This is a genomic window from Kitasatospora nipponensis, from assembly GCF_039528135.1.
In the GTDB taxonomy this organism is placed as follows: Bacteria; Actinomycetota; Actinomycetes; order Streptomycetales; family Streptomycetaceae; genus Kitasatospora; species Kitasatospora nipponensis.
Genome location: NZ_BAAALF010000036.1, coordinates 1 through 55,588, shown reverse-complemented (window position 1 = coordinate 55,588; position 55,588 = coordinate 1). Strand labels below are relative to the sequence as shown.

At 72.8% G+C, this 55,588-nt stretch carries 57 protein-coding genes; 34 read left to right on the top strand and 23 right to left on the bottom strand.

Annotation, left to right across the window (positions count from 1 at the left end; genetic code table 11):
• Positions 1 to 36: 36 nt before the first annotated feature.
• The 3 genes from ABD323_RS13390 to ABD323_RS13380 form a co-directional block, all read right to left on the bottom strand.
• Positions 37 to 972, bottom strand: a complete 936-nt coding sequence (locus tag ABD323_RS13390) for a Gfo/Idh/MocA family protein (RefSeq protein WP_344441677.1) — start codon at positions 970 to 972, stop codon at positions 37 to 39.
• 8 nt (positions 973 to 980) lie between these two features.
• Positions 981 to 1,655, bottom strand: a complete 675-nt coding sequence (locus ABD323_RS13385; protein ID WP_344441676.1) for an O-methyltransferase — start codon at positions 1,653 to 1,655, stop codon at positions 981 to 983.
• 121 nt (positions 1,656 to 1,776) lie between these two features.
• On the bottom strand, positions 1,777 to 2,436 hold the full coding sequence (locus ABD323_RS13380) for a DedA family protein (RefSeq protein ID WP_344441675.1): 660 nt from the start codon (positions 2,434 to 2,436) through the stop codon (positions 1,777 to 1,779).
• A gap of 274 nt (positions 2,437 to 2,710) precedes the next feature.
• On the opposite strand from ABD323_RS13380, the gene ABD323_RS13375 reads away from it, so the two are divergent.
• Positions 2,711 to 4,354, top strand: a complete 1,644-nt coding sequence (locus ABD323_RS13375) for a peptide ABC transporter substrate-binding protein (protein ID WP_344441674.1) — start codon at positions 2,711 to 2,713, stop codon at positions 4,352 to 4,354.
• Here the strand turns inward: ABD323_RS13375 and ABD323_RS13370 are convergent.
• Positions 4,341 to 4,919, bottom strand: coding sequence for a TetR/AcrR family transcriptional regulator (locus tag ABD323_RS13370; protein ID WP_344441672.1), 579 nt, complete (start codon positions 4,917 to 4,919; stop codon positions 4,341 to 4,343). The two genes, ABD323_RS13375 and ABD323_RS13370, sit on opposite strands and share 14 nt — an antisense overlap.
• Positions 4,920 to 5,085: 166 nt before the next feature.
• Here ABD323_RS13370 and ABD323_RS13365 point away from each other — a divergent pair, with 166 nt between their 5' ends.
• Together ABD323_RS13365 and bla are read left to right on the top strand one after the other, a co-directional pair.
• Complete coding sequence (locus ABD323_RS13365) at positions 5,086 to 5,847, top strand: SDR family NAD(P)-dependent oxidoreductase (protein ID WP_344441670.1); 762 nt, start codon at positions 5,086 to 5,088, stop codon at positions 5,845 to 5,847.
• Between the two features lie 135 nt (positions 5,848 to 5,982).
• A complete protein-coding gene (bla, locus tag ABD323_RS13360) occupies positions 5,983 to 6,924 on the top strand; it encodes a class A beta-lactamase (RefSeq protein ID WP_344441669.1) in 942 nt (313 codons plus the stop codon).
• Positions 6,925 to 6,959: 35 nt separating this feature from the next.
• On the opposite strand, the gene ABD323_RS13355 is transcribed toward bla, so the two are convergent.
• Both ABD323_RS13355 and ABD323_RS13350 read right to left on the bottom strand, forming a co-directional pair.
• Entirely contained in the window at positions 6,960 to 8,075 is a 1,116-nt protein-coding gene (locus tag ABD323_RS13355; protein WP_344441668.1) for a MerR family transcriptional regulator, read from the bottom strand.
• 143 nt (positions 8,076 to 8,218) lie between these two features.
• The gene (locus ABD323_RS13350; RefSeq protein WP_344441666.1) at positions 8,219 to 8,878 is read right to left on the bottom strand and encodes a hypothetical protein; all 660 of its coding nucleotides are present in this window, start codon (positions 8,876 to 8,878) and stop codon (positions 8,219 to 8,221) included.
• 169 nt (positions 8,879 to 9,047) lie between these two features.
• On the opposite strand from ABD323_RS13350, the gene ABD323_RS13345 reads away from it, so the two are divergent.
• From ABD323_RS13345 to ABD323_RS13335, 3 genes are read left to right on the top strand one after another with little or no spacing between them, the layout of a single operon-like run.
• Entirely contained in the window at positions 9,048 to 9,704 is a 657-nt protein-coding gene (locus ABD323_RS13345) for an ArsR/SmtB family transcription factor (RefSeq protein ID WP_344441665.1), read from the top strand.
• Between the two features lie 2 nt (positions 9,705 to 9,706).
• Positions 9,707 to 10,444: an SRPBCC family protein gene (locus ABD323_RS13340; RefSeq protein WP_344441664.1), complete on the top strand. Its 738-nt coding sequence runs from the start codon at positions 9,707 to 9,709 to the stop codon at positions 10,442 to 10,444.
• Positions 10,445 to 10,485: 41 nt separating this feature from the next.
• Positions 10,486 to 11,058 (top strand): dihydrofolate reductase family protein, encoded by a 573-nt coding sequence (locus ABD323_RS13335; RefSeq protein WP_344441662.1) that lies wholly within the window; start codon positions 10,486 to 10,488, stop codon positions 11,056 to 11,058.
• A 33-nt stretch (positions 11,059 to 11,091) separates the two neighbouring features.
• Here ABD323_RS13335 and ABD323_RS13330 read toward each other — a convergent pair whose 3' ends face one another.
• The gene (locus tag ABD323_RS13330) at positions 11,092 to 12,138 is read right to left on the bottom strand and encodes an Lrp/AsnC family transcriptional regulator (protein ID WP_344441661.1); all 1,047 of its coding nucleotides are present in this window, start codon (positions 12,136 to 12,138) and stop codon (positions 11,092 to 11,094) included.
• A gap of 149 nt (positions 12,139 to 12,287) precedes the next feature.
• Here ABD323_RS13330 and ABD323_RS13325 point away from each other — a divergent pair, with 149 nt between their 5' ends.
• Positions 12,288 to 13,472 (top strand): M20 metallopeptidase family protein, encoded by a 1,185-nt coding sequence (locus ABD323_RS13325; RefSeq protein WP_344441660.1) that lies wholly within the window; start codon positions 12,288 to 12,290, stop codon positions 13,470 to 13,472.
• Between the two features lie 32 nt (positions 13,473 to 13,504).
• A complete protein-coding gene (locus ABD323_RS13320) occupies positions 13,505 to 13,831 on the top strand; it encodes a nuclear transport factor 2 family protein (RefSeq protein ID WP_344441659.1) in 327 nt (108 codons plus the stop codon).
• Positions 13,832 to 13,918: 87 nt separating this feature from the next.
• On the opposite strand, the gene ABD323_RS13315 is transcribed toward ABD323_RS13320, so the two are convergent.
• Both ABD323_RS13315 and ABD323_RS13310 read right to left on the bottom strand, forming a co-directional pair.
• The gene (locus ABD323_RS13315) at positions 13,919 to 14,341 is read right to left on the bottom strand and encodes a hypothetical protein (protein WP_344441658.1); all 423 of its coding nucleotides are present in this window, start codon (positions 14,339 to 14,341) and stop codon (positions 13,919 to 13,921) included.
• 79 nt (positions 14,342 to 14,420) lie between these two features.
• Positions 14,421 to 15,437, bottom strand: a complete 1,017-nt coding sequence (locus tag ABD323_RS13310) for a hypothetical protein (protein ID WP_344441657.1) — start codon at positions 15,435 to 15,437, stop codon at positions 14,421 to 14,423.
• 286 nt (positions 15,438 to 15,723) lie between these two features.
• On the opposite strand from ABD323_RS13310, the gene ABD323_RS13305 reads away from it, so the two are divergent.
• The 4 genes from ABD323_RS13305 to ABD323_RS13290 all read left to right on the top strand — a co-directional run bounded on the left by ABD323_RS13305 (position 15,724) and on the right by ABD323_RS13290 (position 20,323).
• Positions 15,724 to 16,425 (top strand): RNA polymerase sigma factor, encoded by a 702-nt coding sequence (locus ABD323_RS13305; RefSeq protein WP_344441656.1) that lies wholly within the window; start codon positions 15,724 to 15,726, stop codon positions 16,423 to 16,425.
• Positions 16,422 to 17,288, top strand: coding sequence for a hypothetical protein (locus ABD323_RS13300; protein ID WP_344441655.1), 867 nt, complete (start codon positions 16,422 to 16,424; stop codon positions 17,286 to 17,288). Before ABD323_RS13305 ends, ABD323_RS13300 begins: the two co-directional genes overlap by 4 nt.
• A gap of 259 nt (positions 17,289 to 17,547) precedes the next feature.
• Positions 17,548 to 18,084: a hypothetical protein gene (locus tag ABD323_RS13295; RefSeq protein ID WP_344441654.1), complete on the top strand. Its 537-nt coding sequence runs from the start codon at positions 17,548 to 17,550 to the stop codon at positions 18,082 to 18,084.
• A 19-nt stretch (positions 18,085 to 18,103) separates the two neighbouring features.
• Positions 18,104 to 20,323 carry a bifunctional polysaccharide deacetylase/glycosyltransferase family 2 protein gene (locus tag ABD323_RS13290; RefSeq protein WP_344441653.1) on the top strand — a complete coding sequence of 740 codons (2,220 nt, stop codon included), beginning with the start codon at positions 18,104 to 18,106 and terminating at the stop codon, positions 20,321 to 20,323.
• Positions 20,324 to 20,432: 109 nt separating this feature from the next.
• Here the strand turns inward: ABD323_RS13290 and ABD323_RS13285 are convergent, their stop codons facing one another.
• The 3 genes from ABD323_RS13285 to ABD323_RS13275 all read right to left on the bottom strand — a co-directional run bounded on the left by ABD323_RS13285 (position 20,433) and on the right by ABD323_RS13275 (position 23,170).
• Entirely contained in the window at positions 20,433 to 21,854 is a 1,422-nt protein-coding gene (locus ABD323_RS13285; RefSeq protein WP_344441652.1) for a hypothetical protein, read from the bottom strand.
• Between the two features lie 288 nt (positions 21,855 to 22,142).
• Complete coding sequence (locus ABD323_RS13280; protein ID WP_344441651.1) at positions 22,143 to 22,463, bottom strand: hypothetical protein; 321 nt, start codon at positions 22,461 to 22,463, stop codon at positions 22,143 to 22,145.
• A 161-nt stretch (positions 22,464 to 22,624) separates the two neighbouring features.
• Positions 22,625 to 23,170 carry a helix-turn-helix transcriptional regulator gene (locus ABD323_RS13275; RefSeq protein ID WP_344441649.1) on the bottom strand — a complete coding sequence of 182 codons (546 nt, stop codon included), beginning with the start codon at positions 23,168 to 23,170 and terminating at the stop codon, positions 22,625 to 22,627.
• Between the two features lie 89 nt (positions 23,171 to 23,259).
• On the opposite strand from ABD323_RS13275, the gene ABD323_RS13270 reads away from it, so the two are divergent.
• Complete coding sequence (locus ABD323_RS13270) at positions 23,260 to 23,988, top strand: class I SAM-dependent methyltransferase (RefSeq protein ID WP_344441648.1); 729 nt, start codon at positions 23,260 to 23,262, stop codon at positions 23,986 to 23,988.
• Between the two features lie 175 nt (positions 23,989 to 24,163).
• On the opposite strand, the gene ABD323_RS13265 is transcribed toward ABD323_RS13270, so the two are convergent.
• From ABD323_RS13265 to ABD323_RS13250, 4 genes are all read right to left on the bottom strand, one after another.
• A complete protein-coding gene (locus tag ABD323_RS13265; protein ID WP_344441646.1) occupies positions 24,164 to 24,466 on the bottom strand; it encodes a hypothetical protein in 303 nt (100 codons plus the stop codon).
• Positions 24,467 to 24,653: 187 nt separating this feature from the next.
• Complete coding sequence (locus ABD323_RS13260; RefSeq protein WP_344441644.1) at positions 24,654 to 24,845, bottom strand: hypothetical protein; 192 nt, start codon at positions 24,843 to 24,845, stop codon at positions 24,654 to 24,656.
• Positions 24,845 to 25,243, bottom strand: a complete 399-nt coding sequence (locus tag ABD323_RS13255; protein WP_344441643.1) for a carboxymuconolactone decarboxylase family protein — start codon at positions 25,241 to 25,243, stop codon at positions 24,845 to 24,847. The genes ABD323_RS13260 and ABD323_RS13255 overlap by 1 nt, the downstream gene beginning before the upstream one ends.
• A gap of 265 nt (positions 25,244 to 25,508) precedes the next feature.
• On the bottom strand, positions 25,509 to 25,835 hold the full coding sequence (locus ABD323_RS13250; RefSeq protein ID WP_344441641.1) for a hypothetical protein: 327 nt from the start codon (positions 25,833 to 25,835) through the stop codon (positions 25,509 to 25,511).
• A gap of 48 nt (positions 25,836 to 25,883) precedes the next feature.
• On the opposite strand from ABD323_RS13250, the gene ABD323_RS13245 reads away from it, so the two are divergent.
• The 12 genes from ABD323_RS13245 to ABD323_RS13190 all read left to right on the top strand — a co-directional run bounded on the left by ABD323_RS13245 (position 25,884) and on the right by ABD323_RS13190 (position 38,716).
• Entirely contained in the window at positions 25,884 to 26,477 is a 594-nt protein-coding gene (locus ABD323_RS13245; RefSeq protein ID WP_344441640.1) for a TetR/AcrR family transcriptional regulator, read from the top strand.
• 726 nt (positions 26,478 to 27,203) lie between these two features.
• Positions 27,204 to 27,488, top strand: coding sequence for an acyl carrier protein (locus tag ABD323_RS13240; RefSeq protein WP_344441638.1), 285 nt, complete (start codon positions 27,204 to 27,206; stop codon positions 27,486 to 27,488).
• A gap of 130 nt (positions 27,489 to 27,618) precedes the next feature.
• Positions 27,619 to 29,010: an aminotransferase class III-fold pyridoxal phosphate-dependent enzyme gene (locus ABD323_RS13235; protein ID WP_344441637.1), complete on the top strand. Its 1,392-nt coding sequence runs from the start codon at positions 27,619 to 27,621 to the stop codon at positions 29,008 to 29,010.
• The gene (locus tag ABD323_RS13230) at positions 29,007 to 29,459 is read left to right on the top strand and encodes an acyl-CoA thioesterase (RefSeq protein WP_344441635.1); all 453 of its coding nucleotides are present in this window, start codon (positions 29,007 to 29,009) and stop codon (positions 29,457 to 29,459) included. The genes ABD323_RS13235 and ABD323_RS13230 overlap by 4 nt, the downstream gene beginning before the upstream one ends.
• Positions 29,449 to 29,991: a 3-hydroxyacyl-ACP dehydratase FabZ family protein gene (locus ABD323_RS13225; protein WP_344441634.1), complete on the top strand. Its 543-nt coding sequence runs from the start codon at positions 29,449 to 29,451 to the stop codon at positions 29,989 to 29,991. The genes ABD323_RS13230 and ABD323_RS13225 overlap by 11 nt, the downstream gene beginning before the upstream one ends.
• The gene (locus ABD323_RS13220; RefSeq protein ID WP_344441633.1) at positions 29,898 to 31,793 is read left to right on the top strand and encodes a beta-ketoacyl synthase N-terminal-like domain-containing protein; all 1,896 of its coding nucleotides are present in this window, start codon (positions 29,898 to 29,900) and stop codon (positions 31,791 to 31,793) included. The genes ABD323_RS13225 and ABD323_RS13220 overlap by 94 nt, the downstream gene beginning before the upstream one ends.
• A 13-nt stretch (positions 31,794 to 31,806) precedes the next feature.
• Positions 31,807 to 33,207 carry a class I adenylate-forming enzyme family protein gene (locus ABD323_RS13215; RefSeq protein ID WP_344441632.1) on the top strand — a complete coding sequence of 467 codons (1,401 nt, stop codon included), beginning with the start codon at positions 31,807 to 31,809 and terminating at the stop codon, positions 33,205 to 33,207.
• Between the two features lie 73 nt (positions 33,208 to 33,280).
• Positions 33,281 to 34,273 carry a DMT family transporter gene (locus ABD323_RS13210; RefSeq protein ID WP_344441630.1) on the top strand — a complete coding sequence of 331 codons (993 nt, stop codon included), beginning with the start codon at positions 33,281 to 33,283 and terminating at the stop codon, positions 34,271 to 34,273.
• A 45-nt stretch (positions 34,274 to 34,318) separates the two neighbouring features.
• A complete protein-coding gene (locus ABD323_RS13205; protein ID WP_344441629.1) occupies positions 34,319 to 35,329 on the top strand; it encodes an ornithine cyclodeaminase family protein in 1,011 nt (336 codons plus the stop codon).
• Positions 35,326 to 36,504 carry an NAD(P)/FAD-dependent oxidoreductase gene (locus ABD323_RS13200; RefSeq protein WP_344441628.1) on the top strand — a complete coding sequence of 393 codons (1,179 nt, stop codon included), beginning with the start codon at positions 35,326 to 35,328 and terminating at the stop codon, positions 36,502 to 36,504. Before ABD323_RS13205 ends, ABD323_RS13200 begins: the two co-directional genes overlap by 4 nt.
• 170 nt (positions 36,505 to 36,674) lie before the next feature.
• Complete coding sequence (locus ABD323_RS13195) at positions 36,675 to 37,409, top strand: hypothetical protein (protein WP_344441627.1); 735 nt, start codon at positions 36,675 to 36,677, stop codon at positions 37,407 to 37,409.
• Positions 37,410 to 37,642: 233 nt separating this feature from the next.
• A complete protein-coding gene (locus ABD323_RS13190; protein WP_344441626.1) occupies positions 37,643 to 38,716 on the top strand; it encodes a hypothetical protein in 1,074 nt (357 codons plus the stop codon).
• A 187-nt stretch (positions 38,717 to 38,903) separates the two neighbouring features.
• On the opposite strand, the gene ABD323_RS13185 is transcribed toward ABD323_RS13190, so the two are convergent.
• Both ABD323_RS13185 and ABD323_RS13180 read right to left on the bottom strand, forming a co-directional pair.
• Positions 38,904 to 39,896 (bottom strand): S41 family peptidase, encoded by a 993-nt coding sequence (locus tag ABD323_RS13185; protein WP_344441625.1) that lies wholly within the window; start codon positions 39,894 to 39,896, stop codon positions 38,904 to 38,906.
• A gap of 211 nt (positions 39,897 to 40,107) precedes the next feature.
• Entirely contained in the window at positions 40,108 to 42,012 is a 1,905-nt protein-coding gene (locus tag ABD323_RS13180; protein WP_344441624.1) for a putative Ig domain-containing protein, read from the bottom strand.
• Positions 42,013 to 42,413: 401 nt separating this feature from the next.
• Between ABD323_RS13180 and ABD323_RS13175 the strand changes: the two genes are divergently transcribed.
• On the top strand, positions 42,414 to 42,941 hold the full coding sequence (locus ABD323_RS13175) for a GNAT family N-acetyltransferase (protein WP_344441623.1): 528 nt from the start codon (positions 42,414 to 42,416) through the stop codon (positions 42,939 to 42,941).
• A 65-nt stretch (positions 42,942 to 43,006) separates the two neighbouring features.
• On the opposite strand, the gene ABD323_RS13170 is transcribed toward ABD323_RS13175, so the two are convergent.
• Positions 43,007 to 43,228 (bottom strand): hypothetical protein, encoded by a 222-nt coding sequence (locus ABD323_RS13170; protein WP_344441622.1) that lies wholly within the window; start codon positions 43,226 to 43,228, stop codon positions 43,007 to 43,009.
• Between the two features lie 84 nt (positions 43,229 to 43,312).
• Between ABD323_RS13170 and tsaA the strand changes: the two genes are divergently transcribed.
• The 3 genes from tsaA (at position 43,313) to ABD323_RS13155 (ending at position 45,728) form a co-directional block, all read left to right on the top strand.
• Entirely contained in the window at positions 43,313 to 43,726 is a 414-nt protein-coding gene (gene tsaA / locus ABD323_RS13165) for a tRNA (N6-threonylcarbamoyladenosine(37)-N6)-methyltransferase TrmO (RefSeq protein ID WP_344441621.1), read from the top strand.
• A 116-nt stretch (positions 43,727 to 43,842) separates the two neighbouring features.
• On the top strand, positions 43,843 to 45,090 hold the full coding sequence (locus tag ABD323_RS13160; protein ID WP_425555977.1) for a sensor histidine kinase: 1,248 nt from the start codon (positions 43,843 to 43,845) through the stop codon (positions 45,088 to 45,090).
• Positions 45,078 to 45,728 carry a response regulator gene (locus ABD323_RS13155; RefSeq protein ID WP_344441620.1) on the top strand — a complete coding sequence of 217 codons (651 nt, stop codon included), beginning with the start codon at positions 45,078 to 45,080 and terminating at the stop codon, positions 45,726 to 45,728. The genes ABD323_RS13160 and ABD323_RS13155 overlap by 13 nt, the downstream gene beginning before the upstream one ends.
• A 207-nt stretch (positions 45,729 to 45,935) precedes the next feature.
• On the opposite strand, the gene ABD323_RS13150 is transcribed toward ABD323_RS13155, so the two are convergent.
• Complete coding sequence (locus ABD323_RS13150) at positions 45,936 to 47,132, bottom strand: hypothetical protein (protein ID WP_344441619.1); 1,197 nt, start codon at positions 47,130 to 47,132, stop codon at positions 45,936 to 45,938.
• A gap of 499 nt (positions 47,133 to 47,631) precedes the next feature.
• Complete coding sequence (locus ABD323_RS13145; protein WP_344441618.1) at positions 47,632 to 48,138, bottom strand: anthrone oxygenase family protein; 507 nt, start codon at positions 48,136 to 48,138, stop codon at positions 47,632 to 47,634.
• 178 nt (positions 48,139 to 48,316) lie between these two features.
• On the opposite strand from ABD323_RS13145, the gene ABD323_RS13140 reads away from it, so the two are divergent.
• From ABD323_RS13140 to ABD323_RS13130, 3 genes are all read left to right on the top strand, one after another.
• Positions 48,317 to 49,276, top strand: coding sequence for an AraC family transcriptional regulator (locus ABD323_RS13140; protein ID WP_344441617.1), 960 nt, complete (start codon positions 48,317 to 48,319; stop codon positions 49,274 to 49,276).
• Between the two features lie 102 nt (positions 49,277 to 49,378).
• Complete coding sequence (locus tag ABD323_RS13135; RefSeq protein ID WP_344441616.1) at positions 49,379 to 50,665, top strand: hypothetical protein; 1,287 nt, start codon at positions 49,379 to 49,381, stop codon at positions 50,663 to 50,665.
• A gap of 350 nt (positions 50,666 to 51,015) precedes the next feature.
• Positions 51,016 to 51,168, top strand: coding sequence for a hypothetical protein (locus tag ABD323_RS13130; RefSeq protein ID WP_344441615.1), 153 nt, complete (start codon positions 51,016 to 51,018; stop codon positions 51,166 to 51,168).
• Positions 51,169 to 51,290: 122 nt separating this feature from the next.
• On the opposite strand, the gene ABD323_RS13125 is transcribed toward ABD323_RS13130, so the two are convergent.
• A complete protein-coding gene (locus tag ABD323_RS13125; RefSeq protein WP_344441614.1) occupies positions 51,291 to 51,872 on the bottom strand; it encodes an alpha/beta fold hydrolase in 582 nt (193 codons plus the stop codon).
• Between the two features lie 75 nt (positions 51,873 to 51,947).
• On the opposite strand from ABD323_RS13125, the gene ABD323_RS13120 reads away from it, so the two are divergent.
• Positions 51,948 to 52,595 (top strand): TetR/AcrR family transcriptional regulator, encoded by a 648-nt coding sequence (locus ABD323_RS13120; RefSeq protein ID WP_344441613.1) that lies wholly within the window; start codon positions 51,948 to 51,950, stop codon positions 52,593 to 52,595.
• 258 nt (positions 52,596 to 52,853) lie between these two features.
• Here ABD323_RS13120 and ABD323_RS13115 read toward each other — a convergent pair whose 3' ends face one another.
• A complete protein-coding gene (locus tag ABD323_RS13115) occupies positions 52,854 to 55,193 on the bottom strand; it encodes a helix-turn-helix domain-containing protein (RefSeq protein WP_344441612.1) in 2,340 nt (779 codons plus the stop codon).
• A 150-nt stretch (positions 55,194 to 55,343) separates the two neighbouring features.
• Between ABD323_RS13115 and ABD323_RS13110 the strand changes: the two genes are divergently transcribed.
• Positions 55,344 to 55,586 (top strand): hypothetical protein, encoded by a 243-nt coding sequence (locus ABD323_RS13110; protein ID WP_344441611.1) that lies wholly within the window; start codon positions 55,344 to 55,346, stop codon positions 55,584 to 55,586.
• The last annotated feature ends 2 nt before the right edge of the window (positions 55,587 to 55,588 follow it).

The window sequence follows — 55,588 nt, the reverse complement described above, 5'->3', positions numbered from 1 at the left end:
GGCGCCGCCGGCCGGCCCGAGCGGGCGGGCGCCCCTTCAGCCCACCGGGTGGTCGGCCACCGGCACGCCGCAGCCCGGCTCCAGCGCGTGCTCGGCGGCGGCGTCCAGCCGCACCACGCGCAGCCCGAAGGCCGCGTCGCAGGGGTCCGCGACCGGATCCGCCCCGCCCGCCGCGGCCGCGGCCGCGGCCGCCAGCAGCTCGTCCAGCGCCCGGTGGAAGGCGGCGCCCGGTCCCGCCGTCGGGCTGGGGATCGCGGTCACGCCCTGCTCGCCGCGCAGCTCGACCGCCATCTCGGCGGCCTTCGGCGGCGCCGTCATGCTCAGGTGCGCCGTGCTGGACGCGCCGCCGGCGTGCCGCAGCACCAGGTGCACGGTGTCACCGGCGCCGCGTGCGGCCGTGATCCGCTCGACCGGGCCCAGGACCGGCAGCAGGACCGAGAGCGCGTGCGGGCCCACGTCCCACAGCGGCCCGCGCTCGCGCCGCCACGGCGAGGCCGCGTACGGGCTGTCGCCGGAGCTGAAGACGGCGGAGAGCCAGCGGGCGTCGGCGGTGAACCAGCCGCCGGCCGCGGCCTGCTCGCGCACCCAGCGCGCCTGGCCCTCGTCGAACCGCAGGGTGAAGAAGACCCGGCTGGCCACCCGGGCCCGCTCGACCGCCGCCACGACCGCCTGCGCCGCCTCGACGTCCATCGCGACCGGCTTGTCCAGCAGCAGGTGGCAGCCGGCCCCGGCCGCCCGCACCGCGAGCGCGGGCTGCACGTCGGGCGGCAGCGCGACGGAGACCGCGTCCACCGCGCCGAGCAACTGATCGAGGTCCCGGTGGGCCGGCACGCCGTGCGCGGCAGCCAGCTCCTGGGCCGCCTGTGCCCGCCGGCCCCAGACCCCGGCGAACTCCACGCCGGGGTGCGCCGCCAGGGCCGGGGCGTGCACCCGCTGCGCCCAGGGACCGGTTCCGAGCAGTCCGACGCGCACGGCGGACCTCAGCCCGTCACGCGGATCAGCGTGAAGCCGTCGTAGCCCTTGGCCCCGACGGTCTGCACCGCGGTCGCCTCCATCCGCGGCTCGGCCGCGATCAGCTCGTGCATCCGGCGCACCCCGAGGACCGAGGGGTCGGTGCTCTGCGCGTCGGCGACCTGGCCACCGCGCACCACGTTGTCCACGATGATCAGCGAGCCGGGGCGGGTCAGCTTCAGCGCCCAGGCCACGTACTCCGGGTTGCTCGGCTTGTCGGCGTCGATGAAGACCAGGTCGAACGGCTCCGCGCCGTCGTCCACCAGCTCGGCCAGGCTGTCGGCGGCCCGTCCGGTGCGGACCTCGGCGACCTTCTCCAGACCCGCCTCGTGCAGGTTGGCGCGGGCCACGGCCGCGTGCGCCGGCGAGATCTCCAGCGAGATCAGCCGGCCGTCGGCGGGCAGCGCGCGGGCCAGCCAGATGGCGCTGTAGCCGCCCAGCGAGCCGACCTCCAGGATCCGCCGGGCGCCGACGGTGAGCGCGAGCAGGTGCAGCAGCTTGCCCTGCGTGGCGGTGACGGCGATCTCGGGCAGCCCCTGGCGGGCGCTGACCTCCAGGGCCGCGGTGAGCGCGGCGTCCTGGCCGACCAGGGCGGCGTCCAGGTACTCGTCCACCGCGGTCCACTGCTGCTCGTGCTGGGCCATCAGAATCCTCCGCTGTCTCGCCGGTCGTCGCCTCGACGATCTTACGGCGCGATGACGGCCCGTCAGCGCCCGGCGCCCACGGTCGGGGTCCGCCGTCGGGGTCCGCCGCCGGGGTCCGCCGCTACGGAGTCGGCTGCTCGGCCTTCGCCTGCGCCGCCGGGTCCGGCGTTCCCGGGTCGGCCAGGGCGCGGGCGGCACGGCGCTTGACGACCAGCCCCATGCCCGCTCCCGCGACGACCGCCAGCACCAGTGCCGCCCAGGAGAAGCCCTGCAGGTACTGCTCCACGGCCTTGCCGATGTAGTAGACGGCGAGGGTCGTACCGCCGGCCCAGACCACGCCGCCCAGCACGTTGGCGATCAGGAACCTCCAGTACGGCATCTTCAGCGCCCCGGCCAGCGGCCCGGCGAAGATCCGCAGCAGGGCGATGAAACGACCGAAGAAGACCGCCCACATCCCCCACTTCTGGAAGGCCCGCTCGGCCGTGCCCAGGTGTTCGGGGCCGAAGTGGCGCGGGAACCTGCGGCCGAGCCTCTCGAAGAGCGGCTTGCCGAACCGGCGACCGATCGAGTAGCCGATCGAGTCGCCGATGATGGCACCCGCCACCGCGCAGAGCGCGACCACGACCGGGTCGACCGTGCCCTTCGAGGCCATGATGCCGGCCGTGACCAGCACGATCTCGCCCGGCAGCGGGATCCCCAGGCTCTCCACGCCGATGATCAGACCGACCAGCAGGTACGTCACGCCGGGCGGGACGCCCTGGATCCACTCGTCGATGTGCAAGGCGGGTTTCCTCCGGGGCGCGGGCTGGTCACAGGGCGGTCATGGGCCGCCAGGGCAGCCTAGCCTGCCACCCGTACGGCAGAACGCTTTACCCACCCTTTAGGTTCCCGCCGGCCCCACGCGATCCCTGTCACCCCCCGGCCGGCCCCGCCTGCCGCCGTCCGGGCGGGGTCCGGCCCCGCCCGCCCCCGTCCGGCGGTACGCCGCGTGTACTGCCGCGGTCCCGGACCCCGATGCGCTGTGATGAGCGGCACGACCCCGAGGAGGGACCTTCATGCCTGCAGCCACCCGCGCGCACCGGGCCGTCATCGCCGCGACGTCCGTGGCCCTGCTGGCCACCGGGTGCAGCAGCAGTGGCAGCCCTGGCTCCGGCGCCAGCTCCGGGGCCCAGGCCGGCGGCATCGTCAAGGCCTGGTGGGGCGACCCGCAGAACACCCTCGAGCCGGCGAACACCAACGAGGTCAACGGCGGCGCCGTGCTCAACATGATCTTCACCGGTCTGATCACCTACGACCCGAAGACCAGCGCGGCCGTCAACGCGATGGCGGAGTCCATCACCTCCCAGGACCAGCAGAACTGGACGGTGAAGCTCAAGCCCGGCTGGACGTTCAGCGACGGCACCGCCGTCACCGCACAGTCCTACGTCGACGCCTGGAACTACGGTGCCCTGATCACCGACAAGCAGGTCAACGCCAGCTTCTTCCAGTACGTCCAGGGCTTCGCCGACGTGGCGCCGGCGACCGGCTCACCCACCGCGCAGACCATGTCCGGCCTCAAGGTCGTCGACGACACGACGTTCACCGTCGCGCTCAGCCAGAAGTTCTCGCTCTGGCCGCAGACCCTGGGGTACGCGGCGTACTACCCGCTGCCGAAGTCGTTCTTCTCGAACCACGCCGCCTACCTCGACAAGCCGATCGGCAACGGCCCCTACCTGATCGACTCCTGGACCCGCAGCCAGAGCATGCAGCTGCGGCCCAGCCCCAGCTACGCCGGCACCAGGAAGCCGAAGAACGGCGGGATCGACCTCAAGGTCTACACCGACACCAACGCCGCCTACGCCGACCTGCAGGCCGGCAACCTGGACGTCGACAACGGCATCCCCAACGCCGCGCTGAAGACCGTCCAGAGCGACCTCGACGGGCGCTTCCTGAACGAGCCGGCCGGCATCATCCAGACCATCACCTTCCCGCTCTACCAGCCGCAGTGGAACACCGCCGGCGCCAAGCTGGTCCGCCAGGGCCTCTCGATGGCGATCGACCGGCCCACCATCACCAAGGTCGTCTTCACCAACACCCGCACCCCCGCCACCGACTTCACCTCCCCCGTGCTCGGCTCGGCCGGCGGCTTCAAGGCCGGCCTGTGCGGCGCCGCCTGCACCTACGACCCGGCCAAGGCCAAGCAGCTCATCGAGCAGGGCGGCGGCATCCCCGGCGGGAAGCTGACCATCGGCTACAACGCGGACGGCCCGAACAAGGAGTGGGTCGACGCGGTCTGCAACAGCATCAACAACACCCTGGGCGACACCGGCGCCTGCGTGGGCCAACCGGTCGGCACCTTCGCCGAGTTCCGCAACCAGGTGACCAGCCAGCAGATGACCGGCCCGTTCCAGGGCGCCTGGCAGATGGACTACCCGCTGATCCAGGACTTCCTGCAGCCGCTGTACACCACCGGGGCCTCCTCCAACGACTCGCACTACAGCAACCCGCAGTTCGACGCGATGGTGAGCCAGGCCAACGCCCAGCCGCAGCCCGCCCAGTCGATCACCGACTTCCAGAGCGCGGAGCAGCTGCTCGCCGCCGACCTGCCGGCCGTCCCCCTCTGGTACCAGAACGGCACCGCGGGCTGGTCCTCCCGCACCTCCGGCGTCGCGCTGGACCCCTTCAGCGTCCCGATCTACACCGACATCACCGTCCGGTAGTCAGGCTCAGGCCGTCCAGGGTGAGGTCGAGGAGGCGCTCGGCCTGGGCGCGCTGGTCCGGCCTGCCGGCGGCGAGGGCGATGCCGGTGAGGCCGGCGAACAGGTCCGTGGCGCCGATGTCGGAGCGGATGCTGCCGGCTTCGACGCCGGCGGCCAGCAGGGTGGTCAGGGCGGCCAGCATCAGCTCGTGGCTCTGGGCGTAGGGGTTCACGCCGGAGGCGACCAGGGCACGCAGGGCGTCGGCCATGCCGAGCTTGGCGGTCGCGTAGTCGATGAAGCGGCCCATCCAGGCGCGCAGGGCCGCCCGCGGGGGCAGCGTGGCCAGCAGGTCGGGGGCGGCGTCGCACAGCCGGCTGAGCTCGTTGCGGTAGGCGGCCTCGATGAGGGCCTCCCGGGTGGGGAAGTTGCGGTAGAGCGTGCCGGAGCCGACGCCGGCCTCCTTGGCGATCCGCTCCAGGTGCGCGTCCAGCCCCTCCTCGGCGAAGACCCGCACCGCGGCGGAGAGGATCTTCTCCCGGTTGCGCTGCGCGTCGGCTCGCAGCGGGCGCCCGGTCTCGCTGGTCATCGCTGGTCTCCTGTCGTCCCGGCTCGTGTCGTCCCGGCTCGTGTCGTCCCGGCTTGCTAACCGGCGGCGCCTCCGGTTACCGTTTGCAGAAATGGAGGCGCCTCCACTTTCACTCTAGCCTGCCCGCCCGATCCTGCCGGACGGGCCCTACACACCGGAGCAGCAGATGAGCCTCCCACTCGAAGGAAAGATCGCCGTCGTCACGGGCGGCGCGTCCGGGGTCGGCCTGGGCATCGCCCAGGAGTTCGTCGACAGCGGCGCCCACGTGGTCATCACCGACCTGCGCCGGGAAGCGCTGGACGCGGCGGTCGCGACGATCGGGCCGAACTGCTCGGGGATCGTGGCCGACGTCACCCGGCTCGCGGACATGCAGGCCGCCTACCGGCAGGTGCAGGAGCGCCACGGGCGGCTCGACGCGGTCGTGGCGAACGCCGGGATCGGCGCGCACGCCCCGCTCGGCGCGATCACCGAGGAGGAGTTCGACCGGACCTTCGACGTCAACGCCAAGGGCGTCCTGTTCACCGTCCAGCCCGCGCTCGCGCTGCTGCCGCCCGGTGGCACGGTCGTGATCATCGGCTCCACCGCCTCCATCCGGCCACCGCGCGGGATGAGCCTGTACGGCGGCTCGAAGGCCGCGGTCCGCGCGTTCGTCCGGGGCTGGATCCAGGACGTCAAGGGGTCCGGCATTCGCATGAACGTCCTGAGCCCCGGCGCGGTCGACACCGCCTCCCTGCGCAGCGCGCTGGCGATGGCCCAGGGCGCCGACCACGTGGACGCCGCCGTCCGGACCATGGGAGAGGGCAACCCGACCGGGCGGATCGCCGATGCGCGCGAGATGGGCCGGGCCGCGGTCTTCCTCTCCAGCGACGCCTCCGGCTTCATCACCGGCGTCGAACTCTTCGCGGACGGCGGCATGGCCCAGGTCTGAGCCGCCCCACCCCGCGCGGGCCCCGGCGGTGGCGCGCCGCCCGGCACCCGGGGCCGGCCGTGGGCGAACCGATCGGGCCCACGGGGCGTCCTGACACTCGGGGACGATCACCGTCGAGTAGTGGAGGATGCGATCGTGGAGACCTTCGGAGCACGTCGGAGCCGCCGAGCGGTCCTGGCCCTGGGTGCCGGTGCGGCCCTGGCCGCGGCGCTGTCCACGGGCGGGCCGGCCGAAGCGGCGGACGGCCCACCCGTGGACGGCGCGGCACCGGGCGGGGAGGCGAGTGCCCGGGCGTTGGCCGACCTGGAGCGGGAGCACGGCGCCCGGCTGGGGGTGTTCGCACGGAACATGGTGACGGGCCGGCGGGTGGCCTACCGCGCCGACGAGCTCTTCCCGATCTGCTCCGTGCACAAGACGATCACCGTGGCCGCCGTCCTGCGGGACCTCGACCGGGACGGCGAGTTCCTCGCCCGGCGCATCCGCTACACCCAACAGGACGTCACCGCCGCGGGCTACGCCCCCGTCACCGGGACGCCCGAGCACCTCGCCGGCGGCATGACCGTCGCCGAGCTGTGCGCCGCCGCCATCGACCGGAGCGACAACGCCGCCGACAACCTGTTGCTCCGTGAGCTCGGCGGTCCCGCGGCGATCACCCGCTTCTGCCGGTCCATCGGCGACCGCGTGACGCGGCTCGACCGGTGGGAGCCCGCACTGAACTCCGCCGAACCGGGGCGGCTGACGGACACCACCAGCCCGGCCGCGATCGGCCGCAGCCACGCGAAGCTGGTCCTCGGGGACGCGCTCGCCCCGCGGGACCGGCGGCAGTTGACCGCCTGGCTGCTCGCCAACACCACCAGCGCCGCCCGCTTCCGCGCCGGACTTCCGAGCGACTGGACCCTGGCCGACAAGACCGGCACCGGCGACTACGGCACCACCAACGACGTCGGCATCGCCTGGACCCCGGATCGGACGCCGGTCCTGCTGGCCGTCCTGTCCACCCGCCCGGACGCCGGCGCGCCGGCGGACGAACCGCTGGTCGCCCGGGCCGCCACGCTGCTGGCGGCGGCCCTGGTCTGACCCCTCGGGACCGCCGGCGCGGGGGCCCGGCCGGGTCAGGCCACCAGGAGGCGCAGGCCGAGCTCCGCCGCGTCGAGGGCGAGGAGTTCGCGGTTGCGTTCGGCCCACCGGCCGCTGGACAGGTCCGCGCGGAGCCTGTCCACCGCCCGCTGTTCGGCCTGCGGCCCGACCCGGATCCAGACCGACATCGCGCGGCGCACCTCCTCCTCCAGGTACGCCTCGGGCCGGCGCCAGTAGGCCTCGAAGAAGCCGTCGGCGCAGTCCCACGGGATGAGCACCGGCTCCAGGCGGCCCCCGACCGCGTCGGCCAGCCGCTCCACCGGGGGCCGGCCGGTGACCAGGCCGGCGACCTCGGGCAGGTAGTCGCGGCTGAGCCAGAACCGGTGGAGCCAGCCGGTGGCGCTGGCGTCGTGCGTGAACACCACCACCCGCCGGGCCACCCGCCGCATCTCGCGCAGCCCGGCGATCGGGTCGTGCCAGTGGTGCACGGTGCTGAAGGCCATCGCGGCGTCGAAGGACTGGTCCGCGAACGGCAGCCGCTCGGCACGGGCGGCCACGCACGGCGCCGCGCCCGCCGGACGCTGGGCCCGCATCACCGCGGACGGTTCCACCGCCGTGACCTCGCGGTCCGGAGGCTCGTAGTTCCCGGTGCCGGCCCCGACGTTCAGTACCGTCCGGGCGTCCCCGAGCGCCTCCCAGACCCGTGCGGCGATCCGCGGCTCGGTGCGCCGCGTCGCCGGGTAGGCGGACCCGATGGTCTCGTACAACTGCGCTCCGAACACCTTCAGTTGGTCCTCGGGCGAAGTCCTGATCCCCATGGCCCGTGCCTCCAGTTCGTTGTCAATGGCCGTCACCATGGCGCCGGCGCGGTCTCGTTGGTCCAGCAGCAGGCCGCGCAACCGGTGCAGGTGCGCGACCGCGTCGGTGGCCGGGTCGTCCACCAGGGCCGCGATCTCGCGCAGTCCGAAGCCCAGCCGCCGGTAGGCGAGCACCTCCCGCAGCCGCTCCACGTCACCGGCCGCGTAGGCCCGGTACCCGGAGGCGGTCCGCTCGGAGGGCCGCACGAGGCCGATCTCGTCGTAGTGGTGCAGCGTGCGGACGCTCACCCCGGCCAGCTCGGCCACGCGTCCCACGGTCAGGTGCTCTCCCATGCCCCCGACGATGCGGCATCACGCCACGTGAGGGTCAAGCGCCCCACCGCCTGGCCCCGCTGCCCGCGGCCGCCCGCGCACAGCTCGCCGACAGCCTCACCGCCCTGCTTCCGGGGGACTGACGGGAGCGGGGCCGCGGCACGTCAGACCGGTACGACCAGACCGTGGCCCCGGAGGTCGAGCAGCAGGCGCCGCAGGCAGCGGCCGACCTCGGGCCCGTCGAAGCGCAGCATGTCGGCCAGGGGGCCGCCGCGCACGATGAGCGTCCACCCGGGCGTGCGCCGCCCTCCGTCGGCCTTGAGGAAGACGCTCATCCCCTGCTCGACCAGCCAGTCCAGGACGAGCATGCCGATCCCCTCGGTGCTCTGCTCGTCCTCGGGCACCGGCGCCCCGGCGACCCCGCCCACGGGCAGGCCCGCCTCCGCCAGCAGCGGGAGCGCGAGACGTACGCACTCCCCCGCGGTGGCCGCTCCGGTGACGACACCCGGCCGCAGAGCCGTCGCGGCACTGGACCCCGAGGCGGCGCGGAACTCCCAGGTGGACCCGCTCACGGGCGACGTCCGGTCGGCGGCGAAGAGGGCGGCGACCACGCCGTGCTCGGCCAGTACCCGCATGAGGACCAGGATTCCGTCCCGGTCGACGTCCAGGTCGAGGCGCCGGGCGGGCCCCTGGTCGAGGCCTTGGTCGAGGTCCAGGTCGCAGCCCGGCGCAGGGCCCCGGTCAGTGCCCGGGTCACCGTCGGCGCTCGCCGGGCCGCCGGCCGCCTCGCCCCCGCCCCACCCCGATCCGCGCCGACCGTGCATCGCTCCCCCTCGTGTCCCGCGTCGGCCTCCAGGCCCCGCCCCGGCAGAGAGCCTACGTCCGCCCTGGCCGCAGGTGATCACGGGCGGAGCCCGGCGTGCGGCGCCCGGCGGCCCCACCGACAGATTCTCCTGTCTTGACAAATATTTTTGTCGGTCGCACCCTGGAGTGGTGCTGGACATCGCCGTGATCGAAGAACCCGCCGCGGCCGAGGCCTCCCTGGACCCGATCCGGTCCGGGATCCTCGCCGCCCTGGCCGAGCCCGGCTCGGCCACCATGCTGGCCGGACGCCTGGGACTGCCCCGGCAGAAGGTCAACTACCACCTGAAGGAGCTGGAGCGGCACGGGCTGGTGGAGCTCACCGAGGAGCGGCGCAGGGGCAACGTCACCGAGCGGATCTACCGCGCGAGCGCCGCCTCCTACGTGATCTCCCCGAGCGTGCTCGCCGCGGTGAGCCCGGACCCGTCCCGCTCCCCCGACCAGCTCTCCGCCCGCTGGCTGCTGGCCTTGGGGGCGCGGCTGGTGCAGGAGGTCGGCCAGTTGCTGACGGGCTCCGCGCGGGCCGGGCGGCGGGTCGCCACCTTCGGCATCGACGCCGAGGTGCGGTTCGCCTCCGCGGCCGACCGGGCGGCGTTCGCCGGGGAGCTGGCCCAGAGCGTGGCCGCCCTGGTCAGCCGCTACCACGACGAGGCCGCCCCGGGGGCCCGCCGCCACCGGCTGGTCGTCGGCCTGCACCAGATACCCGCCACGCCCGCCCCTGGAACAGGGACCGCGAGCGTCCCCGGGGGGACACTGGCCACGGGGTCCGCGGCCGGACAGGAGAACTGACGATGACTCACCCCTTCGAGATCGAGCTGGAGACGACCCTGCCGGCGAGCCCGGACGAGGTCTGGGAGGCGATCGCCACCGGACCGGGGATCGACTCCTGGTTCATGGGCCGCAACCAGGTCGAGGCGCGCGAGGGCGGGATCGCCGTCATGGAGACCGGCGGCCACCGGGCGGAGGCGGTGATCACCGCCTACGAACCCGGCAGGCGCCTCGCGACCCGCACGGCCCCCGCCGAGGACGGCCGGTTCATGGCCTTCGAGTACCTGATCGAGGGCCGCGACGGTGGCAGCACCGTCCTGCGCGTCGTCCACAGCGGCCTGCTCGGCGACGACTGGCAGGACGAGTACGACGCGCTGCGCCGCGGCTGGCCCTTCCACCTCCACACGCTCCGCGAGTACCTGACGCACTTCCGCGGACGCACCGCCGTCCCGGTCTTCGCCGCGGCGCCGAGCGGCAGCCTCCCGGCGCCGGACGTCCGGGCGGCCCTGACCCGCGGCCTGTCCCTGCCCACCCCACCGACCCCGGGCGCACCGGCGCACGCGAAGCCGGCGGGCCTGCCGCCGCTGGACGGCGAGGTGGTCTGGGCGGACGACGAGCGGTTCGAGCTCCGCACCGTCGACGGCATCTTCACCTTCCACCACGGCCGCGGCCTGGTCCTGGCCTTCCACCACCTCTTCGGAGCGGACACCGCCGGAGCCGAGGACGCCTGGCAGCGGTGGCTCACCGGGATCCTGAACTGACCACCTCCCCCGCACCAACCCGAGACAGCAAGGAACCTTCGATGCGTACGCTCATCAGCACCGCCTTCATCTCCCTCGACGGCGTCATGGAGGCGCCGGGCGGCGAGAGTGGCTACCGGAACTCCGGATGGACCTTCAAGGAGGTCGAGTTCCTCCCCGAGGCCTTCGAGATCAAGGGACGCGAGCAGCAGGAGTCCACCGCCGTCCTCCTGGGCCGGGTCAGCTACCAGGCCTTCAGCCCCGTCTGGCCGGACATGGCGGAGTTCGCCCACTACAACACGCTGCCGAAGTACGTCGTCTCCACCACCCTCACCGACGACCAGCTGGTCTCGAACTGGGGCGAGACGCGGATCCTGCGCTCGCTGGAGGAGGTCGCCGCGCTCAAGGAGACCGAGGGCGGCCCGATCATCGTCCACGGCAGCGCCTGCCTGAACCAGGCCCTGTCCGACGCGGGCCTGATCGACCGCTACCACCTGCTGGTCTTCCCGCTGCTGCTCGGCGCCGGAAAGCGCCTGTTCAGCGCCACGGACAAGGACACCCAGAAGCTGGCGCTCGTCGAGCACGAGGTCTACCCCAACGGCCTGCAGAAGCAGGTCTTCGACGTCCTCCACTGACCGGGGCCCACCCGGGCGCGGCGGGGCCGACCGTCAGGAGGGCGGGACCGGGTCCCGCCAGATGTCCATCGGAACGGCGCGGACCGCACGTCCGTCCGCGTCGAGGATCCGGCCCATCCGTTTCACGGTGCGCAGCGACACCCGGCGCTCGGCCACCCGCAGGTCGGGGAACCTGCGGGCGAGTGCGGTCTCCAGGCGCTGGACGTCGGCGAGGGAGCGCTGCCAGACGGACAGGACGAGGTTGTGCGGGCCGGTGACGGCCACGCACAGCCGGACCTCGGGGAGTCGGGCGAGTTGCGGGCCGACCTCGTCGAGCCGCTCCGGGGGCAGGTCCGCGCGGAAGGTCGCCAGGATCGGCCGGCCGGCGTCGCGGGCGGCGATCTCGCAGCGGAAGCGGATCGCGTCACAGGCGGCCAGGCGCTCCAGGCGGCGGCGCGCGGTGGTGGGTGCCAGGCCGGTGGCGGCGGCCAGCGCGGCCTGGTCCATCCGGCCGTCGACGCCGAGCCGGATGAGCAACTCCCGGTCCTCTTCGCGGACTTCGACGCGCGATCCGGGCGTTGGTCCGTGGCCCGGCGGGTGGTCGTCGTGCAGTTCCGAGCGCTGGGCGGGGTCGAGCGAGTCCAGTCGCCAGCGGATTCCCTCGGCGTAGAAGGCGGTCGCCAGGTGGACCCGCACGGAGGTGACCCCGGGGAGCCGGCCGAGGCGTTCGGTGGTGTAGCGGGAGAGCGCGGCCAGGTCGGTGAAGGCCGCGGTGACGACGAGGTCGCAGCCCTGCGAGTGGTGTTCGATGCTCATCACGTGCGGGTCCTCGGCCAGCTGGTCGGCGGTCTGCCCGATCCGGTCGGGGGCGCAGTCGAGGTCGAGGTAGGCGACGCACCCGCGGTCCTCGGGGTGCGGCAGACCGTAGGCGGTCACCCAGGCGATCCCCGCCCGCGAGAGCCGGTGCCAGCGGCGGGCCGCGGTGACCGGGCTGATCCCGAGGGTCGGGCCCAGCAGCGACCAGGGCGCCCGGGGCCGCAACTGGAGCGCGTTCACCAGGGCGAGGTCCAGTTCGTCCACGGTCACCGCGGCGCCGGTCACCGTCCGCGTCCGGTGGATTCGTTCATCGAGGGCCTCCCCGTGGCGCGATCGTGCGAATGGGCGGGAAAGTCCCGCCGCGGGAGCCAGAATCACCGAACAAGATCGCTCCGCACAAGTTCCCGCCGCCCGCCCGCTCGACGGAGGTACCCGTGTCCCTGCACGACGACGCTCTCGCTCTGGCCCCGGACCTGGTCCGGCTGCGCCACGACCTGCACCGGTTCCCCGAACTCGGCCTCGACCTCCCCCGCACCCAGGAGCGGGTGCTGCGGGCCCTGGAGGGACTGCCGCTGGAGGTGAGCCAGGGCTCCGCGCTGAGTTCGGTCACCGCGGTGCTGCGCGGCGGCCGCCCCGGACCGGCGGTGCTGCTGCGCGGCGACATGGACGGACTGCCCGTCACCGAGAAGGCCCCGGTGCCGTTCGCCGCCGGAAACGGCGCCATGCACGCCTGCGGACACGACCTGCACACCACCATGCTCGCGGGCGCCGCCCACCTGCTGGCCGCGCGGCGCGAACAGCTCCACGGCGACGTCGTCTTCATGTTCCAGCCCGGCGAGGAGGGCTTCGACGGCGCCGGCGCCATGCTGGCCGAGGGCGTGCTGGACGCGGCGGGCCGGCGCCCGGTCGCCGCGTACGCCCTGCACGTGACCTCCGGCATGCGGCACGGGGAGTTCAGCTCCCGGCGCGGCCCGATCATGGCCGCCTCCGCCTCGCTGGACGTCACCGTCCACGGGGCGGGCGGCCACGGCTCGGCACCGCATCGGGCCAAGGACCCCATCCCCGCGGCCTGCGAGATGGTCACCGCGCTGCAGACCATGGTGACCCGGCGGTTCGACGTGTTCGACCCGGTGGTGATCACCGTCGGGCTGCTGCGGGCCGGCAGCCAGCGCAACATCATCCCCGAGACCGCCCGCTTCGAGGCGACCGTGCGCACCTTCTCCGCCCAGGCGCAGGCCAGGGCCGGTGACGCCGTGGTGGAACTGGTCCGGGGCATCGCGGCCGCGCACGGTCTGCGGGCCCAGGTCGAGTTCGTTCCCGGGTACCCGGTGACCGAGACCGACGGGGCCGAGACGGACTTCCTGGCGGACACCGTCCGGGAGGTCTTCGGCGAGGAGCGCTACCAGCCGCTACCGAATCCGATGACCGGATCGGAGGACTTCTCCCGGATCCTCGCTGCCGTTCCCGGCTCGCTCGGCTGGCTCGGCGCCGCCCCGAAGGGGGTCGACCCGGAGAACCTGCCGCTCAACCACTCGCCCTACGCGGAGTTCGACGACGCGGTGCTCCCCGACGGCGCCGCGCTCTACGCCGAACTCGCCACCCGCCGTCTGGCCTCCTGAACCCGCACCCCGAGGAAGGAACGACCGAGCACATGACCGAACCGCGCGACGTGGTCGAGCGGCAGCTCGCCGCCTACAACAGCCACGACATCGACGCCTTCGTCGCCACCTACGCCGTGGACGTCACGATCCGCCGGGCCGGCGGCGAGCAGCTGCACGGCCGGCAGGCTCTGCGGGACCGGTACGCCGGACAGTTCGCCGAAGGCCGCTGCCGGGCGGAGATCGTGGGGCGGCTCAGCGAAGGCGACTGGGTGGTGGACCACGAGGTCGCCCACGGCCTGGCCGACGAGCCGGTCCGCGTCCTGGTGGCCTACCGGGTGCGCGAGGGCCTCATCGACCGCGTCGACTTCCTCACCTGACCGGCCCGAGAGCGACGGCACCCGCGCGCTGCCGCGCGGGTGCCGGCCGGCGAGCGCGGCTCCTCGGACGGTCACGCTTGGTCGCGTTCACGACACCACGACGGTGACCTGCCAGGTCCCCCCGTCCAGGGTGCCGCTGGTCAGCCGGGCCCGACCCGCGCTCGCGCCCTGGAAGATCCCGGGGGTGACTCCCACGGGAGCGGTGAGCACGCCGGTGCCGGCGTCGGCCAGCACGGGCGGGCTGGAGCTGAGCACCGTGCTCCAGCGGCCGGCTGACGTCGTGTCGGCCGGCGGCGGAGTGAGGAAGACGGCGAGCCGGCTGCCGACGGGCAGGCAGAAGACACCGGAGTCGGCCTCGGTGAGGGTGCCGGCCGTACGCGGCAACACCGCCTCGGGCGGCTGCCGGCACGCCGAGGTCGGCTGAGCGGTGGAGCGGGTCTGCGCCGCCGAGCAGCCCGTGGCGAGCACGGCCACCAGGACCGACAGCGCCGCGCAGGCCAGGCGTGTCACGGGTGGTGTCACACGGGTCCTCTCTGGTGGGGACGGTGCGGTGGCGCGCCCGGGGAGCGACGCGCCACCTGACGGACCGTCAGTGCTGGTTGGTGGCACTGGTGTAGGAGCTGACGCAGCCTCCGGCACCACCGTTGAAGTTGTTGCTCCAGAGCGACTGGACCGCGAAGTTGACGCCGTTCATGCTGATGATCGACGAGGCGCCCTGGCCGCTGGCGACCCAGGCGCACTTGTCACCGGTCTCGGAGCCCGTACTGTCCACCCAACCGCTGCTCGGCGCCGGGTCGGTGAGGGTCTCGGCGTACTCGTGGCCGCCGACGATGGTGACGCCCTCGGTCGCTCCGTTGACGCCGCTGCCGCCGGTGGCCACGAAGTTGGCGCCGCAGCCCGCGCCCGCGTCGGAGACGTAGGGCATGTTGGTGTAGGGGAGGTCCGCGCCGGTGCCGGTGCTGGTGTGGTCGTGCCAGGCGCAGTACTGGGTCTTGAAGCCCGACGGGACGACGCCGTGCGCCGCGTCCACGATGATCTCGACGTTGTCGCCGCTGACCCCGAAGTGCGCGGCGGCCTTGACCGCCTCGGCGGCGATCGCGTTCTGGCCGGGCTTGGCCGGGGCCTTGACCGAGCTGTCCAACCAGGTGCCGGCCACCGGGTTCGAGGAGGGGTGGCCCACCGCGGTGCCCGCGCCGTTGCACTGGGTGGTGCCGACCGCCACGCCCTGGCAGTACTGCGTCTGGGAGTTGGACCAGGTGTCGCCGCTGCCGTAGGCGTGCTGGAAGAACGAGAGCTGGAGCGGGGCCTCGCCCGAGGGGTCGTTGGTGACCGTGGAACCGGTGCCCCACTGGTTGCCCCAGTACACGATGTAGATCTTCGGGTTGGCGACGATGGTGCCGCCGCCGTAGGCGAGGTTGTTGCCGGCGGCGGCCGGAGCCGCGGAGCGGGTGCGCAGGGCGTGCCCCGCGCTCTGCGGCACCTGTGCGCTCGCGGGGGCGACGGCGAGCGGGGCGGTGGCGGCGAGCGCGGCGGCGCAGACGGCGGCCAGGCCGCTCGCCCTCGCGGAGGTGCGCCGGGCGGGGGCGTGCAGAGTCGAACGCAGCAAGGTGATGCCCTTCGATGTGGGTGGTCGACGGGGCGTGCGACGGGCGCGGCCGGTGGCCCGAAGGGGTGCTACGGGCAGGGGGCGGCCGGGCCGTGTGGCGCGGAACCTGGGGGGTGGACCCGGTCGGTTGCGGGTCGCGGCGAGCGTAGCCAGCTGCCGGAACGCCGGTCAAGAATGTCAACTCAGAGTAATCTCAGAGGGTTTGACAGGTTTCTGGCAGGCGGGAAGCGACGCGTGGCGACCGTCGGTGGTCGCCCGACCGCCCGCGATGCCCCATGATGACGCGGTGCGCTTCGCAGACCAGTCCGGGGACGGCAACGCCGCCGGCCCCCCTCAGCCCCTGATACCCGACCTCGACTCGGCCGTCCGTGCCGCCCGGGACGGCGACGAGGACGCCTTCCGCCTGCTCTTCCGCGCCGTCCAGCCCTCGCTCCTGCGCTACCTGCGGGTCCTGGTCGGCGGGGACGGCTGCGACGCCGAGGACATCGCCTCCGAGACCTGGCTGCAGATCACCCGCGACCTGCGCACCTTCCAGGGCGACGAGGACGGCTTCCGCGGATGGGCGGCCACCATCGCCCGCCACCGCGCCATGGACTACCTGCGCGCCAAGCGCCGCCGACCCACCGCCGACCTGCCGGTCGAGACCCTCGGCGAACTCCCCGCCCGGGACGACACCGAGGGCGCCGTCCTCGCCACCGCGGCGACCCGGGAGGCACTGGCGATGATCGCCGCCCTTCCCAGGGACCAGGCCGAGGCCGTCCTGCTCCGCGTGGTCATGCAACTCGACGCCCAGAGCGCGGCCCGGGTTCTGGGAAAACGCGCCGGCACCGTCCGGATGGCCACCCATCGCGGTCTGCGCAGACTCGCCGGACTGCTCGACGCCCCGGCCGCACCGCCCACGCAGGACGAAGTTCGAGACGCTCCGAAAAAAAGTTCTCGCGAAGGTGTGACACAACCCGGGCCCTCGACGCTGAAGGACATGAGATGAGCACCAACCGACCCCGTCGGATCGACCGCGACGCCACCGAGCTCCTGCTCGCCCGCGCCACGGACGGTACGAAGGGCGGTCAGGGCCCGCTCGCCGACCTGCTCGCCGCCGCGGCCGCCCCCGCCACGGCACGCGAACTGGTCGGTGAGGAGGCGGCCGTGGCCGCGTTCCGGCGGTCCGCCCACCTCACCGCCCCCGCCCCCCGCGCACGGAGAGGAAGAACAGTGGCCGGCTGCGCACCTTCGCGGTCCCTCGCCGCCAAGATCGCCGCCGCCGCGCACGCCGACGCCCCCCCGGGCGGCGTCGCCGTCGCCGCGAGCACCGGGAACCTCCCGAAGGTCCTCGGCGGCAACGGGCCGGACGACGGCCCCGCGGCCGCCCCCACCGGCGCGCCGAGTGGCGACGGCCGGGGACCGGCCGTCGCCAAGCCACTGCCGGACACGACGGGCGGCGCCTCGGCCCTGCGCGCGCTCTGCCGGGACTGGCGCAGCGCGGGCCAGTCCACCGCCGACCCCCGGTTCGACCCACTGAGGCACGCGGCGGGCACCTCGAGCCAGGTCGACGCGTACTGCGGGAAACTGGCCGCCACGGCCGGAGCCGGCACGACGCCCGATGCCACCGCGCAGAGCGCCGACGCCGACGCGAGCGCCGGCCACGGCAAGAGCGACGCGGACCCGTCGACCGCGGCGCACGGCAAGAGCGATGCGGACCCGTCGGCCGCGGCGCACGGCAAGAGCGATGCCACCCCACACCCCGACAAGCCGACCCCCGTGGTCGTCCCCACCCCCACCGACGACAGGGGCGCCCACACCCACACGCCCGCACCACCCGATGCCACGCCGAGCGGCCACACCAAGCAGTAACCCCCCAAGGACTCCGGAAGGGTGGCGGTCTCCCCGGACGCGCCACCCCACCGGATCACCGGCAGCACCACCGGTGCGAAGACGGCTGCCGGCCTGCGCGGGGTCGACGGAATCCCCCGGTTCCGCTGACCCCGCGGCGCACCAAGGGCTCCCGGTCCGGCTGGGGTCGGCCGGACCGGGGAAGGTCCCTGACCCGCCGCCAACGCCCCTCCTGTCCTCGGCACGCCCTTCGGCATGCCCTCAACCCGGAAAGCCTGCGGTGACCGACGACACGCTGGAACTCGCCCCAGTCAGGGCCGACCTCCCGGCCCCGCCGGGCCCACCGGGGCCCGCCGTGGCGGCCCCCGTCTTCGTCGACGGCTCCGGCCGCCGCCAACGCCGGGTACGCCGGGCCGGCCGGCTGCTCGCCGTTCCCGCCGCCGGATACGTCGTGCTCCTGGTGAGCAGCGCACTGGGCGGACCCACGGTGAACTCGCCCTTCCTGCCGCTCCCCGGGCCACCTGCCACCAGCGCCCCGCCGGGCCCGGCCGCCCAGCCCCCGGCACCGACCGCGGCCGCCCCCTCGCAGGGACCGGGCGGCGTCGCCGGCCCCGCCCGGTCCACGCCCAGCGGGCACCACGCCTCCGCGCCCGGCGCCGCTCCCCTCCCGGTCGCCGCACACCCCTCCGGTCCTCCGACCGCCACCGCCCCGTCCACCACGCCCGCACCCTCGCCCACCACGGCCGGCCCACCCGTGGGCCCGACGCCCGGCGGCCCACCCAGCCACAGCCATCCCGTCCACACGCCCCATCCGTAGCACGCAGAGAGCAGCCGTCATGTCCCAACGCCGCCGCCGGACCCCGGGCCGGCACGGCAGTGTCCGTTCCGTGCCGCTGCGCACCCACTGGCTGCTGCTCACCGTCACCGTGCTGACGCTGGCCGCGGCGCTGCTGATCCAGGGCTACACCCAGCACCTGTACGGCACCGCCGCCGACGAGGCCGCCCTCTCCCAGGGCCCGAACGCCACCGTGCCGAGCGCGGTCGTCCACGGCGGGCCGGTGATCGACGCCGCCGCCGACCAGCCACGCACCGCGGCCCCGGGACCGAACACCATCGCGCTCACCTTCGACGACGGCCCCGACCCGCGGTGGACTCCGCAGATCCTCGACGTGCTGCGCCGCTTCCACGTGCACGCCACCTTCTTCGTGATCGGCGACCAGGTCGCGGCCAACCCCGGGCTGACCCGGCAGATCCTGGCCGACGGCAACCAACTGGGCATCCACACCTTCAGCCACCCCGACCTCGGTTCCCTGCCCGCCTGGCAGCGCACCTTCGAACTGCGCGAGGCGCAGCTGGCGGTGGCCGGCGCCACCGGGCAGACCAGCTCGCTCCTGCGCCCGCCGTACTCCTCCACCGACGACGCGCTCACCGACCGCGACTGGCAGGCCGTCCAACAGGCCGGCCGGCAGGGCTACCTGACCGTTCTCACCACCCAGGACAGCGAGGACTGGCGCCGCCCCGGCATCGAGCGGATCATCGACAACGCGACCCCGGCAGGCCACCAGGGGCAGATCGTGCTGATGCACGACGCGGGCGGCGACCGTTCGCAGTCGGTCGCCGCGCTGGAGCAGTTGCTGCCCAGGTTGCAGGGCGCCGGCTTCCACTTCGCCACGGTCTCCGACGCCGTCGGGCTGCCCTCGCCGATGAAGCCGGCCAGGACCGTGGACCACTGGCAGGGGCTGGCCCTGATCGCCGTGCTCTGGTCCAGCGACCGGATGCTGGGGTTCATCGGCTGGCTGCTCTACGCGGCGGGGGCACTGAGCGTGCTGCGGGCCGCGGCCGTTCTGGTCGCCGCCCGCCGGCACAGCCGCCTCGCCGGCACCCCCTGGGGGCCGCCGGTCACCCAGCCGGTCAGCGTCATCGTCCCGGCCTACAACGAGAGCGCGGGCATCGAGGCCGCCGTGCGCTCGCTGCTCGCCTCCGACCATCCCGTCGAGATCATCGTGGTCGACGACGGCTCCACCGACGGCACCGCCGATCTCCTGGAGTCCCTGCGACTGCCGCCCTGGGTCCGGGTGATCCGGCAGCGGAACGCCGGCAAGCCCGCCGCGTTGAACACCGGGATCGGCGCCGCGACCTGCGAGTTGCTGGTCCTGGTGGACGGCGACACGGTCTTCGAGCCGGACGCCGTCCGGATGCTGGTGCAGCCGTTCGCCGACCCCCGGGTGGGCGCCGTCTCGGGCAACGCCAAGGTCGTCAACCGCGGTGGCCTACTGGGTCGTTGGCAGCACATCGAGTACGTGGTCGGCTTCAACCTGGACCGCCGGCTCTTCGACCTCGCGCAGTGCATGCCGACCGTGCCGGGCGCGGTGGGCGGGTTCCGCCGTTCGGCGCTGCTGGGCGTCGGCGGTGTCAGCGAGGAGACCCTCGCCGAGGACACCGACCTGACCATGGCACTGTGCCGAGCCGGCTGGCGCGTGGTCTACGAGGAACGGGCCAAGGCCTGGACGGAGGCCCCGGCCTCGCTCGGTGCCCTGTGGAAGCAGCGCTACCGCTGGTGCTACGGCACGCTGCAGGCCATGTGGAAACACCGTGGCGCACTCCTCCAGCGCGGCCCGGCGGGCCGGCTCGGCCGGCGCGGACTGGGCTACCTGATGCTCTTCCAGGTCCTGCTGCCGCTGCTCGCCCCCGTCGTGGACGTGTTCGCCGTCTACGGCCTGGTCTTCCTGGACCCGGTCCGGATCCTTGGGCTGTGGGGTGCCTTCCTGCTGCTCCAGCTCCTGATGGGCTGGTACGCCTTCCGGCTCGACGGCGAACGCCCGGGCGCGCTGTGGGCCCTCCCGCTGCAACAGTTCGTCTACCGGCAGCTGATGTACCTCGTGGTGATCCAGTCGCTCTGCACCGCGCTGGCCGGGACCCGACTGCGCTGGCAGCGCATGGAGCGCTACGGCAGCCTGCGCGCCCCCGCGCAGCCGGCACCGGCCCCGCAGCCGACTGCCCTGGCCGACGCCTGGCACGACGAGGCGTCCGCGGCCCGCGCCGGCGGACACCGATGAACCGCTGCCGGCTTCGGCGCTCGCCGGGTACCCGCCACTGATCAGCGGCGCGCGCAACGGCGGGGCCGCCCGGATGGACGCGCCCCGCCGTTGGCACGGATCCTTCGGGTTACCAGTGCTCGTGGCGCTCACAGCGCTCGTCGTGCCCGTAGCCCTTGATCTTGGTGGGGTCGGCGGCGGTGTGGGAGTCCGGGTCGCCGCCACCGAGGGCCGTGGCGCGGTTGGTCACCTCGGCGCGCGCCGAGCAGGAGACGTCGACCTTCAGGGTGATGGGAGGGTAGCTGCTCCCGGCGGGGAGGACGTCGCTCCGGGTGCAGGTGAGGATGTTCAGGGTGCAGGTCCATCCCGTGCCGCTGATGCTGTCGGCGCTGAGCCCGGGAGGCAGGGTGTCGTACACGGTGACCGGGGCGCCGGTGGTCGGGGCGGCCCCGGCGGCGTTGCCCACGGTGATGGTGTAGGTGCCGTCCCGTCCCTGGGTGAAGTCCTTGGTGTGGGTCTTGGTGACGGTCAAGGACGCGAGCGTGTACGAGATGATCACCTGGCCGTTGTGGTTCGCAGTCCCCACGGTCGACAGCGCATAGCTCGTGCCGGTCCCCGTGGGGCCGGCGAAGCTGCTGCCTCCACCGCCACCGCCGCCGCCCGCCGCGGTGCCACTGCTGTTGACGCCGCCGCTGCCGCCACCCCCACCGGCGAAGTACCCGCCGCCACCGCCACCACCGGTACCGATCACGCTGGCGGCGCAGCCGCCCGCGAAGGTGCCGCCCGCGCCGCCGGTACCGACCGCGGTGCCCAAGAACCCGATCCCCGACCCGCCGTTCACGACCGCACAGGGCGCGGCGGTGCCGGAGAGCCCGCCGGGACCCCCGGTGCTGGTGCTGGTCTTTCCACCGCCACCGCCCTGCCCCGGCGCGGCCCCGGGCCCGGTGGCAGTTCCCGCGGTGCCGGCGGTGGCATCCGGCGTGATCCCGCCGTTGCCTCCGTTCCCCCCTGGGGAGCCCGCTCCGGTGCCACCGGTGCCACCGGCGGCACCGCCGCCGCCGGCGACCACCAGCAAGGAGGCGCCCATGCTGATGCTGGAGGCACCGCCCCCGCCGGGACCTTCGAAGTGGAAACCGGTGAGCGGGTAACTCCCCCCTGAGGCACCGCCGTTGAACCCGCCGGCACCCCCCGTCCCGGTGCCGTTGCAGCCTTTGCCGCCGGTGCCGCCGACGGTGACGGTGAAGGTCGTCGGTGCGACGGTCTGCGGGAGGGTGGTGACCACCCGCGCTCCCGTCCCACCGGTCCCCGTGACGGTGCAGCCGCCGCCGGTGTTGTCGGCGCCGCCGGCGCCGTCCGCGGTGATCGTCACCACCGCCCCCGCCGGAACCGTCACGGTCTGCGGAGCGCCCGTGAACGTCAGGGTCTGCGAGGGATCGGCCCGCTGCGCCCGCACCGGCGCGGCCCCCACCGGCGCGGCCGCCGCCGGTGGAACCGCGGCCGCCAGCAGCGCCACCCCGGACAGCAGCGCGTACGCCACCGGTACCGCCCCCACTCCACGCTCCGCACGCCGTGGCCGCTCACGGCTGACCCGGTAGCACGGCAGATCGCCCTCTTCACGAGCACGAGCACTCATCCGCGGGTTCACCTCTCCTCGCGATGAGGCGCCCCGCAGCCCACCTAGACGCAAGCATCACCGGGCGCCTGATGAAAAATCAGGACAAACCGTCATTAGATACCCGGATCCGATCACTTCGAGGGAGCAAGGCCGTGGAAGACCTGGTGTGTCGCGGCGCCCCTTCGCGGGCCGGCAGCAGCGGAACCGCCCCGACCCGCGACCGCTTCAGTCCGCGCCGGCGAGGATCCGGTGGACGGTGTCGATGTCGACGCCGGTCCTGCTCCTGATCCACTCGGGCGTCCAGCCGCGCCGGTGGGCACGCCGGACGGTGTCCTCGGCGCCGTCCCCGGTGGCCTTGTAGTGGCGGATAGCGGCCATCAGCTCGGTGGTCTCACGGTTCTTCACGGTGTCGATGGCGCGCCTCATGGCGGCGAACCGTGCGTTGATCTGGTCGACGGGCACGTCGTAGCGGGCGGCGAGGCCGTCCTCGGTGAGTCCTTCGACGTGGTGGGCGCGCAGCAGGGTGCAGTCGTCGGGGAGGGCCATGTTCGTCCTCTCGGAGTGGGGCGCTCGACGTTACATCCGTGACGGCCCGTTGGGTAGGTGCAGGTCGGCGGCTTGTCGGGGCCGTGAGGTCTCGATTTGATCTACCCCGGATGGTGGCGTCGCCCCTGTGCCGCGCACGGGCGGACGGCCTCCCCCTCGCGCTACCGCCGGCCGGGGTCCTCGCCGCGGGCGAGCCCGGCCCGGGTGGTGCCCAACTTGCGCAGCACGCTCGCCACGTGGTGCTCGGCGGTGCGCGGGGAGAGGAAGAGCGCGGCGGCGAGGTCCTTGTTGGAGGCCCCGTCGGCGAGCAGGTCGCGGACCTGCTCCTCGCGCGGCGAGAGCCGGGCTCCGTAGCCGCTGCGGCCGCGGGGGTTGGCGCTCTCGTGCCCCAGGGCGCGCAGCCGTCGGCGGCAGCGTGACTCGTCGCTGGTCGCGCCGAGGGCGGCGAGCTCCTCGGCGGCCTCGGCGAGCAGGAGGACCGCCGCGCCGGGCTCCACGGCCGCCTGCGCGAGAGCGGCCCGCTCCGCGGCGAGCGCCGCCGGGTAGGGCCGTCCGACCGCGGTCCAGGCGTCCCGGCAGCGGTCGAACGCCTCGCGCGCGCCGGCCGGGTCGTCGGCCGCCAGCAGCAGGCCGCGGCAGCAGTGCTGCTCCGCCGCCGCACCCGGGCAGTCGCGGCAATATTTGTTGCAGCACGAGCAGAACGGCATCGGAAAATGTTGGATGGTTTTGCTTTCCCGGGCGACGATCACCGCGCGCGGGCCGACTGCCCCAGTCCCGTCCGGGTACGCTCACGAGCATGTCGAACGCTGCGCTGTCCTTCGGTCCCGCCGCCCGCCTGTACGACTCGATCCGGCCCACCTACCCGGTGCGGGCGGTGACTTGGGCCGTCGGCGCCGAGCCGGTGCGCGTCCTGGACCTGGGGGCGGGCACCGGGCTCTTGACCCGTGTGTTGCGCACCGCCGGCCACGAGGTGATCGCGGTCGAGCCCGACGAGCAGATGCGCGCCGTGGCCACCGAACGCCACCCGGGCACGCGGGTGCTCGCCGGCAGCGCCGAGGACATCCCGTTGCCGGACGGGTCCGTCGACGCCGTCGTGGTCGGGCAGGCGTACCACTGGTTCACCCCGCAGGACGCGCTGCCGCAGATTCACCGGGTGCTGCGCGAGGGCGGCGTCTTCGCCGCGCTGTGGAACATCCGCGACGAGCGGACCCCGTGGGCGGCCGCGCTCTCCGGCATCGTCGGCCCCGAGGGGTACGGCCTGGAAAGTGCCTGGCAGTACGGGCCGGTGACGCCATGGTTCACCGAACCCGAACGTGGCTTGACCGAGCACACCGTGACCGTCCCGACGGACCGGTTGGTCGACCTGGTGCGGTCCCGCTCCACCTACCTGACCGCCGACGCCGCCGAACAGGCGCGCCTGGACCGCGAGATCGCCGAGTTGGCCGCCACCGACCCGGCCCTGGCCGGCCGCCACAGCGTCGAGATGCCCTACCGGACCTGCGTCTACCGGATGCGACGGCTCTGATCACCCGGGCATCGCCGGGTCACGTTCCGTAGGCGCCCTGCTCCGTCCGGCCGGCCCACGACCGCACCGGGCCGGCCAGGGTCACGATCGACAGGGGCAAGCGCATCCGACGGGCCACCGGATCAACGGGGCTGAGCCGGTGGCCCGCCCCGACCCACAGGGAGGAAGCGGCCGATCAGCCGGCGGCACCGGCGACGCCGGGGGCGACGAAACGGCGGTGGAGAGGCCGGAAACCGTACTGCGGCTCACCCTCGATGCCGCTCTCCTTGACCGCGGCGGCCACCCGGTCGTTGAAGAAACGCTGGAAGTCCGACTCCGAACTCCACACGTCGGTCACGTGCAGCGCGCCGTTCTCGAAGGAGGCGACATGCAGCAACGCGCCGTCGGGCGTGTCCTGCTCCCAGCGGACCAGGTCGCGGACCTGGTCGTACTGCTGCGGCGTGACGCCGTCCCAGCGCAACGTCAGAACAACGGGCATTTTCACCATCACCTTTCAGATTCGATCGGTCCCTTCGACGGCCGGACCGGCCCGTCGCGGATCGCCCACCGGAGCACCGGTCCGCGCACGTCGACGGTCCGCCCCGCCAGGTCCGCCCGCAGTACCCGCAGAGCCCACCCGGGGCAGCCCTGCGGGCCGGTTCCTTGCGGGGAGGTCCGACGGGTGACTACGTCGTAGCCAGCTCGCGTACCTGCTGGTCGTAGTCGGCCAGCAGGCGCGTGAGCTGGTCGAGCGCCTCCCGGGGGACCTCGGCGGGGGCGGACTCCACCACGTAACGGGCCGCCGCGACGAGCGCGGCCAGCTCGTAGGCGTGGAACGTGCCGCGCAGCACCAACGGTCGGACCCGTTCGAGCTCCATCAGGCGGCCTTGGAGCGGACGTAGTCCGCGACCTGGGCGAGCTCGGCGGCGAACTGGTCGTAGTCCTCCTGCATGCCGTTGATGTACGCGCTCCACCCCAGACTGGCCTTCGCGTAGTGGACGGCCTCCTGGATCTCCTCGTCCGTCGCACCGAAGAGCTTCGCGGCCTCGGTGTGGAAGAGACTGCAGTAGCGGCACTTGGTCTCGGCGTGCAGGCCGACGCCGATCAGTTCCTTGTACTTGTTCGGAATCAGGGTCTCGCCGAGCTCGATCCTCTTGAAGATCTCCCACTCCGGCCCGAGGAGCTCGGTCGGGATGCTCTGGAAGAAGTGCGGCACGAGGCCCAGGGTTTCCTTGATGTCCGCTTCGATCTCGCCGCGGTTGGCCGTGGCGGTCATGACGGCCTCCTTGCAGGACCTCGCCTGCCCGGCCCCGTCCGCGCCGACCGCGGGCTGCCAGGACCGGCGCGTGGCTGGCCCTGTGACAAGCCTAGTCGGTGGCAGCTGCCGCGCCGTGTGCCGCCCGGAGCCGCCGGGAGACGGTCCGGTGTCGCCGCACTCGTTGGTTCACAGGTCGATCCCCGCGCCGGCGCCGGGTACCGGCCTCGTCGTCAGCCCCCCCGAACCTCGACGACCCGGCTGGCCTCGACATCGCCGTGTCAGGTCAGATGGTCCAGCTGAGGGGGTAGGTGGCGATCGGGCTGAACGTCACGCCGACCGCCTCCATCTCCCCGCGCGCGACGACGACCATCTCCCGGAGGTGACTCAGCTGCGCCGCATGCTCCTCCGAGTCCCAGACGCTGAGCTGCAGCATCGAGCCGTCCGGCGAGACGCCCGCGTAGAAGCGGATGAGCCCCGGCAGTCGCTCGACGGCCGGGGCCAGGTACTGCGCCTGCTTCGTTGACAGGGCCTCGACCTCGGCGAACCGGCTCGGGTCGAAGGTGGCGCGCGAGGCGCGGACGACGGCGCCCGCGGGCAGCGACTCGGTCATGGCATTCCCTCCCCGTTGAATTACGTTCCGGTCGGCTATCGTAATGTAATGAGCAATTCGCAGACAAGGCCCGGACGGCCGAGGGACCCGGCCCTGGACCGGGCGATCCTGTCCGCCGCCGCCCGCCGGCTCGGCGAGTTCGGCTACGCGCGCATGTCCCTGGAAGCCGTGGCGGCCGACGCGGGCACCACCGTGCCCAGCCTCCGACGCCGGTACCGGGACAAGGCGGAGCTGGTCGCCGCCGTGATCGGATCGCTCCGGGTCGAGGACCCGCCCGCCGACGCCCCGACCCCCCGCGCCCATGCCCTGGCGATCCTGGAGAACTTCCACGGCAACCTGCGGGCCACCCCCGCTCTGGCCGTCCTCGGCTCTCTGCTCACCGAGGAGGCACGCCACCCCGAGTTGCTGGACCTGTTCAGGACGCACATCGTCGAGCCACGACGGGCCCTGCTCCGGCACGCCCTGGAAGCCGGCGACCTCCCTGGCTCAGTCGATCTGGACGCGCTCACGAGCATGCTCATCGGCTCCTTCTACGCCCGCCACGTCACCATCGCCGGCATCCCCGACGACTGGGCGAACCGCGTGCTCAGCGTCGTCTGGCCACCCGCCACCAGCCCTGCGCCACCGCCCCACGAGCCGTGACCGAGAGCGAGAGTGGCAGCACTGGAGAACCACCCGACAGCGGCCCCGGCGGCACCTGCCCCCTGCCCGGCGTCCCCACGCAGGACGGACACCAGCTCGGCGGTGAGGTTCCGGGCGTCCTGGAATTCGTCGCCGCCACGAGCGGGTCCACCAACCTCCACGCCTCGCCGGCGACACGCGACATCCCGGCGCTGCACACGTACCCGAGTACGCGGATCGCCGGCCTGCGCGGCGTGCAAGCCATCGACAGCGCACCGGTGTTGCAGTCCTGGTCTGACGAGCCGTCAGAAAGGTTCGCCGAGCGGACTGCCGGGCCCCCGTCCCGGCTGTCGCCGCCCCGCGCGTCGGCAACGAGAGAACCTTGAACTCTCTTCGAGCGGTGTGGAATTGATCACGGGCGTCAGGAACACGACGACCCGTGCGCGACCCGGTCCGCGCCGGGCGGTGCCCAGCAGCCGGGGGAGCACCCGTGGGGCGGGTGGCGCGAACCTGACATCCCTGACGGAGGATTCCCCGACGACCCGCTCCGTGCCCCACCTGCGGCGTGATGGTTCCGCAGTGGATGTGCGGCTGGCCGCAAGGTGGTGAATGCCGCCAACTTTGCCGGAGCCACTTGTGGACATCATGCGGGGCATCGTTCAATCTGGTTCATCCCTTCCCCACACGAATCCTTGTCGCGGCGTTGCGCGACGCGCCCTGGTCAGGGCTGTCGAACAGGAGATCCGAGTGAACGGAACGAACGTGGCACAGACCATCAAGGGACTGCTCTCCTCCGAACTCATGGTGGAGGTCCCGGTCGGCCGGATGGACGCGGACGACAGCCTGCGGGACGTCTACGGGCTCGACTCGCTCGGCTTCGTGGAGCTGCGCGTGCTGTGCGAGGAGAACTTCGGCATCACCGTCTCCGAGGACGACTTCTCACCCGAGAACTTCGGCACCCTCGGCACGGTCGTCAGTCTCGTGGAGCGGCTGCTGAAGGAGCAGGAGAACACCGCCCAGTCCGCCGGCTGACCCTTGCCGCGGCCCATCGGTTCGGCACCGGCCCCGCTCCACCGGCCGGCGCCATCGGGGCATCCCCGCCGGCACCGTACACGTGCACTGCAGCGATCAACCCATCGCATCGTCAGGGACGGAGACACCGTTGTCCGCGCCAGTCAGTACCCGGCTCACCGAGTCCGAACTCGACCAGCTCCAGCGAAGTCAGTCCATGCACTACAACCACTACGGCCGCCCGCCCCTGCCGTTCGCCTGCCTGGGCGCCCGGGGCGTCGAACTGGAGGCGGTCGAGCTCGCCGGGCCCCGACGCGGTGAGACCTTCACCCTCTTCGACGCCAGCGGCGGCTACGGGAGCGCCTGCCTGGGCGCCGGCCACGACACCGTGCGGCGTTCCCTGCAACGGGCCGTCACCGATACCGGCTACGTGACCGACGAGATCGCCTCCCGCGAACGGGCGGTCCTGCTGGACCGGTTGTTCGGGGCCGAGGGGCTGTGGACGGACCACTTCCCCGGCGACGCCTACCACGTCGCGGGCCGCAACTCCGGCTCCGAGGGAGTGGAACTGGCCCTGCGGCTGGTCCTCGAGTCGCGGTTCGACCCCAGGCGTCTGCGCCACCGCCCCGAGCGCGCGAAGCGGGACACCATCCTGGCGTTCGAGGGCGCCTGGCACGGCTGGACCCACGGCCTGCTGCCGTTCCTCAACCGCCGGCACTACCGGGTGGGTCTGCCGGGTCCCGTCGCGGACCACGACTACGGCCTGCGGGTGGAGCACATCCCGTTCGGCGACGAGGGTGCGCTGGAGGAGTACTTCGCCGCCAACTCCGAGCGGCTGCTCGCCGTCTTCGTCGAACCCGTCCAAGGCGACGCCGGCATCCTGCTGCCCCCGCCCGGGTACCTGCGCCGCCTGTCGGGGATGTGCGGGGACAACGACACCTGGCTGGTCGCCGACGAGGTGCTGACCTTCGCGAAGACCGGCCGCTGGTTCGGCATGCACGACGCGCAGGGACCGGTCCCCACCGACATCACGGTGATCGGCAAGAGCCTGGGCATGGGCGCGTTGTCGACCTCCCTGGTCATCGCCCGCCGCGAGCTGCGGGCCCGTGCCACGGGCACCATCTCCACCTCCGACCTGCGTCCGCTGACCTGCGCCGTGCTGCTCGACGGCATCGACCACCTGGTGAGCGAGGGGCTGCTCAAGCACTCCGCGGAACTGGGCACACGGCTGGCCGACCGGCTGCAGTCCGGGCTCGTCGAGCGCTTCCCTGGGATCTTCACGCACACGCGGGGCCTGGGCGTCATGCACGGCGTGGAGCTGTCCGAGGCCGCATCGGCCCAACTGGACGTCCTGCGCACCCACTTGATCTCGGCCGGGGTGTACGTCGAGTTCATGGCCGGTGCCGGAAAGCGCTCCCACGGCCTGCGCTACGTGTACCCGACGATGCGGATCGCACCGCCGCTGATCACCAGCCAGGCGCAGGCGGACGAGATCGTCGACCGGCTGGGCGAGGGCACCCGGCGCTTCCAGGAGACGCTGTGACCTCGGCGGACGCCCCGGCTGCCGCCGTCGGTACGGTACGGCGCCGGATCGAGCACGTCGACACCGACGCCTCCGGGGTCGTCCACTTCTCCCGGTACGTCTCCCTCCTGGAGACCTTCGTCCTCGACCACTTCGAGGAACACGGCGCAGGTCTGGCCCGGATCGCCGAACTCGGCGCCGACCTCGCCGTCACCGAGCTCACGGTGCGCTACCGCAGGCCGGGCGCCTACCGGGACCCGATCGCCGGGGAGGTCGTCGTGGAGCACGTCGGGGCCGCCCGGATCCGGGTGGCGGCCAGTCTGCTGCGCGAGGAGACCGACGGCTCACGCACCGAACTCGCCTCCGGCACCCTCACCTTCGCAGCCGTCCACCCGACGACCGGCGGCCCGGTGCCGCTGCCTGCGGCTGTCCGTCACACTCTGAAAGGGATCGTCCCCGATGCAGCTTGACACGACGACGCAGCCAGGCGGACGTACGGCAGCGGCGAAGCCCCCGGCCCAGGAGCCGCAGCAGGGTGGCGACCGGCAGATCGGCTTCTCGGAGCTCAAGACGTGGCTGCGCCACCGCCACCCGATGATCTACATCGACCGGATCACCGACCACGAGCCCGGGGTCTTCCTCAAGAGCCTGCTGTCGGTCTCCGGGAACCTCGACGCCATCGCGGGACACTTCCCGGAACGGGCGATCTACCCGGGGAGCCACCTGATGCAGGCCTTCGCGCAGTCCGGGATCATCCTCTACCAGATGAGCACCAGCCGGCTGGCCGACGACGAGCTGACACTGATCGGTTCCGTCAAGTCGCGGTTCACCAGGCCCGTCGTCCCCGGCGACCAGGTGATCTTCGACGTCCGGGCCGACCGGCTGGTCGGCACCACGTTCTTCTTCTCGTGCCAGGCGACCGTCGACGGCCTGTCGGTCGCCGCCTTCCGCGGAACCCTGACCCGCAGGAAGGCCTCGGACCTCGGCCGTCAGCTGTGGTGAGTGCCGGGCCCGAGGTCGTCGTCACCGGCATGGCGTGGGCGACCGCGCTGGGCGAGGGCCTCCAGGAGGTGTGGCAGCGGCTCTGCTCCGGGACGACGGGTGTCGGCGACCAAGCGTCACCGCACCGGCTGCGGACGGAACGGGTCGCCGCCGTGCCCTCCCCGGCCTACCGCCCCGGAGGCCGGGAGGCCTGGGACCGGCAGGTCGCCCTCGCGGTGCGCACCATGACCGCGGCCCTGCGGGACGCGGGCGTGGCGGCGGACGACGGGCGACTGACCCTCCTTCCGGGCACCAGCTTCGACGCCCGCATCGACTGCGAGGACCCGCCGCAGGACTGGGCCGTGGCGGCCGCCCGCCAACTCGGTCACCGGAGGCGGCCGTTGGTGGTCACCACCGCCTGCTCGGCGGGGGCCGACAGCCTGTTGCTCGCCCGGGCACTGCTCCGCGAGGGCGACGGCGAGGGCATCTTCCTGGCCGGCGGGGTGGACGTCCTGACCGAGGCCAAGCGGCTCGGTCACTCCGCACTCGGCACGATGAGCCCCACCGGGCTGCGCGCCTTCGACGTGGCGCACGACGGCATGACCCTCGGTGAGGGCGCGGGCTTCCTGGTGCTGGAGGGCGCCGCCGCGGCCCGTCGCCGCGGTGCCCGGGTGTACGCGACGCTGAGCGGCGCGGGTTCGGCCAACGACGCCTCCGGGCTGACCGCACCCGACCCGTCCGGGCGCACCGTGACCGCCGCGGTGCGCCGCGGCCTCGCCGGGTCGGGCAGCGTGCCCGGCGACGTGGCCGTGATCTGCGCGCACGGCACCGGCACCCCGCTCAACGACGAGGTCGAAGCCGCCGCCGTCCAGCGGCTGTTCGGCTGTGTCGGGACCGGGCCCGCCGCCGTGGTCTTCGGAACCAAGGGGGCGCTCGGCCACAGTCTCGGCGCCACCGGGGCGATCGAGGCGGTGGCCACCGTGCTCGCCCTCCGGGAGGGACTGGTGCCTCCCCTCCACGGGCTCTCCACCCCGCTGCCGGGGCTGTCGCTGCGGCTGCCCCGCGGGGGGCCGGAGAAGGCGCACGGGACGCGAGGCATCAGCCTCACCCTGGGGTTCGGCGGATTCAACACCTGCCTGCTCTTCGACTCCGAGCCGCCCACCGGGATCGAGCCGTCCACCGCGGTGCCTTCCGGATCCGGCGGCCGCACACCGCCCCTGCCGCTCGCCGTCGCCGGGCACGCGACCCGGTCCGTCGCCGACCCCGCCTCCTGCACGCGCAACCGACCGTCCTTCTACGCCGACCCGGTCGCCTGGCTGATCGTCTCCGCGGCCGAGGAGGCGCTCGCCCCCTGCCGGGAGGAGGTCCTGGCGGAGCCCGACGAGGTCGCCGTCCTGGTCACCAACGACGGCCGGGCCCTGCCCACGCACCTCAGGATCGCCCGGGACACGGCGCGCGGCCGGGTCTCGCCCCTGCGGTTCGCGGGCTCCAACCCCGGCATCCTGGCCGGACTCACCTGCCTCACCCTCGGTCTGCGGGGCCCGTCCCTGGTCCTGGAGGCGGACCCCGACGACGCCGCGGACGTCGCCACGGCGCTGGCCGGGCACTGGCTGCACACCGGCCAGGCGAGGTACGTGCTGTGGGCCGGGTACCGGCAGGACGGCGACGCGTGCACGGCGACCTGCGTGGTGCTCCGTGCCGGGACGCCCGACGACGACGGTGCCGCCGACGACGGTGCCGCCGACGACGGTGCCGACGGCGCCGGGCTCGCCCGGAAACTGCTCACCGACCCGCCGACCGCCGACGCGGTGCAGCGGCCATGAAGGGACACCACGGATGTCTGCCACGGATGACCTCCTGTTAGAACACCGGCGGGTCGCCGAGTTCCTGGACCGCTCCTGTGAGCCCGGCGCGGCGGACGGCCCCAAGCCGTCGCTGGACGACACCCTGGCCGCGCTGGCCGCGCTGGGTCTGCCGCCCGGCAGCGCCGTGCTGCTGGCGCTCTCCAACTGCCTGCCCATGCTGCGCCTCTACCTGTCCGCCCTGCTCCTGGGGCTCGTGCCGCTCGCCGTCGCCCCGGCGACCCCCTCGGCGCGCATCCGCAGGCTGGCCCGGCAGTTGGACGTCTCCGCGCTGATCGCCGCCCGGCCCGACCCGCAGCGCTACGGCGTCCCGCGCGCCCACCCGGTCCCGGGCGGCGCGGCCGTCCTGCTGAACGAGGCCAGCGGCCCGCCCCCGTACCGGGCAGGGGACGTGCTGATGTCGACCTCCGGGACGTCCGGGGCCGCCAGCGCCTGCCTGCACCGGGCCTCGTCCCTGCTGCGCAACGCGCAGCGGCATGCCGGGGCCGTGGGGATGCACGCGGGCGACACCGTCCTCGTCAACCTGCCGCTGTACTACTCGTACGCGATGGTCGCGCAGGTGCTGGCCGCGTACGGGTGCGGTGCCAGGGTGGTGGTGTCCGGGCCGCCCTTCTCCCCGGCCGGGTACCTCAAACAGATCGCGGACCACGGGGTGACCCACTCCTCCATCACGCCGACGATCGTCCGCCGGCTCCTCGAGGAACCCACGGGGGTGCCGTCGGGCGTCCGGGCCCTCACCGTCGGCGGTGACCACGTACCGCCGCAGCAGGTGGCCCGGCTGCTGGCGGGCCGTCCGGACGGCGAGCTCTACCTCACCTACGGGCTGACCGAGGCCGGGCCGCGGGTGTCCACCCTCGCCGCACACGCGGAACCCCCGCACCGGTACGCCTCCGTGGGGCTGCCGTTGCCCGGGGTCCGGGTCTGGCTGCGCGAGCCGTCCGGCGACGAGGACACCGGTGAACTCATGGTCGCCAGCGACACGGCGCTCGTGCGCAAGATCTCCGACACACCGGGAGCCGGACGGACGCTGGCCGCCCCGGGGGTCGTCGCGACCGGTGACGTCTTCCGCATCGAGGACGGCTACCTCTACTTCCGGGGCCGGCTGTCGGACTTCGTGATGATCAGGGGCGAGAAGGTCTCCCTCGGCTCCGTCCGCCAGACCGCGTTGACCCTGCCCGGCGTGGTGCGCTGCGCGACGAAGGTGGGCACGGGGGACGACGGAGAGTCCTTCCTGGAGGTGGAGTTGGAGGTGGCCGATGCGCGGCCCGACGCGGCCCAGAGCATGCGGCGGACCCTCAACTCCCTCCTCCTGCCCTCGGAGCGCCCCCGTACCGTCACGGTGACCGAGGCTGATCAGGAGGGCTTCCACAAGTGACCGCGCCGTCCATCCCCCGTGCCGCCGCGGCGGGACCGCCCGGATGCCCGTCCCTCGCAGAAGGAGGTCACGAATGCTGAAGGGCTACCTGCTCATCGGGCTCTCCGCGACCGGCTTCGGGCTCATGCCCGTCTTCGCCACGTTCGCCTACCGCGACGGGCTGACCCTCCCCACGCTGCTCTTCCTGCGCTTCGCCCTCGCGGCGGCGGTCTTCCTCCCGTACGCGATCCGCCACGCGCGCCGCACCGGCCCCCCGAAGCGGGCGGACCTCCTGCGGCTGGTCGTGCTGGGCGGGGTCCTGTACACAGCGCAGTCAGCGCTCTACTTCTCGTCCGTCAAGCACATCTCGCCCGCGCTGGCCGCCCTGTTGCTGTACGTGTACCCGGCCCTGGTGGCCACCGTCTCCGCCGTCGTCGGCCGGGACCGGCCCTCGCTGGCCATCATCGGCTCGATCCTGGCGTCCTTCGCGGGCGTGTCCCTCGTGCTCGGCCGCATCGGGGCGGACCTGAACATCGTCGGCGTCCTACAGGTGCTCGGCGCCGCCGGGGTCTACACCGTCTACATCCTGTACGGCGACCGGGTGAGCGGCCGCGTGCACCCCGTGGTGATGACGGCCTGCGTCTCGGCGGCCGCGGCGGTCTCCTTCCTGCTGTACGGGGCGGCCACCGGCGACCTGCGGCTCGACTTCGCGTTCCGGGGCTGGCTCTGGGTACTCGCCCTGGCCCTGGTCTCCACGGTCGTGGCGATCCTCTGCTTCTTCCTCGGGATGACCCTGATCGGTCCCACGCGCGCGTCGATCGGCAGCATGCTGGAGCCCGTGGTGAGCATCGTCGCCAGCGCGGTGCTGCTGAGCAGCGGGCTGACGTGGCTGCAACTCCTGGGGGCCGCCCTGGTCCTGACCGGTGCCACCGCCGGCGTCCTGTCCCGCCGTCCCCCGTCCCCGGACGCGCGGCCCGCGCCGCCGCCGCGGCTCCCGCGGGACCACGGCACACCCCCGCCACCGCAGCCCTCCCGGGACCACGACGCCGCACCATCACGGTCCGGGCAGCCGCCCCCGCGCCGCTGACCGGCCGCCGTTCGTCCCTCCCCCGAGCCGAACCAGGAGACCCCCATGCCCACCCGTCCGCTCTTCTGTTCGGCCGAGGAGGTCGCGACGCTGCTGCGCATGGACGAGGCCATCGCCTCCCAGCGCCGCGCGTTCACCGCCCTCGCCCACGGCACGGCCGACCTGCCGCCGAAGGTCATGCATCCGAGCCGCTTCGACGACAGCGTGATGTTCTGCTACGTGTCCCGCCTGTCCGCGGACACCGGCGCGGTCGCCAAGTTCGGCAGCGTCCACCCCGCCAACCGCGCCCACGGCCTGCCCAGCGTGAACGCGGTCGTCGTCGTTCTCGACCCCGTGACCGGGGCCGTGGTCGCGGTGCTGGACGGCACCGCGCTGACGACCCTGCGCACCGCCGCGGCGAGTGCGGTGGCCGTCGACGCGCTCGCGCTTCCGGGCGCGGACGAGTTGGGGCTGCTCGGCTCGGGCACCCAGGCGCTGGCCCACGCCCGTGCCGTCGCACGGGTGCGGCCGCTGCGTGCGGTGCGCGTCTGGAGTCCCACCGAGAAGCACCGCGTCCTGGCCGCCGAGCGCATCGCCGACGAACTCGGGGTGCGGGCCGACGCGGTGGACAGCGCGCAGGAGGCGGTGAACGGCGTGCCCGTGGTCGCCACCTGCACCCTCAGCCGTGAACCGGTCCTGCGCGGGCGGTGGCTGTCGCCGGGCGCCACGGTGGTGGGCGTCGGCTCGTTCGAACCCGACCGGCACGAGGTGGACGCGCAGGCCCTGCGACGGGCCGCCGCAGTCGTCGTGGACGATCCGCAGACCGCCGCCGCACACGCGGGTCCCGTGGTGGCCGCGATCGGCGGCGGCGACCTCGTGCCCGGTGACCTCGTGCCCCTCGGGCAGGTACTGACCGGGCAACGGACGGCGCGCTCCGGCGAGCAGGACATCGTCCTGTACTTCAGCGTGGGCCTCGGCCTCCAGGACGCGGCGGCGGCCTGGGCCGTCGTCGACGCGGCCAGGGCCGCGGACGAGCGAGCGGCGGCCGTGGACGGACGACCGGCGGCCGCGCGATGAGCGGGCGCGCGGCCCGGCCGGCCGGGGTCCTGCCGGGACGGGCGTCGGTCGTCATCATCGGAGGCGGCGTGATGGGCACCAGCATCGCCTACCACCTCGCCCGTGCCGGTGTGCGCGACGTGGTGCTCGTCGAGCGGGACCAACTGGCCAGCGGCTCCACGTCCAAGGCCGCGGGCGGAGTCCGGGCGCAGTTCTCCGACGTCCTGAACATCCAGCTCGGCGCCCGGAGCCTGGAGGCCTTCGGCCGCTTCGGCGAGGAACCGGGGCACGACATCGGACTGCGCCGGGTGGGGTACCTCTTCCTCCTGTCGACACCCGAGCAGGTCGCCTCGTTCGAGGCCGGTGTGCGGTTGCAGAACACTCTGGGCGTGCCCAGCCGCATGCTCGACGCGGCCGAGGCGCAGCGGCTGTCCCCCCTGATCAGCACCGAGGGGCTGCTGGCCGCGGCCTTCTCCCCCGACGACGGGCACTGCACCCCCGAGGCGGTGGTGCAGGGCTACGCCGACGCCGCACGCCGCCACGGTGCGGTGATCGTCCGGCGCTGCGCGGTCACCGGCATCGAGACGAAGGGCTCGGACATCACCGCGGTCCTCACCTCCCGGGGCAGGATCGCCACGTCCGACGTCATCTGCACGGCCGGTGCCTGGTCGGCCGAGGTCGGCGCCATGGCGGGCGTGGAACTGCCCGTGCAGCCGCTGCGCCGTCAGATCGCCGTCACCGGGGCGGTGCCGGGGATGTCGTCCGACGTGCCCATGACGATCGACTTCGACAGCAGCTTCTACTTCCACGGGGAGGGCCCCGGCGTCCTACTGGGCATGTCCGACCCCGAGGAGACGCCGGGCTTCCGCACGACCGTCTCGGACGCTTGGCTGCCCCGGCTGCACGCCGCGATCAGCCGGCGTGCCCCCGCCCTGCTGGAGGCGCCCGTCACCGGCGGCTGGGCCGGACTGTACGAGACCACCCCCGACCACAACGCGCTGATCGGCGAGGCCTGCGGACCCACGCGCTTCCTGTACGCCACCGGGTTCTCCGGGCACGGCTTCCTCCAGGCGCCCGCGGTGGGCGAGGTGATCCGTGACCTGTACCTCGGCCGCGAGCCCTTCGTCGACGTGTCCCCGCTGCGGGCCGAGCGTTTCGCCCTTCAGGAGGCCCGCCCGGAAGCCAATCTCGTCTGAGCGGAACCCGGAATGTCCGGCTTCGCGGGGTTTCGGCCGGCCCGCTGCGAGGCGGGGGGCGACGGCGGCTGGAAGCAGGCGCCCACGGCGGCGGCGACGGGATCGGCCCCGGCTCACGCAGCGCGTCGAGGGGAGCCTGCGGCCACGGGCGCGCGTGTTGTACTGGGCGCATGGGGGTTGACGACGGGCGGATGCGGTTGCGGGTGACGAGCCACCGGGTTGCCGCTGCAGGATCCGGGCTTGGCCGGGTCCTGAGCGCCGGTCCCATGCTCCGCAGTACGTTCGTCCACCCGCCCACCCACCAAGTCGGGTATCTGAAGGCCAGCCGCGCCGATCTTCTTCGACTCGGCGCTCTCTTCCGCGTCGCCGCGGCGAGCCCGCACAGCGCGATCTACGTCCCGGTCCCGTCGGGTGCCCATCCGATGGCCGCCGCCAGCGGCGACACCCGTCCGATGCCCCTGCTCCTGGCCCGTGAGGACACGGGACTACGGCCTTCCGACTGGCCGGATCTGCGGCACAGGATGCGCCGCGCCTCGGTGCCGTTGAGGGTGACCGCCCCAGCGGCACGAACTCCCGACCGTCCCGACGACGTCCGCCGCCGAGCCGATCGCCACCCCGCACGCTTCGCCGAGTACGCCGCGACGATCGTCATCACCGCCCGTGCCGAACTTCTCTTCTGGATCGGCGACTGGCTCACCGCCGCCGGCGACCGCGTCGCCCAGGACCCCCACGTCCATCAGCACGGCGAGAGCTTCCTCGGCGACATGGTGGGCTTCTTCGACCCCGGGGGCTCGAACGACCCCATGCACGCGTTCTGCGTCGTCGCCATCGAACCGATCTTCCACCAGGCCCGCTGGCGGAAGATGTCGCCGGCGGCCGCGGCACGCAATCGGGCGCCGGGCTGACCGACTCCCAGCCCGTCCGCACCGCCGACCAGGGCCTGGCCGGCCCTCTTCGGTGGGCTGGAGACCCTTCGACCCCGTCCGGCCCGGGCCGTGCCTGCGTGATCACGTGCGCACCGGCGCCGACAGTCCATGGCGCACTGGTTCGTACACGCCGACGACCCGACCGTCGGCCTCCCCCGCTGCACCCCCAGGGACCACCACCGCAAGTCAGACGCCGACCTGGGGTGCAGACTGTGGGCAGAGCACTCGTCGCGAGCCCGATCGATCAGGTAGGGGTATCGATGAATGGCCGTGGACGCTCCCCGGTGGGATTCGTTGCGACCGCGTGGTTGCTGGCAACAGTCACACTTGTCGGCTGCGGGACACATGGCAGGGCTGCGGCCAACTGGAAGCCACCGTTCCTTCCGATCACGTTCTCCATCGATACCGACGGATCAATATCGGTTCAGGCCAGTGCCGAGGTCGTCACACCGGTGGGGTTCTTCAGTGTCGAGGGAGATGCCTCGCGGGCTCTGCATCCACCGAACGGCAGCACTTTCGTCATACTTCGCCACAAGGTTCAAGGCAGTCTTGTTGACGACGTATACCGCATCAAAAGCGATCAGGAAATGATTGCCGAAATCGACGGCAGAACCACTATCAGGATCAACTCGCACGATCTGTTCATCGACGCGTCGGGCGGAACGATCCACAAACTGACCATCAGCGCGGAAGAGGCGAAGCAGCAGTCATCCCCGACGCCTCCCCCGACGACCGGACCACTGACCGATCACCTTACCCGTGCAGAGCACCGCGCTGGCTGGGTCGAGTCGAACGCGTGCCGTTTCGGCAGTGACGGCTACCATGTCGGCCCGGATCCGGTGTACTCGTGGGCCGACTGCAAGAACGATGCCATCACCGTCGGGGACGGCGAGATATCCGTCACCGCGCGCCTGGTCCATGCGCAACCTCCGGACACCGCCGAGGAAGGGTTCGGACTGACCATTCTCCGCAACGGCGTGAATGTGTCCTTCAATATCACCAGAGACGGCACGTGGTGGGATGCGTCCTTCGCGGATCCGGTTGGTTCCGATCCCGTGCACAATTCCGCAATCCACGCGGGCGTGGGCGCTCGCAACAGGCTGACGCTCCGTGTGACCGGTTACCTGTTCACCTTCCTCGTCAACGGCGTGCAGGTCGGGCAGGTGGACGAGAAGGAGTCCCTGCAAGAGTCCGGTGGATCTGCCGCGGGAACCGTGGAACTCGTAGCCCACCACGACCAGGAAGTAGTGTTCAGTGACCTTTCCCGCACTGACCGGGCTGGCTAGCGGGTGGGCGCCGGAACCTTCCGAGCCCGGCCGGGGTGAGGCCGGCGACGTCCCCGCCGTCGCCTGGCCCCGACTCGGCACCTCACGTTCGAAGGTGTCCCCGGTGCGCCGTCCCGCCGCGACCGTCCGGGCGCGGAGGTCGATCGCCGCCTTGTCCACCGCGGCCGGTCGCGCGCGACGGCGGCTCTCAGATGGGCTCGCCGTCGTGGCCGGCCTCGGTTCCGCCGGCGAGCAGGCGGCGGGCTTCGGCGGCGGAGTGGGTGTCACCACCGCGGCGCGCGACCTCGGCCAGGGCTTCCCGGTGGGCCACCGCGAGAGCCTCGGCGGGGTCGGTCTCGATGTCGGGGGTGATGCCGGTGCCCTCCCAGTTGGTGCCGGAGACCGGGTTGATCGACCGGGAGACCGGGATGGTGGCCTCCAGGTGCGGGTGCACGGTGAAGCCCTGGCGCGGATTGGCGCCGCCGCCGCTGCGCTCGCCGACCACCACCGCGCGGCCCTGCTGCTGCAGGTCGTAGGCCATCGCCTCGGCGCCGGAGAAGGTGGCCTTGCTGGTCAACACGTAGAGCGGCTTGGCACCGCCGAAACGCGGACCGGGCACGTGCGCGGGGCTCCACAGCTGGCGGTACTCGCCGTCCTGACGGTCGTAGAGGGTGGTCAGGTGGGTGGGCTCGTCCAGCAGGTAGGCGCTGATGTGCGCAACCGCCTCCGGGTGGCCCCCCACGCACTCCCGCAGGTCGAGGATCAGTGCCTCGGCCCGGGCGACGAGGTTGAAGCCGGCGGTCGTCGGCTCCGCGCCCATGGCCAACGGGAAGATGATCGGTGCGAGCTTGAGCCGGGCCACCCCGCCGCCGAGCCGTTCGACCAGCGGAACGCCGCCCAGGGAGAGGTCGGCCTCCCGGTCCAGCTCGGCCAGCACCGCGCCGTCCTCGGTGTCCGGCACGGCGACCCGGTGGAACTTCAACCGCAGGTGGCGATCCTGGTTGACCGACTGGAGGTCCTCGGTGACCAGGCGGCCCAGGGCCTCGGGATCGGCGGCCTGCTGGTAGCGCCCCTCGGCCAGACGGTCGGCCAGCAGGGTGGCGAGCGCCTCGCCGACCTCGGGAAAGACGTACTGCTCGCGGGTCAGGCGGGCCGTCTCGGTGACGATCCCGGTGATTTCGGCAGTCTGAAGCGGCGTCATGACGAATGCTCTCCCCGTGGTGCGACGATCACGCAAATGCGGAGAGCGTAGAGCACTCGTCGGGCCCTCGTCGCAGGTGGGTGCGGAGGTCGCGACAGCGGATCGGCCCGGGGCCGGGACGTCGCGCCCGGACGCTCGATGGCAACGCGTGCGTGCGCGGCCCGGCCACGAGACGTGCTCTCGCGGCCGGGCAGCGGGCGTACCCGCAGGGTCAGGAGACGTTGAGCGCGGTGTCGTCGATGACGAAGCTGGTCTGGCTGGAGGAGTCCTCGGCGCCGGTGAACTTCAGCGTGATGGTCTTGCCCACGAACTGGGCCAGGTTGACCGAACGCTGGGTGTAGCCGGCGCCGGCGTTCACGTTGGAGTAGGTCGACAGCGTGGTGGTGGTGCCGCCGTTGATCGCCTGGAGCTTCAGGGTGTCGTAGGCGGTGGTACCGGTCTCGGCGGTGTCGATGTGCAGCCAGTACGTGAAGGCGGCGTTGGCGCAGCCCGCCGGGATGGTCACCGTCTGGGCGAGGGTGTCGGTGTGGGCGCTGCCGTAGCCGTCCAGCCAGGCCTTCCAGCTGCCCGCGTGGGCCGGCTCGCTGCCGGAGTTGTCGATCACGCCGCTGCTCGCGGTCCACGGGGAGGCGCTGCCGGTCTCGAAGCCGGGGTTGCCGAGCAGTTGGGCCGCCGTGCAGCCGGTGCTCGCCGGGTTGACCGTCCAGCCGAAGGACGCGCTGCCGAAGGCGCCGGTGCTGTCGGTGGCGGTCACCGTGACCGAGAAGGTTCCGGCCGTCGTGGGCGTTCCGGAGATCAGGCCGGTCGCCGAGTTGACCGACAGACCCGCCGGAAGACCGCTCGCCGCGTAGGTCAGCGTCTGACCCGAGGCCGAGTCCGTCGCGTTGACCTGCAGCGAGGAGGCGGTGCCCACCGTGCCGGTCTGGCTGCCCGGGTTCGTCACCGTGACGACGTTCGACGCGACCGGGTTGACGGTCCAGCCGAAGGAGGCGCTGCCGAAGACGCCGGTGCTGTCGGTGGCGGTCACCGTGACCGAGGAGGTGCCCGCGGTGGTCGGGGTGCCGGAGACCAGACCGGTGGCGGAGTTGATCGACAGACCGGCCGGAAGGCCCGTCGCCGAGTAGCTCAGGGTGCCGGTGGCGGTGTCCGTCGCGTTGACCTGCAGCGAGGCGGCGGTGCCGACCGTGCCGGTCTGGCTGCCCGGGTTGGTGACCGTGACACTGCCGGTGGTGCCGGTGTTCCAGGCGTCGGTGATCGAGGTGGCGCTGGCCGCTGCACCGGCGTACGGCAGGCCGTACATGTCCTCGATGGTCCGCAGCACGCCGAAGTGGTCGACGTGCTCGGAGTAGGTGCCGGTCTTCACGGGCTGGCCGTCGAAGATGGTGGCGATCTGGTTGTTCCCCGCGCTGTCGTCCTCGTCGAAGGTGGTGATCAGGACGCTGTTGTGCGCCTTGGCCCACTGGACGTAACTGTCGAGGTGCGCCTTGAGCCAGGTGTCACCGGTGGCGGTGGAGCAGTCGTGCATGTCGTTGCAGAGGTTCGGCACGACCCAGGAGACCGTGGGGAGCTTGGTGAAGTCGGTGGGGAACGCCGAGAAGGGCTGGTTGTCGGCGGCCGGCACATTGCTGAAGTTCACCCACGGGTTGTGCTTGCGGGCGTAACCGCTGGTGCCGGCGGTGCAGACCGTGGAGCCGGCGGACGGGAGGTTCTCCGAGTACCCGGTGAAGGTGAGGCCCTTGGCGATCAGCTGGGCGCCCTCGTTCGCCGTGCTGAAGGTGTGCGGACAGGAGTCGTCCGTCACGCCCTGGTTGGAGCCGGAGAACAGGTCGAGGTAGTTCGGCTCACTGGGGTGCTCGATCGCGAAGGCGTTGGTGAAGAGCGCCCCGGAGCTGGCGAGTTGGTTGAAGTACGGCGCATTCGAGTTGCCGATGATGGAGCCCTCGGCGGTGTTCTCGAAGATGACCACCACGACGTGGTCGGGTTGCGGCACGGACGCTGTGGTGGCTGCCACGGCCACGGCGGGCCGGGCGGTCGCCGGGCCGGCCGCGAGCCCGGTCAGGGCGGTCAGACCGGCCAGGAGTCCCAGGGTGGCCAAGGCCGAGGTCAAGCGTTTCACACGCACAGGTCGTCTCCTCGTTCGGGGAACAGGGGTGCTGGGTCGGGGTGGCCATACTTCAGCCGTTGAGCATGTTCAGACAAGAGACGGCTCCTGACTTTGCCATGAATTTCCCTCCTCGGACCGCGAGTTGGATCATGCCCGGCCCCGCCGGCGCAGCGGTGGCAGCACGCCGGACCCGTCAGCGACCCTGTTCGCGTGACCCCGCGACCCCCGGGGCCCGGTCCTCTCCCAGAGGGCGTCAAGCAGCCGGTGCGGCCCGGAGGTTGCCCTTCGGGAGGCGCGGAAATGCCCTGCTCGCGACTCGAGGGCTGTGGCACGATGCCGCAATGATCTCCACACCGCCTCCGCCTCCGCCTCCCGTTGTTCCCCGTGGTCGGCTGTCCGAGCAGGAGCAACCGGTGCTCGGCCTGCGCAGCGGTCTGGTGCTGCGGCCCTGGGCTCCGGCCGATGCCGGGGTTCTGGTGGCCGCCGGCCAGGATCCGTCGATCCGACAGTGGAACATGCTGGCCGTGGACGGTCCGGACGACGCGCACCGGCGGATCGCGCGCATGCGCGAGCGATGGCAGGACGAGTCGGGCGCGATCTGGGCCATCGCGCGCCCGGAGGGCGGCGAAGCGGTCGGGCTGATCGGGTGGCGCCAGATCAGCCTCGTGGAGGGCAACGCAGAACTCCTCTACTGGCTGCTTCCGTCCGCGCGGGGAGCGGGCGTCGTGGTCGAGGCCGTCAGGAGGCTGAGCGAGTGGGGACTCGAGGAGCTCGGTCTGCACCGGATGTCGCTGTGCCACTCGGTGGCGAATCCGGCGTCCTGTCGGGTGGCCGAGAAGGCCGGCTACCTGCTCGAGGGCACCATGCGCAGCGCGGTGCTGCATGCTGACGGCTGGCACGACCTGCACCTGCACGCATTCGTCCAAGGCGATCCCCGGTGACCCGTTTCTCGCTGTCGAGACATGTGGCGGCTTCTGGGCCGACCTCTGCGGCGACCGCCTGGTCCTCATCGGTGCCGGCCCGGCCTTCCGTCGCGCCATCGGCTCCGCGCCTCCCGCCTGCCTCCTGAAAGGCGGGCCGACTCGACGTCCGCGAAGCCCGGGGCGTTCACCCGTCCGGCCTCCTGCGGGGTCATCGCGTGCGGGCTCGGGCCGCCGTCGAAGGTCGGCGCCACGGTCATCGGCCCGGCCCGCAGGTACTCCTGCGCCACGCCGTCGGCGGCGGCCACCCGCGGCCGGAACGCCGGCCCCCGCAGGGGCGGCCCGGGGTCGGTGGAGATACTGGACGGACTGATGCTGGGAAGGTGGCGGGCATGGACGGGACGTACCGGGCGCGGGCGATCGGGCGGGTCGAGTCGGTGCTGCGGGAGCGCGGTGCCGCGCCCCGGCAGGGCGACGAAGGGGGGCCGGACGCGTGGCTGGCCTTCGACCCCGCGGTGGAGCGCGGGCTGCGCGAGCTGGTGGTCGGTCAGCAGCTGTTACTGCTGACCTGGCTGGACCGCGCCGACCGCACGGTGCTCGCGGTGCACCCGCGCGGCGCGGCCGGGCGGCCCGAGACCGGGGTGTTCGCCACCCGCTCCCCCGACCGCCCCAACCCGATCGGCCTGCACCGGGTCACCCTGCTCGCGGTGGAGGGGACGCGGCTCAAGGTCAGCGACCTGGAGGCGCTGGACGGCACCCCGATCCTGGACGTGAAGCCGGTGCTCGGCGGCCCGGACGAGCGGTAGCCCCTGCCCAGGCCCTGAGGTGACGGTAGGTCAACTCCGCGGTGGTACTGGTTTCACCATCGGACCGGGTCCTGGGCGCATGGCACGCACTGGTCGTGGTGCTCTAGGTTCGAGCCGTGATGATTCCTCCCGGGCTGCGGCGCCCGGTCCTTCGGGCACGGCGGGACGCCGGCTTCCTGGCCGCCGGTGTCCTGCCGCACCTGGCGCTGATACCGGTGTGGAGCTGGGGCGTGGCGATGACTGCCGAGACCAGGAACGGGCCGTTCGCGCTGCCCACCTCGGTCGCCGTGATCCTGTTCGGTGTGCCGGTGCTGACGGCCGTTCAGCGGGCCCGGCACCGGGCGTTGCTCGGCGTGTTCCTCCCCCGGCCCACGCGCGCGCCGCAGCGGCGGTGGCCGTGGGCGGCGGCCGCCCGTTGGCTCCGCGCGCCGCGCAGCTGGGCGCAGCTCGGCTACCACCTCCTGCTGGGCCCGGTCCTGGCGGTGTCGGAGCTGCTGGTGCTCACGGCGCTGCCCGTGGGCCTGGCGGGCGCCACCTGCTCCGCCTGGGCGTGGGAGCTGCCGGTGAAGGTGCGCGAGGAGTGGTTCGGCGACACGACGCAACTGCCGTGCTACACGCTGGGCGGACTCGTCCTGCTCTGCGCCGTACCGTGGGCGGCGGGGGCGGCGGCCCGCGGCGAGTCGCGTGCGGCGATGGCGCTGCTCGGGCCCAGCCCGTCCCAGCAACTGCGTGAGCGGGTAGATGAGTTGGACCAGAGCCGCACCGGCCTGATCGAAGCCGTCGACGCCGAGCGTCGCCGCATCGAGCGCGATCTGCACGACGGCACCCAGCAGCGGTTGGTCTCGCTCGCGGTCAACCTGGGCCTGGCGATGGCCACCCAGCCCGACCTGCCGGCCGGAGCCCGCGAGGCGCTCGCCGGCGCACATCTGGAGGCCAAGCGGGCGATCGAGGAACTCAACGACCTGGTACGGGGCTTGCATCCGGCCGTGCTCGAAGACCGGGGCCTGGACGCGGCGTTGTCCGGACTGGCCGCCCGGGCGCCCCTGCCGGTGCGCCTGCGGGTCGATCTGACGGAGCGGGCGGCGCCCGCCGTGGAGTCGGTCGCGTACTTCGTGGTCTCGGAGGCGCTGACCAACGTGACCAAGCACGCCCGCGCGACGCGTGCCGAAGTGACCGTCCGGCGGGTCGGTAAGGTGCTGCGGGTGAACATCACCGACGACGGGCTGGGCGGGGCCGACGCCCGCGCCGGCACGGGACTGAGCGGGCTGGCCAAGCGGGTCGGCTCCATCGACGGCACCCTGCAGGTCAGCAGTCCCGTCGGCGGACCGACCACGGTGACGGCGGAGTTGCCGTGCGAGCGGTGATCGCCGAGGACTCGCTGCTGTTGCGGGTCGGCCTGGTCAAGGTGCTGGAGATGGGCGGGTTCCAGGTCGCCACCGAAGTCGGGGACGGCGCGGCACTGTTGGCGGCGGTGGCGGAGCACCGGCCCGAACTCGCGCTGGTCGACGTCCGGATGCCGCCGGGCTTCACCGACGAGGGGGTGCGCGCCGCGGTGGAGATCCGTCGGCGCTGGCCGGGGACAGCGGTGGTGCTGCTGTCGCAGTACGTGGAGGAGCGGTACGCGGCCGAGCTGCTCTCCAGCAACACCGGCGGCGTCGGCTACCTGCTCAAGCAACGCGTCGCCGACGTGGCGGAGTTCGTGGCGGCGGTGCGGCGGGTGGCCGAAGGCGGCACGGCACTGGATCCGCAGGTCGTCTCCCAACTCCTGCTGCGCCGCGACCTGGACCCACTGGAGCGGCTCACCCCGCGCGAACGCGACGTCCTCGGCGTCATGGCCGAGGGCCGATCCAACGCCGGCATCGCGCAGGCACTGGCGATCAGCGAGAGCGCGGTGGCCAAGCACATCAACAACATCTTCGCCAAACTCGACCTCCCCACCGCCGATGCGGACCACCGCCGCGTCCTCGCGGTGCTGAGGTTCCTGGCGGCGTCAGGAACCTGACCGGCCGTCCCCGGGGCCTGACCGGGGACGGATGGACGCCCTGCTGACCGCGGAGGGCGTCGACCGGCCGGCTGTTGCCCCGGACAGAGCCATCGGTGGAGGTCAGGTGGACGGCGGTCGTGCCGTCCTGGGCGAGGATCGCGGCCGTGTTGCCGACGTCGGAGCCCGTGCCCGGGCGGTGCCCGGGCAGGGCGGGCCGACCGGGGCTCACTCCTTGACGGGCAGTGAGAAGGGCACCTTCACCGTGATGGAGTCGGCGAACCAGTGGGCACCGCCGGGGGTCTGCGGAGCACCGCAGACCGTCTGCAGGTACCTCATCTGGTCACCCAGTCCGAGCAGGTGGTCACCTTCCGGGAATCCGTAACTGTCCTGGACCACGTAGGTGATCGAGCCGACGTAGTTCCCGTCCACGACACTGCCGCTGCCGGTCACGGTCAGCCCCTGGGTTCCCCGGAATCCGAAGAGGAGCTCCAGCGGGTAGTACAACGCGACCCGGGTCAGCGTGTCCCGGTCGAGCTGGACCGTGTTCTTTCCGTTGTCGAGCTGCTTCTTGACCTCGGCCTGGACGGATTTGTCGAGGCTCTTGAAATCGCCGTTCGACAGCAGGTCATTGGCGACCGGCGATCCGTTCGGAAAGTCGATCGGAGTCCCCGTCCCGTCCAGGAAATGGTTCAGCAGTGCGGCGGAGGCCGGCATCCCCCGGTTCGCGAACGACGTCGCCGTCGCGCGCCCGTTCTGCTGCGCCCGCCGGAGGAAGTACGGGTCGCAGACGGCACCGCGCGGGCTCTGGTCGTGGGTGAACTGACTCTGGTTGCCCTGCTCGGCCGTCCTCACCGGGAGCGCGCCCGCCACGGTGAACATCAGCGGCCCCTTGCGAGCGGTGAGCTTGGCCGAGGCCAGCGCCCCCTCCAGGGCGAAGTACGCCGACGCCCCGGGCGCGAGCCCGTGGGCGAAGTCCACCTCCGCGGAGTCCGGCAGCGCCGGGCTCGTCACGAACGAGGTACCCGGCCCCTCGTAGCCCGTCGGGCCGTACGGGCAGCCCGCGGATCCCGCCCAACTGCCGTAGGCACCACTGCAGATGCCATCCCCGTCGAACCCGGACAGACCGGAGCCGGGGCCCGTCACGGTGACCGCGGTGACGGGTTTGCGCGAGTTGTTGACGATGCCGACCAGCGTGTCGTCGCTGCCGTCGTACGGTCCGACGGCTCCGTCGGCCTGCACGCCGACCGTCCCGTCGGGGTTGACCACGAGCAGGATCTGACAGCTCGGCGCGGCGCCGACCGCCGGGCACTGCCGGTACGGTGCGCCCGGCGGCGCCGCCGCCTCCGCCGCCCCCAGCGGGCCCCACCCGGCCATCAGTGTCGATATGGCGAGCACGATTCCGACCCGTCGCTTGACTGCCACGATGATCGCCCTGCCTTCTGTCGTGTCGCGCGGCGGCGCGCCCCCATGAGTGCACCTGATGCCGCTCCGGCCGCACGCCAGTCAAACAGGCCGGGCGAGCGGCTGTCCGGCGAATCACCATATTGCCGAGGCGTCAATTGTCGGCGAGCGGCTATCGGCGATCGCCTTTCCGGTGGAAATCGACATGCTCGCGCCAGTCGAATTCTGTCCCATGACAATATCTCGGCGGTGCGGGTGATCCGGATGAGCGATCACGCCGACGACGGTGCGGACGGCCATTTCCGCGGCGCGGAGCTCGAACGGGCTTGCGAGGCGGAGTCCGGTACGGGTGTGGCCCGGTCTGCCGGCGGTGGGTCACGACGAGGGCGCCGTACGGGCCCGGGGTGGCGGTGAGGGCAACGGCCGCGGTGGAACCGGCGATCGCCGGGGCGGCCTGGGCGACAGTCGCCCGATCGCGCGCTCGCGCCGTCACGACCGCCGTCCCGGGGTCCGCCCCCGCCTACGCCCGGCCCGCACTGCGGGCGGCCCGCATCGCCCAGGCGAGGCAGACCAGCGACGCGGTGGTCACCAGGGTGCGGGCGACGTTCCAGCGCACCCAGGTCGCCTCGAACCGCGCGCGAACGGCGGCGAGGTCGTGGATCGTGCCCGGGGAGCCGGCTGCCGCCAACTGATGGTTGAGCGGCACGCTGAGACCCATCGTGATCAGCAGAGAGATCACGTAGAGCACGACTCCGGCGGTGATCCACCCGAGGGCGGGGCGGCCCTCACCGTGCCGGTGCTGGAACGCGGCGACCAGGCCGAGGACCAGGGCGCCGCCGAAGGCCAGGCCGAACCAGCCGTTCTGGATCGCCACGTTGATGCGCTGCATCGCCTCGACGAACGTGTGGTCGTCCGACTGCCCGAGCCCTGGCATCACCGCGACGCAGAACGCGAAGTAGATCCCGGCCGTCAAGCCGGTGAGGACCGTCGCGGCGAGCAGGACGATGCCGCGGATGTCGCTGTTCATGGATGCTCCCCGGGCGTTTCGCGGTTGGGCCGTCCTCTGATGGCGCGTGTGCGGGTAGGGGAAGGTGGTGGTTCGGGGATCCGGTGTCATGCCTGTCAGTACAGCCGCACGGTCCGGTGCCGGGCCATCGGCGAAAAGCTCATCGCCATACGCGATCGTCCAGACCTAGGCTGAGCGCATGGATCCACTGGCGACCCTGTTGGACGGCCCTCGCGCCCGCGGCGCCTTCCTGCTGCGCTCGATCCTCAGCCCGCCCTGGTCGCTGCGGATCGCCGACCGTGCGCCCTTGACCCTGATGTACCTGGTCAGCGGCGGGGCCTGGGTGGTGCCCGACGCCGAACCGGCCGTGCGCATGCGGCCCGGCGACATCGCGGTGGTCCGCGGCCCGGAGCCGTACACCGTCGCCGACGACCCCGCCACCGCACCCCGCATCGTCATCCGGCCCGGCCAGGTCTCCACCGGCCCGGACGGTGAACTCTGCGACGAGATGGACCTCGGCGTGCGCACCTGGGGCGACGACCCCCAGGGCTCCGCCGTACTCATCAGCGGCACCTACCAGATGGGCGGCGAGGTCAGCCGCCGCCTGCTGACCGCCCTGCCGCACGTCCTGCACCTGCCGGGGGAGGCCTGGCACAGCTCACTGCCCGCACTGCTGTCCGAGGAGGTCGTCCGCGACCTGCCGGGCCAGGACATCGTCCTGGACCGCCTCCTGGACCTGCTGCTCATCGCGGTGCTGCGGGCCTGGCTCTCCCGGCCGGAGGCCGGCGCGCCCGGCTGGTACGCCGCCCGGAGCGACCCGGTCGTCGGGCCGGCCCTGAACCTCCTGCACGACAACCCGGCCCACCCCTGGACGGTGGCCTCGCTCGCCGCGCAGAGCGGGGTCTCCCGCGCGGCGCTCGGCCGCCGCTTCACCGAAGTCGTCGGCGAGCCGCCCATGTCCTACCTGACCGGCTGGCGGCTGGCCCTGGCGGCCGACCTTCTGCGCGAACCGGACGCCACCGTCGCGGCGGTGGCCCGCAAGGTCGGGTACAGCACCCCGTTCGCTTTCAGTACGGCGTTCAAGCGCGTGCGGGGAGTCAGCCCGCAGCGGCACCGCGAGGGCGCCCCGGCGGCCGGCGGTGTGGCCGCCACGAGGTAGACCGTTCCCCGGGAGTCATCCGCAGGGTAGGCAGGTGTCGCCCGCCACCCTACGGTGGTCCTCATGGGGACGGACTCGGCACGAGAAGCTCCATCGGCGCGCATGGTCTTCGTGCCAGAGGGCCCTCTGGCCTACTTCTGGGAGCGCATGCAAACAGGACTGACGCTCGTTCTCGTCCTCGGAGTGCTGACACTCGCGCCGGTGGGGATGCTGGGACTCATCGGCCTGAAGGCTTTCACGATCGGCGCGTTGATCGACGTCTGCGTACTCTTCGCCCTCGGCCTCACGGTCGGCCTGGTCGTCGTCTGGGGGCGTCGCAACGATGTCCGGTGGGTCGAGTTCCCCCCGGTGGACTGGCCCACCGAGCTGAAGGTCGTCCGGATGGTCGGAAGCAGCCGCATACCCGTCGAGGACCTGCTGACGGCCAGCGTCATCGATCACATCGACGGGCTGTACGAGGAGGGCTCTCCGCAGCCCGAGGTCTCCATCGGCGTGGAGGTCCAACTCGGCACCGCGCGAGGCCTGGTGCAGTCCCCGTACCTCCTGAGGACCACCCTCAAGGCGGCGGGCGAGGAGTTGGACGAGCTGCTGCCGCTCGGTGTCATCGCCCGGAGGGAGACCCAGCACCGTCGCAACTTCCCCCTCATGCAAGCGGAGTACAAGTCCTGGTGGTGTACCGAACAGGTTGCCGAGGCGTGGGGCGTTCCACCCGATGACGCCCGCATACTCCTGGAACGTCTGCGAGTCGGCTATGCCCGGTCCGCGGGGATCCTCCGTGGCTCAGGCCCGACGGCGTACGACCCCGACGAGGTGAGGATGGTCGCGGCGCAGATCGCCGACGGCACGGTCGCCCGCTATGCGGTCGCGGTTCTGTTGGAACAGCTGGCACGAGTCGGCATGCCCGGCGAGCGCGTCGCGCTCCCCGAAGCGGGTGACGACGGTTCGCCGGAGATCTTCGATTTCGGCCCTCTGGTACGCGACGTGATCAATTCGGGCGCCCGCTACGGTCTGGCGTGCGCGCTGGCACGGGCACCCGCCGACCCGCCTGGCTCCCGACAGTTGTTCTTCGACAGTTCCCTGGTCAGCGTCTTGGGCGACGAGGGACTCACGGCCCGCTGCCGGGCGTTGCACCGGCTTCTGCTGGCCTGGGGTCGCACGCAGGACACGAGCAGGCTCCCGGCCGAAGTCGAGAGCCACCTCGACCACGTCCGCCACCTGCTGTGCTGTGCGGCCCGCCGTGAGGAGCTGCCACCACACGTCCCGCCGCCGGCCTCCGGGCACTGGACCGCTCCGCCGGGCATGCCTTCGGCCGACGAGCTTGCCGCCCGCGTCGAGCAGGCCCTGGCCGACCGTCCGACCGTCCGCCTGAGCAGGCACGTCACCGCGTGAAGCACCCACGCTGCGGCAGGGTGCAGCGGACCGTCGCGGCCAAGCGAGCCGACGCCCCGTCAGGGCCGCCCCGGTTTCGCGGTTTCAGCCTGCCGGCACCGGCCGCCACTGTCCCCTTGGTGACGACCCACACCGTTTGAGTCATTTGGGCTATTCAGGCGACTTGTCGCTCATATCCAAGTCGGCAGAGGTGAAGCCCCTTTGATAGAAAGGCAAAATCGTGAGTACTAGCCAGAAATGCAAGGCACTCAGCCCAAGATGGTGTAGGATCGTAAGCACAGGACGGCCCAGAAGACCGACATCGAGGTGATGTCGACGGGTCGGCCGCACACCTCCAGGGGGAGACCGCCATGACGTACCAGCTCGACACCGCACGAGCCATGATCGACGCGCGACTGCGCGACGCCGAGCAGCACCGCGTCGCCCGCGCCCTGCGCCTCAGGGACCGGGCCGAGCGCACCGGCCGGCAGGCGCGGCGCGCGCTGACCAGCCTGAGCGCATGATCACCCGGCCGGGAACGGGCCGTCACCGATGACTCGGTGACGGTCCGTTCGCTTTTCCGCCCCCCACGCGATGTCGTGCGGCGCCTGGCAGCGCCGCGTAGCGCTGTGCACCCGACGCGGCGTCAGGCCGCGAGCAGTTCGGTGACCAGCCGGACGACCTCGGGGACCTCGACGTGGTCGTCCGGAGTGGCCCCGAAGTGGCCGCCGGCCGGGGTGACCACCGCGGTCGCGCCCAGCCCCTGGACGAACAGACGCACGTGCTCGGTCGGGTCGGGCTGGTTCACCGGGTCGTCCATCGCCTGCAGGATCCGGAAGGCGCGGGCCGAACGGCGGATCCGCGCCCAGTCGAACTCGGTCTCGAAGAACGATGCCAGCGCCTCGTAGCCGACCTCGTGGGCGGAGGCCGCCACCAGCACGACGCCCGCGAACACCCCGTACGACTCGGGATCGTGCTGCTCCAGGAAGCGCAGCACGTTCACCCCGCCGATGCTGTGTCCCACCAGTACGGTCCCTGCGGCCGGACCCGCCGCCAGCGCGGCCTCGCCGTACGCCTTGCGCCACGGCTCCAGCTGCGGAGCCTCGGTCCCCGGTAGCCGGGGCACCGTGACCCGGTGGCCGACGACCGCCAACTGCTCGGTCAGGTACGGGAACCAGACACTGTCGTCGCTCGCACCGTAGCCGTGCGCCAGCACGATCTCGCTCATGATCGATCCACTCCCCTAAATCAAAACGATCCGTCGCGTTTCGATTGACCCTAGCACGCTGCTACGGTGACGCACGTGCCCCACCCGGAAACTCCCCCCACAGAACCGACTCCCGCAGCTCCGACCCCCACCGGACCCCCGCCGGGCCGTCGCACCGGCGGCCGGATCCGCAGCGAGGACGCGCGCAGCGCGGTGCTGGCCGCCGCGATCGAGCTGATCGAGGACCTCGGCTACCAGGGCGTCACCGTCGAGCGGGTCGCCGCCCGGTCCGGTGTCGCCAAGAGCACCATCTACCGCTGGTGGCGGTCGAAGGCGCCGCTGGTCATGGACGCCTACCGGAGCGCCGTCGCGCAGCGCATGCCCGAACCCGACACCGGCTCGGTCGCCGACGACCTGACCGTCTTCGCCACCGCGATGTACCGGGTCACCGCCCACCCGACCCGGGTGCGGACCCTGCGCGGCCTGATGGCCGAGGCCCAGCTCGACCCCGAATTCGCCGAGCAGTTCCGCGCCTGGGTGCAGAGTCGGCGCACCGTCGTGCTCACGGCCCTCGCGCGCGGTGTCCAACGAGGCGAACTGGCGCCCGCCATCGACCTGGAGGCCGCCACCGACCAGTTCTTCGGCCTCTTCTGGTACCGGCTGCTGGTCGAGCACCAGCCCTTGGAGCCAGCCGCGGCCCCCGCGCACGTCCGCCAACTGCTGAACGGGCTGCGGGCCCGGTAGCACCCGGCCGACAGGGCCCGGTCAGCCTCCCGGCACGGGCGCGGGCCGTTCGTGCCGGGCGCCGGCGCGCCCATCCGCCACCCGTACCGGGGTCTCCAGGAAGGCCGGCCGGCAGGGGCCGGCACCGACCGGTCGCGCCGCGGGTCCCAGCCGAGAGGGTCCTCGACCGGGTCGGGGGAGTCCGGCGTCGTCCTCCTGATCATCTTTCTGCCCGTCCACACGGGCGTCGTGCTGCCGGCTGTCCGGTCCCGTCGGGTCCTACGCCGTCCCCGAGAGATCCGCCTCGGTGAAGCGGTCGTCGCGTCGGCGGTGGGCGCGGGCGAGGTGGTGCTGGAGGCGCACGTGGCGGAACTGGTAGACCGCGCCGCAGCGGCGGAGGGCACCACGGTGGTAGGCATCGTCCAGGAACGCGGTGGTGTTCCAGGGCAGCCGACCTGTCAGCGGAAGCCAGAAGCGGACCAGGACCAGCCACTGGCCCCAGGCGGTGAACGCGAACACGTAGGCGACGGCGCCGCCCACGCCGCCGACGGCCCCGACTTCGAACCCGCCCGTCCCCCAGTTCAGCGGGCCGAGGGCGCCCTGCACCGCGCTGACGAGCGCCTGGCCCACTGCGGCGATGGTGATCGTCAGCAGCGGTACCAGGAGCAGGAGTTGCCGGCCCACTTCGGCGCGGTTGGCGGCGAGCAGGGCGGAGGGCGTCGCCGCGGAGCTGGTGTCCAGCGGCGCTTCGAGGGCGGCCAGGAGACCGAAGACGAGGGTCGCCGATGTCGCGAAGACCAGTCCGAAGACGATCAGGTTGACGAGCGTGAACTCGGCCACGTTGGGAGCGGTGAGCGGGAAGCGGTAGACCAGGCTCTTCTCCAGGGTCATGGACACGGCCGTGCCGACCCCCATCACGAACCCGCCGATCAGCACTGCCCCCAGGTGGGCGGCGAACGCCCGGCGTGGTCCGCGGACCACGGACTGGCGCCGGCGCAGGCGCAGGCGCGTGCGGGAGGGCTCGATGCCGGTCCGGCCGCCGGGCCTGATCGTGAGGGCGTGGGCCAGGCCGAAGGCCAGGCCGGCCGCGGGGCCGAGCAGCAGGCCGAGGAGGAGGACCTCCATCGGGGGGAGCGGCATGATCCCGGCGATCAGCCAGGTGGCCGCCGCGATGCAGGCGGCCGTGGTCAGCCCGACCGCGAGCGTGCGGGAGGTGCGGCGCAGGTTGTCGCCGATCTGCCACCAGGCGAGATCGTGCCGGTCCGCTTCGGGGGTGGCCAGGCCGTGGGCGAGGTAGCCGAGCCACCGCCCGGCCTGCTCGGGGGTCCAGGCCCGCCGCGCCCGGCCGGGGCCGGGGGTGGTCCGCTCGGGTGCGCGGGTGCGGTAGAGGGTGGGGACGAAGCCGGCCAGGAGGTGCTCCTCCAGGGAGCGCGTGTCGGGGAACCTCGCGGTGTCCAGGAGCTCGCCCGGATCGCGGCCGGTCGGGTCGGCGTAGAGCACGCGGGCCAGGGCGACCATCAGCGGGGTGCTGAGCGCCTCCGCGATGCGGGCGCCCCCGGGACGGTCCGGGTCCCGGGCGGCCGCGAGGACGGGGTCCCAGCCCTGGCCGTTGCCGCCGCGGGCTGTTCTGGGCAGGTAGCGCGCCAGGTCGTCGGGGGTGATGTCGCCGAGCTCGATGCCTGCGGCCCACGCCAGTGGGGCCCCGGTGGCGCGGACCGCATCAGCGAACTCGCCGCGTCGGCTGGTCAGCACGAGGGCCGAGGAGGTGGTGTTCAGTTCCTCCAGGGCCGCCGCGCGCAGGCCCTCGGCGATCTCGTCGAAGCCGTCGAGGACGGGCAGCACCGCGTCGCTGTGGATCAACGCCTCGGCCAGGGAGCGGGCGCCCCCCGGGGTGCGGCCCGCCAGGTGTGGGTGGTCGCGCAGCAGTTGGCCGACGAGCCAGTCCGGCAGGGAGAGCGCGGTCGGGTCCCAGGCGCCCAGGCTGAAGATGACCGGTATCTGCGAGCAGCCGCCTTCGAGGAGGTCCAGCACGAGGCGGACCGCCAGCATCGACTTGCCGGCTCCCGCCCGGCCGAGGACCACCAGGCGACCGGACGGGATGCGGTGGTGCAGCTGCGCGACGTCCGGCAGATCGCCGGACAGGTCCAGCGGCTCCGCGAACGCGCCCGGCCCCAGCCGCTGGATGTTGTCCCACCGGTCGACCAGGTCCGCGGGCGCCGGACGCCATCGCACCGGGAGCTGGAACGGGTCCCGGACCTGGCGCTGGTCCTCCTCACGCCGCCAGCGACGCCTGATCTCGCGCGCCAGCTCGCCGGCCGCCTCCTCCAGCACCCCGTGGACCTGGAACGGGGACCTGGCCGCGAGCGGCGCGGCCGTGGGTGCGACGGCTTCGCCTTCCGCGGCGGCGGCGGGCAGGGCGGCGGCGGGGCTCAGGGTCTTCGGTGACACCTGGAGCGCGGCGGCGAGCTGGTTGATCGTCGCCAACCGGGTGTCGGGCAGCGTGCCGTTCTCCAGTCGGCGGATGGTGCGCACGCTCACCCCCGAGCGTTCCGCCAGTTGTTCCTGCGTCAGCTTCGCCGCTGTCCGCAGGCCCCGCAGGGCGGCGCCCAGCTCTGTCACGACGGCCCCCTACGCACCGGTAAGTTTTTGGTGCGAAGACTATCGCGCCGACCGGCCATTCATGACCGGTGCTCTGACCTGGTGTCATACCGGCCTGGAAAACGACCATGTGCGCTGTCCGGAACAGAGTGGACAGGCAGAGGGGTCGACGTGAAGTACCGGTACTGGTGCGGGGAATGCGGGTTCAAGACGCCGTGGGCCGGCGAGTCCGAGGGCCGCCTGGCGCAGTTGCGGCACTACGAGCGCTGGCACGGCGGCATCGCACCGGGCGGGCACCGTGAGGTGCGATGCCGGTGGAGCGACCGCGAGCGGGCGTGCCTGGCGGTCGCGTGCGCGGTCGTGCTGCTGGTCGTGCTGGTGGTGTTCATCACCTCGTGGCGGCACCAGCTCTGACG

Coding starts and splice junctions, on each gene's coding strand:
- ABD323_RS13385 (WP_344441676.1), bottom strand. CDS start 1,655: ATGGCCCAGCACGAGCAGCAGTGGACCGCGGTGGACGAGTACCTGGAC.
- ABD323_RS13375 (WP_344441674.1), top strand. CDS start 2,711: ATGCCTGCAGCCACCCGCGCGCACCGGGCCGTCATCGCCGCGACGTCC.
- ABD323_RS13370 (WP_344441672.1), bottom strand. CDS start 4,919: ATGACCAGCGAGACCGGGCGCCCGCTGCGAGCCGACGCGCAGCGCAAC.
- ABD323_RS13365 (WP_344441670.1), top strand. CDS start 5,086: ATGAGCCTCCCACTCGAAGGAAAGATCGCCGTCGTCACGGGCGGCGCG.
- ABD323_RS13355 (WP_344441668.1), bottom strand. CDS start 8,075: ATGGGAGAGCACCTGACCGTGGGACGCGTGGCCGAGCTGGCCGGGGTG.
- ABD323_RS13350 (WP_344441666.1), bottom strand. CDS start 8,878: ATGCACGGTCGGCGCGGATCGGGGTGGGGCGGGGGCGAGGCGGCCGGC.
- ABD323_RS13340 (WP_344441664.1), top strand. CDS start 9,707: ATGACTCACCCCTTCGAGATCGAGCTGGAGACGACCCTGCCGGCGAGC.
- ABD323_RS13335 (WP_344441662.1), top strand. CDS start 10,486: ATGCGTACGCTCATCAGCACCGCCTTCATCTCCCTCGACGGCGTCATG.
- ABD323_RS13320 (WP_344441659.1), top strand. CDS start 13,505: ATGACCGAACCGCGCGACGTGGTCGAGCGGCAGCTCGCCGCCTACAAC.
- ABD323_RS13300 (WP_344441655.1), top strand. CDS start 16,422: ATGAGCACCAACCGACCCCGTCGGATCGACCGCGACGCCACCGAGCTC.
- ABD323_RS13290 (WP_344441653.1), top strand. CDS start 18,104: ATGTCCCAACGCCGCCGCCGGACCCCGGGCCGGCACGGCAGTGTCCGT.
- ABD323_RS13280 (WP_344441651.1), bottom strand. CDS start 22,463: ATGGCCCTCCCCGACGACTGCACCCTGCTGCGCGCCCACCACGTCGAA.
- ABD323_RS13275 (WP_344441649.1), bottom strand. CDS start 23,170: ATGCCGTTCTGCTCGTGCTGCAACAAATATTGCCGCGACTGCCCGGGT.
- ABD323_RS13270 (WP_344441648.1), top strand. CDS start 23,260: ATGTCGAACGCTGCGCTGTCCTTCGGTCCCGCCGCCCGCCTGTACGAC.
- ABD323_RS13265 (WP_344441646.1), bottom strand. CDS start 24,466: ATGCCCGTTGTTCTGACGTTGCGCTGGGACGGCGTCACGCCGCAGCAG.
- ABD323_RS13260 (WP_344441644.1), bottom strand. CDS start 24,845: ATGGAGCTCGAACGGGTCCGACCGTTGGTGCTGCGCGGCACGTTCCAC.
- ABD323_RS13255 (WP_344441643.1), bottom strand. CDS start 25,243: ATGACCGCCACGGCCAACCGCGGCGAGATCGAAGCGGACATCAAGGAA.
- ABD323_RS13250 (WP_344441641.1), bottom strand. CDS start 25,835: ATGACCGAGTCGCTGCCCGCGGGCGCCGTCGTCCGCGCCTCGCGCGCC.
- ABD323_RS13245 (WP_344441640.1), top strand. CDS start 25,884: ATGAGCAATTCGCAGACAAGGCCCGGACGGCCGAGGGACCCGGCCCTG.
- ABD323_RS13225 (WP_344441634.1), top strand. CDS start 29,449: ATGCAGCTTGACACGACGACGCAGCCAGGCGGACGTACGGCAGCGGCG.
- ABD323_RS13215 (WP_344441632.1), top strand. CDS start 31,807: ATGTCTGCCACGGATGACCTCCTGTTAGAACACCGGCGGGTCGCCGAG.
- ABD323_RS13210 (WP_344441630.1), top strand. CDS start 33,281: ATGCTGAAGGGCTACCTGCTCATCGGGCTCTCCGCGACCGGCTTCGGG.
- ABD323_RS13205 (WP_344441629.1), top strand. CDS start 34,319: ATGCCCACCCGTCCGCTCTTCTGTTCGGCCGAGGAGGTCGCGACGCTG.
- ABD323_RS13200 (WP_344441628.1), top strand. CDS start 35,326: ATGAGCGGGCGCGCGGCCCGGCCGGCCGGGGTCCTGCCGGGACGGGCG.
- ABD323_RS13195 (WP_344441627.1), top strand. CDS start 36,675: ATGGGGGTTGACGACGGGCGGATGCGGTTGCGGGTGACGAGCCACCGG.
- ABD323_RS13185 (WP_344441625.1), bottom strand. CDS start 39,896: ATGACGCCGCTTCAGACTGCCGAAATCACCGGGATCGTCACCGAGACG.
- tsaA (WP_344441621.1), top strand. CDS start 43,313: ATGGACGGGACGTACCGGGCGCGGGCGATCGGGCGGGTCGAGTCGGTG.
- ABD323_RS13145 (WP_344441618.1), bottom strand. CDS start 48,138: ATGAACAGCGACATCCGCGGCATCGTCCTGCTCGCCGCGACGGTCCTC.
- ABD323_RS13140 (WP_344441617.1), top strand. CDS start 48,317: ATGGATCCACTGGCGACCCTGTTGGACGGCCCTCGCGCCCGCGGCGCC.
- ABD323_RS13135 (WP_344441616.1), top strand. CDS start 49,379: ATGGTCTTCGTGCCAGAGGGCCCTCTGGCCTACTTCTGGGAGCGCATG.
- ABD323_RS13130 (WP_344441615.1), top strand. CDS start 51,016: ATGACGTACCAGCTCGACACCGCACGAGCCATGATCGACGCGCGACTG.
- ABD323_RS13125 (WP_344441614.1), bottom strand. CDS start 51,872: ATGAGCGAGATCGTGCTGGCGCACGGCTACGGTGCGAGCGACGACAGT.